This window comes from Rhodococcus sp. NPDC059968, from assembly GCF_042738615.1.
GTDB lineage: Bacteria > Actinomycetota > Actinomycetes > Mycobacteriales > Mycobacteriaceae > Rhodococcus_F.
In genome coordinates this window covers 1-56,686 of record NZ_JBHWUE010000038.1, presented here as the reverse complement: position 1 = coordinate 56,686, position 56,686 = coordinate 1, and the positions used below count along the sequence as shown (strand labels likewise).

Sequence of the window (56,686 nt, the reverse complement as noted above, 5' to 3'; positions counted from 1 at the left end):
GGCCATTAGTGATCCCGAAAGAGGTCACCTTCGTCCTCTCGTTCGTTCCAGTCCCGCTCGGCGGGTACCAGACGTTCCAGGGTGAGGATAGCCCGGCGCGAACGCACCCCGCCATGCGCCGGCAGAGTGATATATGCCTCACACGATGCGGGTTGATCCTCGGGCGCGTCCGGCCTTATTCGGCCCGGCGACGCCTGCCTCCGGCGCTCTGGGCGGCCCCGGATGCCGACTGCATATTGGCCATGATCTCGGCGACGGACAACCCGTTCGAGTGCGCACCCGACGATTCGTCGTCCTCGGGCGCCCGTCGGCGGCCCCGCCGCGCTTCGGGCTCTGCCTCTGCCTCGGAGTCGGGCTCGGGCTCGGGCTCGGGTTCCGCGACAGGTTCCGGCTCGGGTGCCGGCGGGGTCTCGGCAACTTGCTCGGGCTCCGGTTCCGGCTCGACCTCGATCTCGGGTTCGATTCGGGCGGCGTCGACGGGCTCGACGATCGACGTCTCAGCGGTGACCGGATCGTCGTCCGGATTCGCGAACGATTGAGTCTGCTGGGCCGAACCGCTCTGATGCCCGGCTCCGGCGGCGTGTCCCGCACCCGGAATGTACAGGCCCGACGCAGCAGGCTGGTAGCTGCTGTACGACCCGCCTGCGAGTTCCTGCACACGCGTCGAATCCGCCCGCAGCGCGATCCGTTCGGTCGGCATCGCGCCGTCGAACAGGGCCTCGAGACTCTTGCGGAGCGACGAGAGTTCGGCACGCAACGCGGCGAGCTCTTCGGCGTCGGCGCGCACCTCGCTGCGCACCCGCTTCTCGACGGTGAGCTCGTATTCGCGGCGCGCCGAGATCTCCCGCTCCAGTTGCAACTCGTAGACGGTCTGCAGGTCGTTGACCTTCGCCTTGTCGAGCGCCGACTCGCGCCGGTACTTCGTCATGGCGATGGCGCCGACCGTGGCAGCCCACAGTGCGGCCACCAGGCCCACCCGAAGGAGTTGCACGCTGTCGCTGAAGATCAGGAAGAGGGACGCGATCACCGCGAGGGCGAGCAAGCCCGCAACGATCATCTGGCTCGCGCTGCGCTTGTTGCGGCGCGCAGACTTGAGGCGACCAGGATTCGTCATGGTGCCAGGGTACTTGGCCGCGAAGGGTCCGCCGCGCATCCATCGGACCTGCGGCGATCCCCTATGCCCTAATGCGCGGGCTCGTCCGAGGGGTCGTCGGGGGTGCGGCAGCAGTGTTCCAGCCACAGTGCCGCGCCGACGAGGGCAAGGGCGGCAACGAGACCCACCCACGCGCCGGGACTGTCCGACCCCGCGGCCCGGAGCACCGAACGCTGCGGAAGCAGGTACAGCAGGAAGCCACCCCACACCCCGGCGGTCGCGGCACCGACGAGCGCGGACGCCTTGGCGAGCGCCGCAACGCGGGCGGCGGTGATCGGGTGCAGCTGACGCGGTCCGTCGCCCACCTGATGGTTGCTGACCCGGGATCGCACCATGAACGCGAGCACGACCTCGATCAGCGCGACCGGATACAGCGACGCCCCGGCGTACACGGGAATCGGCGGAAACGAGCCGTAGAACACGCGGACCAGAATCCAGGTGGCGGCGACGGCGAGAGCTGCCAGGAACAGCAGATCCCAGATGCGGGTGGGTTTCATCGTGCCCGTCGGTTCCGGTTTCATCGCGGCCGCCGGTCCAGAACGAGCTGCGTCCGGTGCACACCGGCCCGTTCCTCGTCGTCCAGCAGTGGCAGCAGCGCGTCCACCCGGGTCGTCGTCCCGCCTACCGGCAACACGGCCTCGGGTTCGACGTCCAGCCACGGAATCAGCACGAAGGCGCGCTCGTGTGCCCTCGGGTGCGGCAACGTCAGTTCCGGGTCGTCGCTGCGGACGTCGTCGCACGTGACGACGTCGACGTCGAGCGTGCGCGGGCCCCACCGTTCGACCCGCATCCGGTCGGCGGCGGCCTCGAGTTCCTGCCCGCGCCGAAGCCAGCCGCAACCGTCGAGGGCGGGATCGTCGACGACGAGGACCGCGTTGAGGAAGTCCTGCTGCTCGACACCGCCCCACGGCGCCGTCGAATACACGGGAGAGACCGCCACGACCGCGTCACCCAGGCCGTCGAGAACGGACTGCAGATGGGCAAGACTGTCGCCGACATTCGACCCGATCGACAGCACTGCGCGACTCATGACCTCGACCTGTGCGCGACCACCGCGACGTCCGCGAACGTCAGCGGGATCGGCGCGGACGGCTTGTGCAACACCACCTCGGTGCTCCGGACGCGGGGATCGGTCATCACCCCGTCCGCGATCTCCGCGGCGACGGTCTCGATGAGGTCCCGTGAGGGTCCCGCGACGATCGCGGCTGCGCGCTCGGCCAGCCCGCCGTAGTCCAGGGTGTCGTCGAGGTCGTCCGATGCGGCGGCCGGGGCGAGGTCCATCCAGACGGTGATGTCGACGTAGAAGTCCTGACCGTCGCGCTTCTCGTGTTCGAAGACGCCGTGATTGCCACGAACCTTCAAGCCGCGCAACTCGATTCGGTCACTCACGTCCGGATGCACCCCTTGCCCAGGCCTCGGCGACCGCGATGGCGTCGAGGGAACCCTGCGCGTCGTGCACGCGCACTCCCCACGCTCCGTGGGTCGCGGCGAGTGCCGAGACGACGGCGGTGGCGATCTCCCGGCCGGCGGGCGGGCGCGGCTCACCGTCCGCATCCGCCAGCAGCGAACCCAGGAACCGCTTGCGGGAAGCGCCGATCAGGACGGGGAAGCCCAGCTCGTTGAACTCGGGCAGCGCCTTCAGCAAAGACCAGTTGTGGTCGGCGTTCTTCGCGAAACCGAGACCGGGATCCAGCACCAACGAACCCGGATCCACCCCCGCTTTCACGGCCAGGTCGACCTGGGTCATCAGTTCGTCCCGGACCTCACGGACCACGTCTTCATAGTGGTCTGCGGTGCCGCGGTGCACGTAGTCGTCGGCCGAACGCCAATGCATCAGGATCCACGGAACTCCGGCGTCCGCGACGACCGAGGCCATCGCGGCATCCGCACGGCCACCGGCAACGTCATTGATGATCGACGCACCCGCCTCGATCGCGGCCTCCGCGACCGACGCCCGCATCGTGTCGACGCTGACGCAGATGCCCTCGCCCACGAGATCCGCGATCACGGGTGCGACGCGACCGGCTTCGACGTCGGGATCGACCCGCGCCGCCCCCGGCCGGGTGGACTCACCGCCCACGTCGACGATGTCGACGCCGAGACGCTTCAGTTCGAGACCGCGCGCGAGCGCCGCGTCACGATCGAGGAAGCGTCCGCCGTCGGAGAAGGAATCGGTGGTGACGTTCAGGACGCCCATCACCACGGTTCGGCCTGGCGACGGCAGCTCGATCACGGTCACTTCCGCAGAATAAGGTCCAGAGCCTCGGAACGTGAGGCCGCGCTGGACTGGAGCAGACCACGCACCGCGGAGGTGGTGGTACTCGCACCAGGCTTGCGGATGCCCCGCATCGCCATGCACAGGTGCTCGGCCTCGATGATCACGATCGCACCGCGCGGGTCGAGCTTACGCATCACGGCGTCGGCGATCTGGCTGGTCAGACGCTCCTGGACCTGCGGACGCTTGGCGTACAGGTCGACCACACGCGCCAGCTTCGACAGCCCGGTCACCTTGCCCGTCTTACCGGGGATGTACCCGACGTGCGCGACCCCGTGGAACGACACGAGATGGTGCTCACACGTGGAGTACAGCGGAATGTCGCGAACGAGCACCAGCTCCTGATGCCCCTCGTCGAACGTCGTGTTCAGCACGGTGTCCGGGTCGGTGTACAGGCCCGCGAAGACCTCGCGGTACGACCGCGCCACGCGGGCGGGCGTATCCCGGAGTCCAGGGCGGTCCGGGTCTTCACCGATCGCGATCAGCAGTTCCCGCACCGCAGCTTCGGCACGCGGCTGATCGAACACCCGGCCTGTCTCGAGTGCCACGGGCTCACTACCGAGATGATTCACCGACAACCGAAACTCCTCCAGTACCGGGACCGATCGTCCCGAAGCAACAGCCTAGTGTCGGGCGGATCAGTTCGATCCGTCCGGTCCTTTCCAGGCCCTCGTCTGCGCGTCGTCGTCTCCGGTGCCACGCTGCTCGTGCGGCGGGTTCCACTGGTTCCCCGGACCTTGGTTCCCGGAGTATTGACCCTCCGGATTCTGGTTGCCCGGATCGCGAGGCGGCCAGCCCGGAGCCGACCATCCCGCGGGGGCGCCGTAGTCCGGACGCGGCTGCGTCATCCCACCCTGTGGCCTGGCCGGCGCCGGCTGCGAGTAGCCGTTGGCGGGCGCAGGCTGCGGGTACTGCTGCTGCGGCGCAGCCTGCTGCGACTGCTGCTGGGCGAACACCGGCTCGGGCTGCTGGGGCCACGGCTCGCCGCGCTCGACCGCGAGTTCCCGCGGCGTCTTGACCGGCGGCTTGTCGGACGGGGTCCGGTGGCCGAAGTCGTTGAACGCGGTGATGCGCGGGCGCTTCTCGACGCTGTGGAAGATCTTCTCGAGATCCTTGCGGGTGAGCGTCTCGCGTTCGAGCAGTTCGGTGGCCAGGATGTCCAGCACGTCGCGGTACTCGTTGAGGATGGCCCACGCCTCCGTGTGCGCGGCCTCGATGAGGTTGCGGACCTCTTCGTCGATCTCGCGTGCGACCTCGTGGGAGTAGTCGGACTGCTGACCCATCGACCGGCCGAGGAACGGGTCTCCGCCCTCCTGTCCGTACCGCACGGCACCCAGCTTGGCGCTCATGCCGTACTCGGTGACCATCGACCGGGCGATCTTCGTCGCCATGTCGATGTCGGAGGACGCACCGGTGGTCGGCTCGTGGAACACGAGTTCCTCGGCCGCGCGGCCACCCATCGCCATGACGAGTCGAGCGATCATCTCGGACCGCGTCATCAGGCCCTTGTCGTCCTCGGGCACCGTCATCGCGTGACCGCCGGTGCGGCCGCGGGCGAGGATGGTGACCTTGTAGACCGGCTCGATGTCGGGCATCGCCCACGCGGCGAGCGTGTGCCCACCCTCGTGGTACGCGGTGATCTTCTTCTCGTGCTCGCTGATGATGCGGCTCTTGCGACGCGGACCGCCGACGACACGGTCGACGGACTCCTCGAGTGCGGCCTCCGTGATGACGGTGCCGTTCTCGCGGGCCGTGAGCAGCGCGGCCTCGTTGATGACGTTGGCCAGATCGGCACCCGACATTCCGACGGTCCGCTTGGCCAGGCCCTCGAGGTCGGCGTGCTGATCGATCGGCTTGCCCTGCGAGTGAACCTTCAGGATGGCGCGACGACCGGCGAGGTCGGGGGCGCCGACCGGGATCTGCCGGTCGAAGCGGCCGGGACGCAGCAACGCCGGGTCGAGGATGTCGGGGCGGTTGGTGGCGGCGATGAGGATGACGCCGGTGCGGTCACCGAAACCGTCCATCTCGACCAGCAACTGGTTGAGGGTCTGCTCACGCTCGTCGTGACCGCCACCGAGGCCGGCGCCACGCTGGCGTCCGACGGCATCGATCTCGTCGACGAAGATGATGCAGGGGCTGTTCTGCTTGGCCTGGTCGAACATGTCGCGTACGCGGGACGCACCCACACCGACGAACATCTCGACGAAGTCCGAACCGGAGATCGTGAAGAACGGGACACCGGCCTCGCCCGCCACCGCGCGGGCGAGCAGGGTCTTGCCGGTACCGGGCGGCCCGTACAGCAGCACACCGCGTGGGATCTTCGCGCCCAGCGACTGGTAGCGCATCGGGTTCTGCAGGAAGTCCTTGATCTCGTACAGCTCTTCGACGGCCTCGTCCGCACCCGCGACGTCGGCGAACGTGGTCTTCGGCATGTCCTTGTTGAGCTGCTTGGCCTTCGACTTGCCGAAGCCCATGACGCCGCCGCGGCCACCGCCCTGCATGCGGCTCATCACGAAGAAGAAGATGCCGAGCAGGATCACCATCGGCAGGACGAACAACAGGATCGACGTGAGCCAGCTCTCCTGCGTGACCGTGGTGTTGTAGCTCTGCAGGCCCTTGTCGGAGATCTCGTTGAAGATCTGCTCGGACGCCGACGCCGGGTACTTCGCGAGGATCTCGGTCTTGCCGTCGGTCGCGTCGTTCCCGTCCTTCAGCCACAGGCGGACCTGCTGCTCCCGGTCGTCGATCTGCGCCTTGTCGACGTTGTTCGCGTCGAGCTGCGCGATCGCCACGGAGGTGTCGACACCCTTGAATCCGCGCGTGTCGTTGCCGAAGTAGCTGAAGGCGTAGATCACCAGCAGGATGCCGGCAACTATCGCCAGGTTTCGAAACACAGTCTTACGGTTCATACAGGTCGGCCGATATGGCCGGTCCTTTCGAGAGTGCGGGTCTTCCGGGTGCGCCTTCCGGCTGCCAACCGGACAAACCAGGTTACCGCGAAGGCACCCCGGCGACTCCAGGTAGCAGCCAACCGCCGTTGGGAGCGGTCTCTTTTCTTTCAACGCATGCGGTCGCCCATCGGTTCCCTCGGACTCGATCCGGGCCCGAATGTGCCGGAGTTCACCGCGCGGGCGCGACCCTCGGCCAGCCGCCACCCACCCGCTCGATGTGAGCGGCCAGCGCCAGGATCCTGGCCTCTCCCCCGGGCGGCGCCGCGATCTGCACGGCCAGCGGGGTACCCGAATGCGAGTGCGTGCCGACGGGCACACTCGCCGCCGGCCACCCGACGAGATTCCACAGCGCGCTCAACGGGGCGTACCGCACGTTGGCCACGATGTTCGACAACCACGACCGCTCGCTCCACGTCGTCGCCGCGAGCGGCGGCTGCGCGAGAGCGGGTGTGATCACCACGTCATAGTTCTCGAAGAATTCGCGCAGCGACTCTTCGAGCCGGCCCACCTGCTCCGGACGGACGAACCGGCCCAGCGCGCGGCCCACCGCGACGTGCCTGCGGGTCCGCGGCTGCAATTGCCGCAGATCCAGCCCCTTCGCGTCGGCGGCCGTTCCCGCGGTCCAGCGGGCGAGAACGGGAAGCAGGTTGACCGGGTACGGCAAGGTCGCAGGCTCGACGTCGTGGCCCGAGCCGGTCAGTTCCGTGCCCGCGCGCACGGCCGCATCCCGCCACTGCGGATCGATTGTGGCCAGGAATGTCGGCGACCCTGCCGCCACCGCGATCCGCAGTGGTTCCGATGCGCCGATCCGCGCGAGTTCGGGTCGGTCGGCGAGGACGGACAGCATGAGGGCGGCGTCGTCGACGGTCGTCGCGATGGGCCCGTTCTCGGCCATGCCGAACCACGAGGTGGCTCCGAGTTCGGACGGCACGACTCCCCTGCCCGGTTTGATACCGAACACCCCGCAATTCGCCGAGGGGATGCGGATCGAACCGAGACCGTCGGTCCCGTGGGCCAGGGGCACCATCCCCGCGGCGACGGCGGCGGCCGCTCCTCCGGACGAACCCCCGCAGGTCCGCGACGGATTCCACGGATTGCGGGTGATGTGGCCGGGCGCGTCGGTGGTCCCCCACACCGCCAGTTCGGGGAGAGTGGTCAGGCCCACGACCACCGCTCCCGCCGCCCGCAGCCGCGCGACGACCGGGTGATCGGCGACCTTCGGTTCGGCACTGGTTGCGCCCGATCCCTCGCGCATCGGCAGTCCGGCCACGGGGATGACGTCCTTGATCGCGACGGGCACTCCTGCCAGCGGAAGTGTGGACAGATCCGGCCGGTGGGAGAGGGCGAGCGCGTCGGCTCGGGCCTGTTCGGCGAGGACGGTGACGAACGCCTGGATCTTCGGTTCACGCTCCTCGATGGCCGCGAGTGCAGCCTCGACGTGCTCCATCGGGCTCGAGACGCCCGAGCGAACCTGCTCGGCGACGACGACGGCTGCGGTGAACGGGGAGTCCCCCATCACCCGAGTATATGGCGCAGGGATGCAGTCATTTCGAGTATTCGCGCTGGATACGGTAGGTCTGCGGGGTTACCATTCGCTTGTCCCTGGATGGGACTCTTCACACCGCTCCAGACAACCTCGATGTGCCCAGAGAACCCGCCCAGTAGAACCCTCGATGTGCAATGACCAGAGGAAACGGGTCGGGCAGAGACGGATCGGCCGCTGGATCGGACTCTGCCGAACGGACCGTCGGAGCCATGAACTCCGAACACGAGAGCAGCGAGTCGACGGTCGCGGCCGCCCCGTCGACGGTTGTTGCTGCGCAAACCGTGTCCGCGCGGACGATGCCCGCCGAGCAAACCGCGGCCGCCGAACAAACCTCCGCGGCCGAGCAAACCGCAGCCTCCGATCAGACCGCGGCCGCCACTCCGACAGTGACCGCCCGGCAGCCGGACACGCTCATCACCAGGCCGCCGGGCAATGCGGCGCTCGACGATGTGGAGGTCGGGCAGCAGGTCGACGACTTCGATCTGCTGATGGGCCTGGGCAGCGGCGCGTTCGGCCGAGTGTTCCTGGCGCGCCAGCGGTCGATGCAGCGACTGGTCGCGGTGAAGATCTCGCACGACAAGGGGAACGAGCCGCAGACCCTCGCTCAGCTCGACCACAACTACATCGTGCGCGTGTTCGACCAGCGGTTGCTCGAGGACCGCCAACTGCGTCTTCTCTACATGCAGTACCTGCCGGGCGGCACCCTGCTGCGGGTTCTGCGCCGCGTGCGCGTTACCCCGGAACAGGACCGGACGGGCAGCCTGCTGCTGGACGTGGTCGACGAGGAGATGCGGGAGAAGGGCGAGCTCAGGCCCACCGACTCGAGTGTGCGGGACGAGATCGCGTCGCTGACCTGGCCGGAGACGATCGCGTGGCTGGGGCGGCGACTGGCCGAAGCCCTCGACTACGCCGGCAAGCGCGGCGTCCTGCACCGCGACATCAAGCCCGCCAACATCCTGCTGACGGCCGAGGGTGTGCCGAAGCTCGCCGATTTCAACATCAGTTTCAGCGACACCGTCACCGGGGCGTCACCGCTCGCCTACTTCGGCGGGTCGCTGGCCTACATGTCCCCCGAACAACTCGAGGCGTGTCACCGCGGAATGCCGGGGACGGCGGCGGACCTCGACACCCGCAGCGACATCTTCGCGCTCGGGGTGATGCTGTGGGAGCTGATGTGCGGGCGACGTCCGTTCGAGGACGAGGACGTGTCGAGCGAGTCGCTCGTCGCACTCGAAGCGATGCTGGACCGCCGCGGCCGCGACATCGACCCGGAGTTTCTCGACCAGTTGCCCTACGACTGCCCGCCGTCGCTGCGACGGGTTCTGTTGACGTGTCTGGCACCGAAGCCGGAGGACCGGTGGTCGTCCGGTGCCGAATTGGCCCAGCAATTCGACCTGTGCCTGAATCCCCGGGCTCGGGACCTCGTCGATCCGCCGCCGAACAGTTGGCGCATGCGGCTGCGGCGCTTCGCGCTCCCGATTCTGGTGATCGGTATCGCGGTGCCGAACGCCCTCGCCGGCGCCTACAACTACCACCACAACAAGATGCTGATCATCAGCAATCTGACCCCGGAGGCCCAGCACTCGTTCGAGTCGATCCAGTTGGTGATCAATTCGATTGCGTTCCCGTTGGGCGCGATCATGCTGCTCTACTGGTGCCGATATCCGCTGCTCGTTCCGCGGGGTCTGCGCAAGGGGAAAACGTACGACCGCCAGACACTGGCCCGGGCCCGCACCGACACGCTGCTGCTCGGCGACCGCGTCGTGCTCGTGGTGTTCGGGTTGTGGGTCATCGCGGGCATCGCCTATCCGATTTCCCTGCAACTCGCGGCGGGGAACGTGCCGCCGGGCGCGTACGTGCACTTCATCGCATCACTGATCGTGTGTGGTGCCGTGTCGGTGGCGTACCCGTTCTTCGTGGTGGCGTTCTTCGCGGTGCGCTGCATCTACCCGACCCTGCTGCCGCAGGACATCGCCAGCAGCGCCGACGCGCACAAACTCCGGGGCCTCGACCGCCGGAGCACGCTGTATCTCGCGGTCGCCGCCTCGGTTCCGCTGGCCGGTGTGGCCGGGGTGACGTTCCTGTCGCCCGACGAGATCACGCTGGTGATCATTGCGGTCCGCATTCTGTGCGTCGGCGGCATCTTCGCGTTCGTCGGCGTGTACTGGCTGTTCCGGCAACTGGAGCAGGATCTGCGGGCGCTGGAGCTCGCCGTGTCCCACGAACCCGTCCGCTGACGAGCAGCGCGGAAATCAGCCGCCGTAGACGGCGGGCTCGAGGGTCCCGATGTACGGCAGGTCGCGGTAGCGTTCGGCGTAGTCGAGGCCGTACCCGACGACGAATTCGTTGGGGATGTCGAAGCCGACGTTCGCGACGTTGATGTCGACCTTGATGGCGTCGGGCTTACGCAGCAGCGTGACGACTTCGAGCGACGCCGGGTTACGCGTCGACAGGTTCCGCATCAGCCAGGACAGCGTGAGGCCGGAGTCGATGATGTCCTCGACGATCAGCACGTGGCGGCCGGCGATGTCCTTGTCGAGGTCCTTGAGGATCCGCACGACGCCGGAGGACGACGTGGACGACCCGTAGGAGCTGACGGCCATGAACTCCATCTGGGTGGGGATGGGGAGGGCCCGCGCGAAGTCGGTCATGAAGAAGATGGCGCCCTTGAGGACACCCACCAGGAGCAGATCCCCCTCCGGGGCACCCTCCGGGTAGCGCTTGGCGATCTCCTCGGCCAGTTCGACGATACGTCGACGGATCTCGTCCTCGGAGATCAGTACCGATGCGATGTCGCCTTCGTACACGCGATCAAACCCTTCGTCGGTCGTCCAATCCGACGTTCAGCCTGCCACGTCGTCGGCGGACCACCAACCTCGCGTCCGGAGTTCCGCCCCCGATCGCCACCTGTCCCTGCCCCCGCCACCGTGCGACGAGGTCGTCCACGGCCCGCAGCTGGGTATCTCCGAGACCGCGCGCACCGGCGGCGAGGAGCCAGCTGCGCAGCACCCGCCGGCGGACGGGTGGCGCCGACAGGGCGAGCGCGGACGCGTCGATTTCGCCGTCCACCACGACTTTCGCTTCGGCGTCGGCGGCCAACGCGTCGAGGACCGCCCCCTCCTCGCGTAGGTGTGCCCCGGTGCGGGCGAGGGCCCCGGCGACGCCGCCGCCCAGAACGTCCTCGAGCAGCGGCAGCACCTCGGTGCGCAGCCGCACCCGCACGAAGTCGGGTGAAACGTTGTGCGGGTCCTCGTGCGGGCGCAGTCCCAGTTCCGCGCAGGCCTGCCGGGTCACCGCGCGTCGCACGTCCAGCAGCGGTCGCCCCCACGGGTTGTCGTACGCGCTCATCCCCCAGATGGATCGACCCCCCGAACCGCGCGACAGCCCCAGCAACACCGTTTCGGCCTGGTCGTCGAGAGTGTGCCCCAACAGCACCGGTTGGGTTCCGCGCGCCGAGTCGAGGGCGCGGTAACGGGCTTGCCGGGCGGCCGCCTCGAGCCCGCCCGACCCGGTCACGTCGACGGGAAGCACCTGGGTGGAAGTGCAGCCGAGCGCTCGGGCACGGGCTGCCGCCTCGTCCGCCACGTCTGCCGAACCCGGCTGCAGTCGATGATCGACGACGAGGGCACACACCGAACGCGCCTCGGCGGCGGCCGCGGCGGTCAGCGCCAGTGAGTCGGCGCCACCCGACAACGCGACCGCGATCTCACCGTCCGGGGCGTGCGCCGCGACCCAGCGCCGCACGGCGTGACGAACCTCGAGGATCGCCGGCTCCTCGGGAAGCACTATCACCGGCTCAGCCCTTCGCGAATCAGCCCAGTACCCGGGACACCCACGCGTCCGGCGCGTCGATCTCCGCGAGCCGGGGCAACGTGTCGGGGCCGCTCCAGACGACGTTGAACCGGTCCATCCCGACCTTGTCCACGACGGCGTCGACGAACGCCTTACCGCGCACGTACTGCGCCATCTTGGCGTCCATCCCGAGCAGCGCCCGGATCAGGCGTTGCACCGGGTTGCTCTTGCGGCGGCGCCGCTGGTCGAACGCGGCCCGGATCGCGGCCACCGACGGCACGACCGCCGGGCCGACGGCGTCCATCACGTGGTCCGCATGTCCCTCGAGGAGGGTGCCGAGTACCAGCAGACGGTCGAGTGCCTCACGCTGCGGCTCGGCCTGGGTCGCGCGCAGCAGTCCGACGATTCCGCCCGGTGCGCCCGACTCGTCCGGCTCCGTGCGCCCGCGGTCGCGCAGCGCGGAGGACAACCGGCCGACCACGTCGGTGACGGACTCGTCCTCGGCGGATCCGAGGGTCTCCACCGACTCCTGCATGTATCCGGTGAGCCACGGTGACGACGAGAACTGCACCCGGTGCGTCACCTCGTGAAGGCATACCCAGAGCCGGAAGTCGCTGGGCCGCACCCGCAACGTGCGCTCGACGGACACCACGTTGGGCGCCACGAGCAGCAGGGTTCCGTTGTCGCCGGTGAACGGGTCGTACTGACCGAGGATCGCCGAGGACAGGTACGCGAGCATCGCCCCGGCCTGAATACCCGCCGGCTTGCCGACCAGCATGCCGGGAGCGGCGTCGCCGCCCGTCAGTTGCGACATCGAATGCGCCGCGGCGTGGATCCACCCGGCCCGATCGAGGACCTGCGCGGCCGGCACCGGAAGTCCGTCGGCGAGGCCGGTGACCTCCCGGACGGGCAGTTCCGCGCGCATCGACGCGTCGGCCAGTTCCGCGACCACGGTTTCGGCCGTGTACCGCGACGTCACGGGCCCGCTGCGCGCGAGCTTCACCCCCGTCTTGGCTGCGAGCTTCCAGTCGACGGCACCGCTGAAGGCATTTCCCTCGGCGGCCATCACTGGCACCCGCACGTGCGGAGCGCAGCCGCCAGTGCGTCGAGTGCGGGACGGCTGACCTCCGGCGGGCGGTCGTTGGACATCAGCGCGAACGTGAGCACACGCCCGTTCTGGTCCACCACGTAGCCGGCGAGCGCGCTGGCCGTGGACAGGGTGCCGGTCTTCGCCCGCACCCACCCGGCGCCCGTCCGGTTCCCCGACGCGTACCGGTCCGACAGGCTGCCCGTGGCACCGGCGACCGGCAGGTAGTCGAGCATCGGCCGCAGGGCGGGATTGCCGTCGCCCGCGGCGGCCGTCAGGACCTGGTCGAGCGTGTGCGGGGCGATCCGGTCGTCGACGGACAAGCCGCTCGTGTCGTGCAGCGTGAGCCCCGTCAGATCGAATCCGGCCGCGGTCAGCGTCTGGCCGATGGTCGCGACGGCTCCCGTGAACGATGCTTCCGCGCCGGCATTCATGGCAACCTCCCGCCCGATCGCTTCGGCAAGCACATTGTCCGAGTGTTCCATCATCTGCCGCAACCGGTCGCGCAGCGGCGCGGACTGCACACTCGCCACGGTAGCCGCACCGGGCGCCGCGACCCCCGACGTGACCGCCGACGGGGCGACGCCGAGCGCACCGGCGAGCGTCCGCCCGGCGTCGAGCGCGGGCGTCGAACTGCGCGGCGACTCGTCCACGAGGGGGTCGGCCCGTCCGCCGTCGATCATGATCGGTTCGGTGGGGGTGATGAATCCGGCGCCGACGTCCGTCGGGAACCACCCCTGCGCCATGGTGTCGCCCGAGTAGACGCTGGTGTCGACCACGATGCTCGTCACCTGGGTGCCCGCGTTCCGGATCTGATCGACCAGCTGCGAGATGTGCGCCGCACCCGGGTAGTAGCCGTTCTCCCCGACCGGCTTCGCGGTGAGAGTGGGATCACCACCGGCGACGAGGACGATCTCGCCGGGAGTGGCCCCCTGCACCACCTTCGTCGTCACGCGACGGTCGGACGGCAGCGCCAGCAGCGCGGATCCCGCGGTGAGGACCTTGGTGGTCGACGCCGGGGTCATCGGGGTCTGCGGGTTGACGCTCCACAGGACCTGACCGGTCACCGCGTCGGCGACCGTTCCGCTGAACTTGCCGAGGTCGGGGTTGGCGGCGGCCGGACCGACCGCGGTCGCGATCCCCTGCGCCGTCGGCATCGGCGCGTCGTCGGGCACCGGCGTGACCTGCGGGGCCGCCGTGATCGGTGCCGGTTCGGGCGCGATCGCCAGTTCGCCGCGGCCCGCCGACGCGTTGTGCGCAGTCACCGCGACCACCAGAACAGCGGCCATCGCAAGCACCACGACGACGACCGACGCGAACAGAATTCGCATGTTCCGACGGTGGCGTCCCGCCAACGAGCCCATCTTCTTCTTTCCCTGGCCCGGCAACGCGCCTCCGTCTTCACTGTGATTCGTGGGTGGTCAGACAACCAACCTTATCCTCGACCCGATATCCTCTCCCCGAATCATCATCGACACGACAGCGAGGAATCGGCGTGGAGTTCGACGTCACCATCGAGATCCCCAAGGGTCAGCGAAACAAGTACGAGGTCGACCACGTGACCGGTCGCGTGAAGCTGGACCGCTACCTCTACACCGCGTTCGGCTACCCGGCCGACTACGGCTTCATCGAGAACACCCTCGGCGAGGACGGCGACCCGCTGGACGCGCTGGTCCTGCTCCCCGAGTCCGTGTTCCCCGGCGTCATCGTCGAGGCACGTCCCGTCGGCATGTTCAAGATGGTCGACGAGGCCGGCGGCGACGACAAGGTGCTGTGCGTGCCCGCCGGCGACCCGCGCTGGGACCACATCCAGGACATCGGCGACGTCCCGCAGTTCGAACTGGACGCCATCAAGCACTTCTTCGTCCACTACAAGGACCTCGAGCCGGGCAAGCACGTCGAGGCAGCCGACTGGGTCGGACTCGCCGAGGCGAAGGCTGAGGTCGAGGCCTCGTTCAAGCGTCTGAAGGATAACGGCGGGCACTGAGCCCCCGCGATATTCACGCCGGCGGCGCCCATCCCCCACGGGGTGGGCGCCGTTGTCGTCTCACTCCTCCGCGTCCCCCCGCGCCGCGGCCTGGAGTCCGGACTCGCTGCGGAGAGGTACTTCCTTCCACAGCACGGTGAGGACGAAGGCGACGACGGCGAGCATCGACACGCTGAGGAAGACGGATCCGATGGCGTCGGCGAATCCTTCCCGGAAGGGCAGGGCCAGCACGTCGTCGAGTTTTCCGATCACCGAGCTGTCCGTGAGGACTCCGCTGACGCCGGCGTGGTCGGGGCTGAGCATTCCCTGGCCCATGGCGGCCTCCGCGGGGTCGTTGCTCTGTGCGGCCGCGGCCACGGCTCGACGGAAGTCGGCTGTGCCGGCGGCGGCTGTCACCCGCTCGCCGATGGCCGGGGTGAGGCGGGAGAAGAGGATCGACAGGAAGATTGCGACGCCGGCGGTGCCGCCGATCTGCCGGAAGAACGTGGCCGCTCCGGTCGAGACCCCCATGTCCTGCGGGGGCAGTGCGTTCTGAATGGCGAGGGTGAGTGGCTGCATCAGGTTTCCGAGACCGAGTCCGAGGATCAGCATGAACACCATCACGACGGGCATCGGGGTGTCGGCGGCCAGCGTGTGCAGCAGGAACGCGCCGATCCCGATCAGGGCGGTGCCCAGGATCGGGAAGTACCGGTAGCGCCCGGTCCGCGAGATCATCTGACCGCTGACCACCGAGCCGGCCATGAGACCGAGGACCATCGGCAGGATCTGGAACCCGGCCAGAGTGGGGCTCGAGCCCTTCACCACCTGCAGGTACTGAGGAAGGAGGGTGATGCCGCCGAACATGACGGCACCCACGACGAGGCTGATCACGACGCCGAGCGCGAAGGTGCTGTTGCGGAAGAAGCGCATCGGGATGAGTGCGTCGTCCTTCATCGCCAGTTCCACGGACACGAAGGCGAGCACGCCGATGACGCCGATCACGTAGCACGCCAATGACTTCGAGCTGTCCCATCCCCAGCTGTGCCCCTGTTCGGCGACCACGAGCAGCGGCACCACACCCACCGCGAGGGCGATCGCGCCCCACCAGTCGATCCGCCGGCTTCCGCTCGGTCGTCGCGGCAGGTGCAGCACGCGCGAGACGACCGTGAGCGCGACCAGCCCCACCGGCACGTTGACGAGGAAAACCCAACGCCAGCCGTCGATTCCGAGGATCTCGTCCTGCCCGGCGAACACTCCGCCGAGGACCGGTCCGAGGACGCTGGAGGTGCCGAACACGGCCAGGAAGTAACCCTGGTATTTGGCCCGTTCACGTGGGGAGACGATGTCGCCGATGATGGTGAGCGCCAACGAGAACAGGCCGCCCGCGCCGAGTCCCTGCACTGCGCGGAAGGCCGCGAGCATGTACATCGACGTCGAGAACGTGCACATGACCGAGCCGATCACGAACACCGTGATCGCGAACATGAAGAACGGCTTGCGGCCGTAGATGTCGGAGAGTTTGCCGTAGAGCGGCGTCGCCAGGGTGGCGGTGACGAGGTACGCGGTGGTGGCCCACGCCTGCAGTGAATACCCGTCGAGGTCGTCGGCGATGGTCCGGATCGCCGTCGCCACGATCGTCTGGTCGAGCGCGGCGAGGAACATGCCGAGCATCAACCCACTGAGTACAGCCAGGATCTGCCGGTGGGTGTAGGCCACCGGCGTTTCGACCGAATTCGACACTGTTTCCTCGCTGCGCTGTCGTTTACTTGTAGTCCGCAAGTATGCGAGCGCGGCGAGGTTTCGGGCAACTGATGAACTGGGCTTTACCTGAGGATAAGCGTGTGCGTCGGACACAGCCGCACCCCTTCTCGGAGCGCGGCTGTGTCAGCGAACGGACTACTCGCCCGTGAATTCGGGGGCGCGCTTCTCGAAGACGGCGGTGATCGCCTCGGTCAGGTCCTGCGACGGCAGGAACGCGGCGTTCCACGCGGCGACGTAGCGCAGGCTGTCGTCGACGGCGGCCGCGCGGGAGTGGTCGAGGACGTCCTTGATGCCGTGCACGACGAGCGGCGGGTTCGCCGCGATCTCGGCCGCGGTCTCGTGCGCGGCGGCAAGGACGGCGTCGGCGTCCGCGAAGACGTCGTTGACGAGACCGATCTTCGCGGCGCGCCCGGCGTCGATGTCCTTACCCGTAAGGGCGAGTTCCCGCAGGTGTCCGTCGCCGATGATGGCGGGCAGCCGGGCGAAGCTGCCCATGTCGGCGACGATCGCGACCTTGACCTCACGGATGCTGAACTTCGCGTCGGTGCTGGCGTAGCGGATGTCGCACGCGGAGATCAGGTCGACCCCGCCGCCGATGCACCAGCCCTGGATGGCCGCGACCACCGGTTTACGGCAGTCGGCGACCGCGTTGATGCCGGACTGCATCCGCTTGATCATGTCGTGGAACGCGGTACGCGGGCCGGCCTGCGCCTTGTCCGCGAGGACGGACCCGAAGCTGCCGCTCATGGCGGGCAGGTCCAGACCGAAGGAGAAGTTCTTGCCGGAGCCGGCGATCACCACGGCCCGCACGTCCGGATCGGCGTCGAGTTCGCCGAAGATCTCGGGGAGCTCGCTCCAGAAATCCGGGCCCATCGCGTTGCCCTTTCCGGGTCCGATGAGTGTCACCTGCGCGACGTGATCCTTGCGCTCGACGGTGAACGCATTCCAGGTCTTCTGTTCGGTCATTACTCCAGAGTAACCACCGCTCTTCGAGGTCAGGCGAAATACCCTGGAGGTCTCTGCACCGTCTTGTGAACGGACAGCCGCCATGACGCACCGGACGACCCCGGTCGGCAACGCCGTAGTCGTCGGTGCCGGAATGGGGGGACTGCTTGCCGCGGCGGCTCTCGCCGGAACGTTCCGAAGCGTCGTCGTCCTCGACCGCGACATCCTGCCCGACACGGCCACCGCGCGCAGGTGTGTGCCGCAGGCCCGGCACGTGCACGCCCTTCTCGCCGGCGGGCAGGCCGCGATGGAGGACCTCCTTCCGGGGTTCGTGGCCGAGCTCCTGGCCCTCGGCGCCACCGCGGGCGACGCACTGGGCGACATCCGGTGGATCGTCGACGGGCATCGGATGGCGCGTGAGATCAGTGGGGTCCCCGGCATTCTCGCGAGCAGGCCGCTCGTCGAGTGGCAGATGCGCAGACGGGTCGAGGCCCTGCCGACTGTGCGGATACTGGACCGTTCCGACGTCACCGGCCTCACCGTCGACGGTGGGCGGGTGACGGGCGTGACCGTGCAGCACCGGGGCGGCGTCCCACCGGAAGTCATCGAGACCGATTTCGTCGTGGACTCGTCCGGCCGCAGTTCGCAGACTGTCGCCCGGCTCGGCGAGCTGGGGTTCGCACCGCCGTCCGAGTCGCAGCTGGCCGTGGACGTCAGCTACGCGACGAGGCACTTCCGGCTCGAACCGCCGCACCTGGACGGGGATTCCGGCATCGGGATGGCGCCGGGACCGTCGAGTCCGCGCAGTGGATTCATGGGCGTGCAGGAGGACGGCACCTGGATCGTCACTCTCGCCGGGTACGGGGAGGATGTGCCGCCACTTGATCCGGACGGCTTCCTCGACTTCGTGAAGTCGTTCCCCGCACCGGACATGTACGACGCACTGCGCACGGCCGAGCCGGTGGACGACGGCGTGCGCTACCGGATTCCGACGACCGTCCGGCGGCACTATTCCGCGGACGATCTGCCGTCGAATTATCTGCCGTTCGCGGACGCCATCTGCTCGTTCAACCCGATCTACGGCCAGGGCATGAGCGTCGCCGCGGTGGAGGCGACGATCCTGCGGGACTGCCTGCGGTCGGGGCGGACGCATCTCGCTCGCCGGTTCCTCCGCGGGGCGAACCGGTGCATCGATGCCGCGTGGACGCTCACCGTCGACAACGATCTCCGGATCCCGGCCGTGCCCGGGCGGCGGTCGGCGCGGGTCCGGTTGGTCAATGCGTACACGTCCCGGCTCGATCGGGCGGCGTCCGTCGACCCGGCCGTGGGGTCCGCGTTCCTCCGGGTGACGCATCTTCTCGACCGCCCGGGGACGCTGCTCCGCCCGGCGACGGTGCTGCGGGTTCTGCTCGCCTCCCGCTGACGGGCGAGCGCGAGATTACCTGTATGTTGACGTCACAGATACCTGAAGGGTCTGCGCCGCCATGAGAGGAAATCCGTGCTCGACATCGCCTGGAACCCGACGCTGAACACGCTGACCCGCAACGCCTGGCGACTGTCCTTCGGCGGCGGAATCGCCCCGGTCCAGCGAACCCCGTCGACGCGCATCCACGAGGCGCCCCATCAGGACCTGTACCGATACGACACCACCGAGACCGACGGCGGCCGGCCCGTCCTTCTCGTGCCCCCGCTCGCGGCGCCCGCGCACTGCTTCGATCTCCGGCCGGGCCAGAGCCTGGCCGCGCACCTGGTCGGTTCGGGCAAAGCGGCGTATCTCGTCGACTACGGCTCGATGGGCTACTCCGACCGCGGCCTCGGGTTCGAGGACTGGATCGACGACTTCATCCCGGCGGCCGTCGACCGGGTGTCCCGGCTCCACGACGGCGCACCCGTCGACCTGATCGGCTGGAGTCTCGGGGGAACGATGTCGCTGCTCACGGCTGCGGGCCGGAACTATCTGCCGATCGGCTCGGTGACGGCGATCGGCACACCGATCGACTACGAGTCGGTGACCATGATCGCGCCACTACGAATGGTCGGCCGGTTCACCGGCGATCGCCCCCTCACCACCGCGACGCGGGCGATGGGCGGGCTGCCCGCGCCGCTGGTCCAGGCGAGTTACCGCTTCACCGCGCTTCAGCGCGAGCTCACCAAGCCGTGGTTCATCGCCCGGAACCTACACGACACCGAGACCCTCGCGCGCATGGAGTCCATCGACCGGTTCATGGCCGACATGCCGGGTTATCCGGCCCGGTTCTTCCGCCAGGTCTGCACCCAGCTGATCCTCGGGAACGCGCTCGCCGCGGGGAGTTTCGAGACCCGGAACGGCGCGATCACGCTGGCCGATCTCGCGGTGCCGGTTCTCGCGATCGGCGGCACCGAAGACGTCATCGCGCCGATCCCGTCGGTCCGGGCGGCGACGGACGTGCTCACCGGTTCTCCGTCGGTGCGGTTCGAGTCCGCGCCGGGCAGCCACCTGGGACTCGTCGCGGGACCGAAGGCCAGGGACTCCACGTGGGCGCACATCGACGGCTTCCTCGACGGGGTAGTCGCGCAGACCGCCTGAGATCAGGTCAGCCCGGCCCTCGCGACGGCGCCCGCGAACAGTGCGGTGACCGCGGCGCCCATCGTCGACTGATCCACTTCCTCGGGGTCGACGGAGTGTTCGAGCACGAGGCCGGAGATGAGGGCCATCAGCGAGATGGCCGTGGTGCGGACGTCGAACGTGTCGTCGACCGCCCACTCCCGTGCGCGTTCACCGATCAGCTCGATGAGCCTTGCCCGCAGTTGCCGCCGCTCCCGCAGGTACGCCTGCGCGATCTGCGGGTCGCGTGCGGCGAGCACGCCGAATTCGAGCACCAGCAGCGACCATCCCGGCTCGCGCACCATCCACGACGCGACGGCCTCGCCGCCTTTGCCCGCGGCGTCCGAGGGGTTCATGCCGGCGATCTCGGCGAGGACCCGTCCCGCCAGTTCGAGTGAGCGCGCCGCGAAGAGTTCGGCGAACAGGTCCTGTTTCGACTCGAAGTTCGAGTAGACCGCCCCCTTGGTGAACCCGGCCCGGCGCGCCACCTCGGCGAGCCTGGCCGCGCTGAAGCCACGTTCCGCGAATTCCTCCGCCGCCGCGTCGAGGAGGCGCTGACGCACGACGTCACGACCGGGACGCGTCGTGGGCGCCCATTCGGTGTGACGACTGTCCGGTTGACGATCTTCAATCACGATACCTAGGGTATTCAATACCCACGGTATCGACAAGGATCGAGGACGCCCGATGACCATGACCGACAGCGAATCCCCCACCCCGGCTCCCGTGCACCACGACAGTCCGGTGTCGAAGTACGGCGCACCGAAGGTGATGGTCGCGCTGGTCTTCGGCGTTCTCCTCCTCCAGCTCGGCTTCATCCTCAGCTACGTGGCCGCGTTCCATCAGCCCACGCCCCGCGACATCGAGATCGGTGCCGTCGCAGCGGAGGGACTGCCCGCAGGCACGGACCAGCAGGTCGCCGACCGGCTCGATGCGATCGACGGCAGGCCGCTGCGCGCCCGTGTCGTCTCGGACACCGCGGAAGCCCGTCGACTCCTCCACGACCGCGAGATCCAGGGCGCGTTCGTCGTGAACCCTGTTGGCCCCGACACCCTGATCACGGCGAGTGCGGGCGGCAGCTCCATCTCCAGCGCGCTCGAATCGGTCTTCGCCGAGGTGGAGAACAGTCAGGGTCGCCAGTTCACGGTCCGCGACGAAATTCCGGTGGGCGCGCACGACAACCGCGGACTGTCCGGCTTCTATCTGGCGGTCGGGTGGGTGGTCGGCGGCTATCTGCTCGCGGCGGCGATCGGCCTGTTCATCGGCGCCCCGCGGACCCTGCGTCAGGCGTCCGTGCACACGGCTGTCCTGTTCGGCTACGCCGTGCTGTCCGGTGCCCTCGGCGCCCTGATCACCACTCACGTACTCGGGACGTTCGCAGGCCACTGGTTCCCGCTGTGGCTCCTCGGAACGGGTGTCGTCTTCGGCACCGCCGTGTTCACGCTGGGGTTGCGTGCCTCGATCGGCATCCTCGCGGTGCCTCTCGCGATCGCCGTTTTCGTCATTCTGGGCAATCCGAGCGCCGGCGGGGCGTTCGGTTCGAACGTCATCCCCGCCTTCTACGCGGCCATCGGACGCTGGATCACCCCGGGCGCCGGCACGGAGGGAATTCGCAGCATCGTGTACTTCGACAACGTGGGGCTGGGACAGCCCGCCGTCGCCCTCGCGCTCTACTCCGCGGTCGGGCTCGGACTGCTGTTCGGGTTCACCGTCCGGCGCCTCCGGAACCCGGAATCGACTACGCCCCGTTCCGATGTCGTGTCGGACGACGCTTCTTGATGTCGTTCCGGGGGAATGGACCTACTCTTGGTTCATGCCGACGCCCCTGCACCCCCACGCCGCGCATGTCGCCGAGACTCTGATCGCGCGAGGACACCATGGGGTGATCGTGACCCAGCCCGACTCCACCCACTCCGCGGCCGAGGCGGCGGAGTCTCTGGGGGTCGATATCGGGGCCATCACCAAGTCGCTGGTGTTCCTTCTCGACGACGACCCGATCCTGCTCCTCGTGTCGGGGGCGCACGAGGTGGATCTGGCGAACACCGGCAAACGTCTGCAGGGAAATCTGACCCAGGCGCCCCTCGACATGGTGCGGATCGCGACCGGCCAGCCGATCGGGGGTATCGCCCCGCTCGGCCATCCCACGAACCTTCCGACCTACGTCGACAACGCCCTGTCCGAGTACGCGGAACTGTGGGCGGCCGCCGGGCACCCGGACACCGTCTTCCGCACGTCGTTCTCGGAGTTGGTTCGGATCACCGCGGGCCTGGCGATCGACGTCGACTGAATCCCGGGCGGTTCACGCCCCTATAGTTGACGTCAGATCTCGTGAACGAGAGTGACGTGAGCGAGAATGACACAGTGCCCACACGGGCCGACCCGGAGAATGATTTGTCCGACAGAGCCGAGAACGCCGAAACCGTCGATGGTTCGGACCTCCCCCGCGACCCTCAACTCGCCCCCGGAATCTGCGCAGAGGATTACCGCGCAGCCCTGCGTCGTCACCCGGCGGGCGTCACCATCGTGACCCTCGACGCGGGATCCGGCCCCGTCGGCTTCACCGCATCCTCGTTCTCGTCCGTCTCACTGGACCCGCCGTTGGTGTCTTTCAACATCGCGAACACCTCGTCCAGCATCGAGGCACTCCATTCCGCGGATTCGCTGGTGATCCACCTCCTCGGCGAGCACCAGCAGCACCTGGCTCAGCGATTCTCCCGAAGCGCCGACCAGCGGTTCGCCGACGTGTCCCTCTGGGCGCGACTCGACACCGGCGAACCGGTCCTCCACGGAACTCCCAGCTGGTTGCGGGTCATCGTGGACCAGCTGATTCCCGTCGGCGATCACACACTCGTCATCGGCCTCGTCACCCGAGTCCATGCCGAGGCAGACGACGATTCCGCGTCGGCTCCCCTGCTGTATCACGAGGGCCGGTACTACCGGCCCACGCCGCTGGGTTCAGCGAACAACGGCAACTGACCTGCTCAGGACGCCAGTACCCGCTCGCGGAGGGGGAGGTCGAAGCGACGCAGTGCTTCGTCGACGGCGTCGGCGGAGGTGACGAGACCTCGCTCCTCCAGCCACGGGAGGGTGCCGTCGACGAGCTGCTCCAGAACCCTGGGCAGCGACAGCGGCAGCAGGGTCACACCGTCGGCGACGCCGGCCGCCTGGATGTCGGCGATGAGCCCGGCAAGGCCGACCGGAGTTCCGATGTACTGCAACGACAACGGAGCACGCGGTGTCTCCAGCGCGCTGTCGAGGAGGGCCAGCTCCTTACGCGCGGCGCGGGCCTCTCCGGCGATGAGCACCTCGAGGTCCACCAGGACGGTGACGCCGTCGGGGTCGCGACCGTCGGCGACGAGTTCGGCGCGGATCCGCGCCCGTTCCTGCTGCGCCTCACGCAGATCGGACGCCCGGATACGGACGACGTTCGGCGGGAACGACGTGAGGTCGAGCTGATCCGTCGAGTCGGCGGTCAGGTCCACCCAGTAGTCCGCGCCGTTGATCGGCCGCGTGCCTGCGGCACCCTCGGCCGCCGGGTGGTGGCCCGATCCGGTCAGTTCGACGGCGACGCGAAGGGGACGGGAAGCGAAGACATTGTCTCGAGACATTGGGGTTCCTCGGGAATGACGTGTGAATGAAACGGAGCTGGAAGACCGGTCAGCTCGAACACATACCCGAGGCGGTTCGGCACAGATCGACATGCCGACGGCACCAGTGAGCAATCATTGTGCTCCCAGCCTGCGATGCCATGCGGTCATACTAGCGCGTCCCGCGAAAAACGAGTCTCCGGCACCGGATTCCACTGGCCGCTCTCCTTGGCGTAGGTCCAGTTCCGGCGCCCCGCCACCAGGGTGCGCACCGCGTCGACCAGCCGATCCACGTCCTCGGAGCAGCTTCCGAGACCCACACTCACGCGCACGGCGCCGTCGGGCCGGCCGAGGCGTCCCAGCAGCGGATGGGCGCAGAAACGCCCGTCGCGAACTCCGATTCCGTGCTCGGCGGACAGGTAGGCGGCGATCTCTCCCGGCTCGAACCCGTCGATCGTGAACGTCACGATCCCCACGGTGTCGGGCGCGTCCGACCACAGCCGCAGGAACTCCAGGCCGTCGACGGAGCCGAGGCCGTCGAGGAGCCGGCCGGTGAGCGCCGCCTCGTGTTCGGCCACCGTGCCGAAGTCCAGCTCGGACAGCGCATCGCACGCGGCGGCGAGCGCCGCCGCGCCGAGCACGTTGGGCGACCCCGCCTCGTGCCGGGCGGGGGCGGGCGCCCACTGGGTGGATTCGACGGTCACGTTCCGGACCGCTCCGCCGCCTGCGAGGTAGGGCTCGGCGGCGTCGAGCCAGTCCCGGCGGCCCACCAGCACGCCGGAGCCGAAGGGGGCATACAGCTTGTGCCCGGAGAAGGCGAGGTAGTCGACACCCCACTCCTCGATGTCGATGCGTCGGTGCGGTGCGAGCTGAGCGGCGTCGACGAGAATCCGTGCGCCGCAACGATGCGCCACCTCGGCGAGGGCGGCGATCGGCAGCACCTCGCCGGTCACGTTGGACGCTCCCGTCACCGCGAGCAGGGCGGTGGGCTTGGAGCACAGTTCGGCGACGAGCAGGCGGACGGTCTCGTCCAGCGTGTCCGCCGCCCTCACGACACGAGAGTTCTTCCACGGCAGCAGGTTCGCGTGGTGCTCGATGTCGAGGACCACGGTGCTGCCGGGGACACAGCCGGCGAGCAGATTCAACGAGTCGGTCGTGTTCCGGGTGAAGACCACCACCTGGTCCTCGCCGGCTCCGACGAACCGGGCGACCGAGTCGCGGGCCTTCTCGTAGCACTCGGTCGACACCCGCGACGCGTAGCCGGCGCCGCGGTGCACGCTGGAGTACGTCGGAAGCAGTGCCCCGATTCGGTCGGTCACCTGCGCCAACGCCGGCGCACTGGCGGCGTAGTCGAAGTTGACGTAGGTGCAGTCACCGCCCTGAACGAGCGGAACCCGCAGGTCGGAGCCCGAAACTTGAGCCAGGGGGGCAACACACACGTCAGCGGTCAATACAGCAGTCATCACGACATCCCTAGTAGTCAGGGACTCGTCGCAGGGTCGGTGCCCTCTCGGAGTCCGCGCTTGCCGGATCCGGTATGGACCTCAGCCTGGTCGTCACCCGGAGCACCCCGCCGCGGTGGAGGGTTGCCGACCAGCTAGCCGGGGCTTGACGCTGGTACTCGTGACCTGTTTCGAAGATTGCAGGATCGACGCGCAGTTGTCAACCCGAAACCCGGGAGTCCGGGATCCGCGCCCGTGAACTCGCGTCAGTTGGGGGTCGCCGCGCGGAGCGGGGCGAGCTGATGTGCAATCGGGTTGAGGGCCAACCTGTTCGGGTCCTTCTTGGGTGTGCAGTCCCACGGCCGCACGGCGGCGGGGTCGCCGAACACGATCCGGTTCGCGCTGCGGACGCCGAGACTGCCCTGCGGAGCCGCACAGGACGCGGCGGTGTTCTGCGGGAAGCCCGGTCGTCGTAGCGCAAACTTCGCACCGCCATCGGTGGTGCACGTCGCTCGCAGGTCTTGACTGAATTTTCAGTTTGGAATATCTTCGGTACCCAACAGGACGTGATGACGGTCACCTCCGCCCCCAGAATGTGAGGTCCGCAGTGTCCACGAATCTCGACCCGGCGACGCCCCTCGACGACACCGCCCCCTCCCCGCCGGAGGACCGCTTCGGACACGTCGAAACGATCGGCGTGGAGTACATCCCCGAATCGGAGCGCGATTCGCGACCGCTCAACATGCTCGCCGTGTTCTTCGGCGGCAACCTGGCGTTCTCGGTGATCGTGTTCGGCTGGCTCCCCATCACGTTCGGGCTCGGGTTCGGCAGCGCGGTCGCGGCCAGCGCGGTCGGCATCGGCCTCGGCACGCTCCTCATCGCTCCCCTGTCACTCCTGGGTCCGCGCACCGGCACGAACAACACCGTGTCGAGTGGTGCGCATTTCGGAGTGAGCGGACGGATGATCGGATCCGGTCTCACGCTGCTCTTCGCCCTCGCGTACGCCGCGATCGCGGTCTGGACCTCGGGTGACGCGCTGATTGCCGCCGCCCACCGCCTGCTCGGCACCCCGGTCGACAACGGCATGCTCGCGCTCGGCTACGGCATCATCGCCGCCGAGATCGTGGCCGTCGCGCTGTTCGGCCACGGCACGGTGGTCGCGCTCCAGAAGTTCGTGCTGCCCGTCGTCGCCGCGCTGCTCCTGCTCGGTGTCTTCGCATTCGGTGGTCGCTTCGACGGCGGCGCGGGCGGCGGCGACTATCTCCTCGGCGGATTCTGGCCCACCTGGATTCTGGCCGTGGTCCTCGCCGTCGGCGGTCCGTTGTCGTACGCCCCGACGCTCGGCGACTACAGCAGGCGGATCTCCCGGGTGCGGTTCAGCGACCGTTCGATCGTCGCGGCCACCATGGCCGGCATCTTCTTCGGACTGTTCCTGACCGCGGCGTTCGGGTCGTTCACCGCCTCGACGTTCACCACGCTCAGCGACTCCTACGTTGCCGACCTGGTGGCGGAGGCGCCCGGTTGGTACGTGCTGCCGATCGTCCTCGTCGCCCTCGCGGGCGGACTCGGGCAGGGCGTCCTCAACGTCTACGCCAGCGGCCTCGACCTGGAAGCGCTGATCCCCCGGTTGCGCCGCGTCCACACCACGCTGATCACGTCGGCGCTCGCGGTGGCCCTGCTCTACATCGGCGTCTTCGTCGTCGACGCCGTCGATTCGATCACCGCGATGACCCTGGTGCTCAACGGTTTCGCCGCGCCGTGGGTGGCGATCAACGTCGCCGGCTTCCTGATTGCGCGGCGAGGGCAGTACGACGCGGTCGACCTCCAGGTCTTCAACCTGGGCCGCAAGGGTGGGCGGTACTGGTTCACCGGCGGCTGGAACCTGCGCGCCGTCGTCCCGTGGGCGGCCGGGTCGGTGTTCGGCATCCTCGCCGTCGACACGTCGCTGTACTCCGGGCCCCTTGCCGACATCGCGCACGGTGTCGATGTCAGTCTTGTCGGATCGTCGGCCATCGCCGTGGCCGGCTACCTCGTCGCGCTGCGACTGTGGCCCGAACACGTGGCCCCGGTCGAGGCGCCGACGTCCTAGGACGACACGAACCGAAGGAGATTCACCGATGAGCGAGCGACGCGATGCGATTCTGAAGGCCAGCGCGACGGCCATTGCCCAACGAGGTATCCGCGGGCTTCGCGTCAACGATGTCGCCGAGGTCGCGGGCGTGTCGCCGGGCCTGCTGTACTACCACTTCAAGGATCGCATCGGCCTCCTCGAGGCCGCCCTGAACTACATCAACGACCGTGCGCGCGCCTACCGCAGCGAGGGTGAGGGATCGAGCGACTCCGCCCGCGACCGCCTCACCCGCTCTCTCCTCGGGGAAATTCAGGATCGCCCCGAGGTGCTGGAGAACTCGTTGGCCTGGAACGAGTTACGCGCCGCCGCCGTGTACGAGGTGGCACTGCGGGAGCCGCTCGCCCGCACCACCGCGGCCTGGGTCGCCGAGATCGCCGACGCGATCGGGCAGGCGCAGGCGACCGGAGAGATCTCCCCCTCGCTCGACCCCCAGCGCACCGCGGTCACGATGACCGCCCTCGTCGAGGGACTGTCCGGGCGGTGGCTCTGCAAGGAGATCACCACCGAGGACGCCCACGCCCACCTGCTCGGCGCGATCGACGTCGTGATGTCCGAACCCACCCACCCCACTGCCGACACCCCCGTCACATCCACACCGAAGGAAGAACCATGACCATCCGCACGATCACCGCACTGCCCGCACCGTCCTCACCGGCGCGCTTCACCGAATCCGCCCGCACGCCGCTGCGGGTCGGGCTGGTGCAGCACCGCTGGCGTCCCGATGCGGACGCATTGCGCACCGCGTTGACCGACGCGATCGGCGAGGCGGCCGCACTCGGCGCCGCGGTGGTGTTCCTGCCGGAACTCACGCTGTCGAAGTACCCCGCCGACACCCGCGCGACCGGGACCCCCGGCCGCGACGCCGAGGAGCTCATGACCGGGCCGACGTACCGTTTCGCGGCGGCCGCCGCTGCCCGGCACGGGGTCTGCGTCCACGCCTCCCTCTACGAACGAGCCGACGCCCCGGACGGTCTCGGTTTCAACACCGCCATCCTCGTCGCCCCGTCCGGCGAACTGCTCTCCCGGACCCGCAAGCTGCACATCCCCGTCAGCGCCGGCTACTACGAGGACATCTACTTCCGCGGCGGTCCCGCCGACGACGCCTACCCCGTCTACCGCCCGGCCGAACTGGACGGTGCCGCCATCGGATTGCCGACGTGCTGGGACGAATGGTTCCCCGAAGTCGCGCGGATGTATTCGCTCGGCGGCGCCGAAATCCTGGTCTACCCCACCGCGATCGGATCGGAGCCGAGCGTCCCGTCCTTCGACACCCAGCCGATCTGGCAGCACGTGATCGTCGGAAATGGCATCACCAGTGGCACATTCATGGTGGTCCCGAACCGCTGCGGCAACGAGGGGGGCATCGACTTCTACGGTTCCTCGTTCATCTCCGACCCCTACGGCCGCGTGCTGGTGTCGGCGCCCCGCGACGACGAGGCGGTCCTGGTGGCCGATCTCGACCTCGATCAGCGCAAGGACTGGCTCGACCTCTTCCCGTTCCTGACCACCCGCCGGCCGGACACGTACACCCGGCTGACGGATCCCGTGGACCACGAGCACCCCTACGGACTTCCGGCGACGCTAACCGCCGCGGAGACCCGGTCATGACCTGGCGGATGCCGAGCGAGACCGAACCGCAGGACCGGGTGTGGATGGCGTTCCCGCCCGTCGGGGCCTCGATGACCGCGACCGCGGACGACGCGCACGAGGCGCGGACCGCGTGGACGGCCGTCGCCCACACGATCGCCGAATTCGAACCGGTCACCATGGTCATCGATCCGGCGGACCGGACCGTCGCCCGGCAATACCTGTCCTCCGACATCGACGTGGTCGAGGCTCCCCTCGACGACGCCTGGATGCGCGACATCGGACCCACGTTCGTCCTCGACGAGAACGACCGTCTCGGTGCCGTCGACTGGACGTTCAACGGCTGGGGACAACAGGAGTGGGCCACCTGGGGTCGCGACCGGTCGATCGCCTCGGCTGTCACCCGGTGGTCCGGTGCGGAGCCGGTCCCGTCGTCGATGGTCAACGAGGGCGGCGGGATGCAGGTCGACGGTCGCGGCACCGTGCTCGTCACCGAGACCGTGCAACTCGACCCGCTGCGCAACCCCGGCCTGGACGCGGCGGGAGTCGAGGCGGAGCTCGCGCGCACGATCGGTGCCGAGCACGTCGTCTGGCTCCCTCGCGGCCTGACGCGGGATTCCGAGAAATTCGGCACCAAGGGGCACGTGGACATCGTCGCGGCGCTGCTCGCACCCGGGGTGGCTCTGGTGCACTCCCAGCGCGACCGATCCCACCCCGACCACGAGGTGACCGCCGAGATCCTGAAGGTGATGTCCGACAGCTGTGACCGTTCCGGTACGCCGTGGCGGATCGTCGAGGTGCCCGCCCCGACGGTCCTGCGTGACGAGGAGGGCTGGGTCGACTACAGCTACATCAATCATCTCGTCGTCAACGGCGGCGTCATCGCGTGCGGCTTCGACGACCCCCACGACGCCCTCGCCCGCGACATCCTGTCTAGCGTCTACCCAGGTCGCCGCGTCGTCACGGTCGATGCCCGGCAGATCTTCGCTCGGGGCGGCGGCATCCACTGCATCACCCAGCACCAGCCTCGCGGGCGGATCTAGCGGGCACTGTTCTCGCTGTCCACCTCCGCGAGCCGCCTCACCAGGAATCGCCGGGTCGGTTCGTTCGCCGCCAGGCCGATCGCGGCGCGGTACTCCGCGCTCGCCTCCGCCGGCCTGCCCGCTCGGCGCAGCAGGTCGGCGCGGGTCGCGTGCATGGTGTGCGTCCGCGCCAGCCTCGACTCCCCGGCGAGCGCGTCCAACTCGGCGAGGCCGGCGTCGGGGCCGTCACGGAAGCTCACTGCGACAGCACGATTGAGGCGGACAGCGGGCGAGTCACCGTACGTGGCGAGTTCGTCGTATCCGGCGACGACGGTGTTCCACTCGGTGGCCGCCCAGTTCGGCGCGGTCGCGTGGGCGGCCGCGATCGTGGCCTGCGCGCCGTACGGACCGCCTCCCCTGCGCCGTGCGGCCCGCAGGCACACGACGCCTTCCTCGATCTTCGCCCGGTCCCAGCGCCGACGGTCCTGGTCCTCGAGGGGGACGAGATCACCCGCGCCGTCCGTTCGCTGGGCGCGCCTGCTGTCGTGAAACAGCATGAGCGCCATCAGCGCCCACGCCTCACCCTCGTCGGGCATCAGCTCGCACAGCAAGCGGCCGATCCGCAGCGCCTCCTCGCAGAGTTCGTCCCGGATCGCGGTGTCGCCCGACGTCGCCGAATAGCCCTCGGTGAACACCAGATAGATGCAGGCGAGCACCTGCGGGGTGCGCTCGGGCAGCAGATGGTCGGGCGGAACCCGGAACGGGATACCGGCCGTCCGGATCTTCGACTTCGCGCGGCTGAGCCGTTGGGACACGGTCGGTTCCGGGACGAGGAACAACCGGGCGATCTCCGCCGGCCTCAGCCCGGCCACCAGACGGAGAGTCAACGCGACCTGCGACTCCGGAGACAGCGCGGGGTGGCAGCACGTGAACATGAGCCGCAACTGGTCGTCCCGCACCGGCCACACCTCTTCCTCGTCCGGAGGCGGAACGAGCCGCGCCGCATCATGCTCCTTGTCGCCGCGCAACGACTCCCGACGCAACCGGTCCAGTGCCCGGTTGCGGGCGACGGTCGTGATCCAGGCTCCCGGGTTCTTCGGCATCCCCGCCCCCGGCCAGCTGCGGATCGCTTCGGCGAACGCCTCCTGCACCGCGTCTTCCGCGAGGGACAGATCGCCGACCATCCGAGCCACGGTGGCCAGCGCCCGACCGGACTCCTCCCGGAAGACGCGGCTCAGCGTGTCGCCGTCCATTACTCGGCGAAGGCGACGATCTGCCGGAGTTCGATGCAGCCTTTCGGCGACACCGGGATCTTCGCCGACAACGCGATCGCGCTCTCCCGGTCGTCGGCTGCGAGCACGTACAGGCCGTTCGCGACCTCGGCGGTTTCGGCGAAGGGGCCGTCGGTGAGAAGAAGTTCCCCGTCGCGGACGCGGATCGTCGTCGCGGAGTCCGGCGGATACAGGGCTCCGCCACCACGCACCGCGGACCCGGCGAGGCGACCGAACTTCTCGTGCTCGGCCATCCCCTCGTCCCACTGGGGTGTTCCCGGTGACACCGCCGCCGCCACCGGTTCGCGGAGCAGCGCCATCCAGCAGCCTTTTTGATCGGTCACGGGCATCCACTCGAACATCGGCCACAACTCGATGATCGCCTCGGGGATGTGCCGCGCGACATTCAGCACCTCGTCCAGGTCCGGTCCCTCGAGAACGTAGAAGCCGCCGATCACCTCCGCGGTCTCCGCGAACGGACCGTCCGTGATCAGCGCGCGGCCGCCCTCGTTCCGGATGGTCGCCGCCTCCGCGCTCGGATACAAGGCACCACCTCCGACGATCGCGGAGCCCGCTCTCTCCGTGAACGCCTGGTGGCGCGCAACGGCCACCGCGAACTCCGGACTGTCCGGTGCCCATTCGGTGGCGTTCTTCTCGTCGGCCAGCAATGCCAGGTAGTACATGAGGTCATCCTTCCTCGAAAAGAAGGAACTCGGGTGCTCCTTCTGACCAGACGACGAAGAAGCGGGGGAAACTTCGACATGTGAGATGAGAGAAGTGGCAACTGCGGGTGAAGAATGGTCGAAGAAGCTTTGCCAACCACCAACTGTTCACCATCTGGCCACTTGATCGTGAGATAACGAGCCGTACGCACCACCACCCGCTCAGAGAAGGAATTCTGGATTGTCTCTCCAGTCGCCGACGGATTCGGACCTGTCGCTCCGTATACCCCGGGAATTCCTCCGCCGTGAATTCGCACCGGCGCCGCGCACCCTCGTCGACATCCTGGTCGCGACGGCCGAGGCGAACCCCGAAGCCCCGGCGATCGACGACGGCTCGACGTCGCTGACCTACCAGGAACTGCTCGAGGAGATCCGGCAGACCGCGGAGGTCCTGGCCGAATCGGGAGTCGGGGCCGGCGATCGCGTCGGAATCCGTATGCCCTCCGGGTCCTGCTCGCTCTACGTCGCCATCCTGGCGACGCTCGCCGTCGGCGCCGCCTACGTGCCGGTCGACGCGGACGACCCCGAGGAACGCGCCGAACTCGTGTTCGGTGAGGCGCAGGTCCGGTGCGTGGTGACCGGCACCGGGATCACCGCGGGCACGGCGCCGGCCAGGGCCGAGTCACCGAGCGCCCGCCCGCCGACCGTCGACGACGACGCCTGGATCATCTTCACCTCCGGATCCACCGGCACCCCGAAGGGTGTCGCGGTGAACCATCGCAACGCGGCGGCGTTCGTGGATGCCGAAGCCCGGATGTTCCTGCAGGAAGACCCGATCCGGCCCGGAGACCGGGTACTGGCCGGGCTGTCGGTCGCGTTCGACGCGTCCTGCGAGGAGATGTGGCTCGCGTGGCGTCACGGCGCCTGCCTCGTGCCCGCGCCCCGGTCCCTGGTGCGCAGCGGCATGGACCTCGGCCCGTGGCTCGTCGCACGCGACGTCAGCATCGTCTCGACGGTGCCGACCCTGGCATCGCTGTGGCCGGCCGAGGCCCTCGAGGCCGTGCGCCTGCTGATCTTCGGCGGCGAGGCCTGCCCACCCGAATTGGCGGAGCGGCTCGCCGTCGACGGACGCGAGGTGTGGAACACGTACGGCCCCACCGAGGCGACCGTCGTGGCCTGCGGCGCGCGGATGGACGGCAGGAGTCCGGTCAGCATCGGTCTCCCGCTGGACGGCTGGGACCTCGCGGTGGTCGACGGATCCGGTGAACCCGTACCCGAGGGCGAGGTCGGCGAACTGGTCATCGGCGGTGTCGGTCTGGCCCGCTACCTCGACCCCGACAAGGATGCCGAGAAGTACGCGCCGATGCCGACACTCGGCTGGGATCGCGCCTACCGCAGCGGCGACCTCGTCCGCCTCGACCGCCGCGGACTCCTGTTCCAGGGTCGCGCCGACGATCAGGTGAAACTCGGTGGCAGGCGGATCGAACTGGGTGAGGTCGACAACGCCCTGCAGAACCTTCCCGGCGTCGGCGGTGCGGCCGCGGCCGTGCGCAGGACCGGTGCCGGTCACCAGATCCTCGTCGGCTATCTGGCCAGCACCAACCCCGAATTCGACCTCAAGGCGGCGCACGCGGCGCTCACCGAGCAGCTGCCGGCGGCGCTGGTTCCCCGGCTGGTGCGGGTCGACGAACTCCCCACCCGCACGTCCGGCAAAGTCGACCGGAACGCCCTGCCCTGGCCCCCGCCGGGTGTCGACGACGCCGCGGAGAAACTGGGGCTCGAGGGCACGCAGGCCTGGGTCGCCGGGCTGTGGACGGCGATTCTCGGCGCCGAGATCACGGGCTCCGACGACGACTTCTTCGAGCTCGGCGGCGGATCCCTCTCGGCAGCCCAGCTGGTCACGGCACTGCGCGAACGGTTCCCCGAAGTGACGGTCGCGCAGCTCTACGACCATCCGCGGCTCGGTTCGCTCGCGGAATACCTCGACGAGCTGGCGCCGATCGACGCCGCCGAACCCCGCATCGTCACGCCGACTCCGCGTCGAAGCCAGCTCGCGCAGATCGCGGCCACGGTTCCGCTCACCACACTCACGGGCCTGCAGTGGGTCACGTGGCTGGCCATCGCGAACAACGTCTTCTCGTGGTTCACGACGGTGTCGTGGGCTCCCACGGTGTCGTGGTGGTGGATTCTGCTCGCGTTCCTCGCGTTCATCAGCCCGGTCGGCCGGATGGCGATCTCGGTGATCGGTTCACGGATCCTGCTGCGCGGACTCGAACCGGGAACGTATCCCCGAGGCGGCAGCGAGCACCTGCGACTGTGGGTCGCGCTGCGCCTGACGGAGGCCAGCGGCGCCGCGAACCTGTCCGGCGCGCCGTGGATGCTCTACTACGCGCGGGCGCTCGGCGCCAAGGTCGGCAAGGGAGTCGACCTGCACACGCTCCCGCCGGTCACCGGCATGCTCGAACTCGGCGACGGTTGCTCCGTGGAACCCGAGGTCGATCTGTCCGGGCACTGGGTCGACGGAGACGTCGTCCACATCGGTGCGATCAAGATCGGTCCGGGTGCGTCGGTGGGTGCCCGGTCCACGCTGGTTCCCGGCGCCACCATCGGGCGCAACGCCGAAGTCGAGGCCGGTTCCGCCGTCTTCGGACGTGTGAAGGCCAATCAGCACTGGGCCGGTTCACCGGCGGTCAAGGTCGGCAAGGCCGTCCACCCGTGGCCGGAGGAGACCCCGCGTCGCGCGTCCTACTGGGTGCCGATCTTCGGCGTGACGTCGATGCTCATCGCCGGACTGCCGATCTTCGCCCTCGTCGCCGGCATCGTGGTCATCGGGTGGTGGATCCGCGACGCCGGCACGATCGGGTCCGCCGTACTTCAGTCGCTGGTGATCCTGCCCGCCGCGACGCTCGTCAGCCTCGCCGTGTTCGCCGTCCTCACCGTCGTGTCCGTCCGGTTGCTGTCCATCGCGCTGCGCGAGGGGTACCACCCGGTTCGTAGTCGCATCGGCTGGCAGGTGTGGGCCACCGAACGACTCATGGACTCCGCCCGCACCTTCCTGTTCCCGCTGTACGCGAGCCTGCTGACGCCGGGATGGCTGCGGTTGCTCGGCGCTCGGATCGGCAAGAACGTGGAAGCGTCGACCGTCCTCATGCTGCCGAAGTTCACCACCGTGGCGGACGGCGCGTTCCTCGCCGACGACACGATGATCGCGAGTTACGAACTCGGCGGCGGCTGGATGCACATCGAACACGCGAAGGTCGGCAAGCGCGCCTTCCTCGGCAACTCCGGGATGACCGGTCCCGGCCGGCGGGTCCCGAAGAACGGTCTCGTCGCGGTGCTCTCGGCCACGCCGTCGAAGGCGAAATCCGGTTCGTCCTGGCTGGGCAGTCCCCCCGTCCGCCTCCGTAGGGCGCCGGGCGACACCGACGCGTCCCGCACGTTCCGTCCCCCGGTCCGGCTCAAGGTCGCGCGCGCGTTCGTGGAGACGTGCCGCCTCATCCCGGTGATGGTGACGTTCGGAATCGGCCTCGGCGTGCTGTTCGCGCTGCAGGCGATGGCCGACCGCGTCGGCTTCTGGCTCGCGGCGCTGGCCAGTGGAATCGTCCTCCTCGTCGCGGGCGCGGTCGCCGGGCTGATCTCCGTGATCGCGAAGTGGCTGGTGGTGGGTCGGATCGGGAAGATCGAGCACCCGTTGTGGAGTTCGTTCGTGTGGCGGAACGAGGTGTCGGATGCCTTCGTGGAGACCGTCGCCGCGCCCTGGTTCGCCCGTGCCGCCACCGGCACTGCCGTGCTCAACGTCTGGTTGAGGGGCCTCGGCGCCACCATCGGCAAGGGTGTGTGGTGTGAGACCTATTGGCTCCCCGAGGCGGATCTCGTGACGCTGGGCGACGGCGCGACCGTGGAACGGGGGTGTGTCGTGCAGACTCACCTGTTCCATGATCGGATCATGTCCATGGACACCGTCATCCTCGGAGCGGGCGCCACCCTCGGCCCGCATTGTGTCGCGCTGCCCGCCGCCCGGATCGGCGAAGGCGCCACGGTCGGTCCGGCCTCACTCGTCATGCGCGGCGACACGGTGCCGCCGTCCACGCGATGGCAGGGCAACCCGATCGCCCCGTGGCCGGCGACGTGAAGCTCGACAAGGGGATCGACGAGCCGGTCGATCCGTACCTCCCCCAGAACGGCAACCGCGGGTACCGGGTGTCCCGGTACGAACTCGACCTCACCTACAAGGTCCACAGCAACCGGCTGGCAGGCAAGGCCACGATCACGGCGGTCACCACCGAGGCCCGTACGCGGTTCGCGCTGGATCTGGCGTCCAACCTGCACGTCACGAAGGTCGCGACCAACGGTTCCCGCAACACGAAGTGGCTGCACCGGAACGGCAAGCTGATCGTCACGCCTGCCCAGACGATCCCGGCAGGCGGCGCCCTGGTGCTCACCGTCCAGTACGGCGGTACCCCGAAACCGATCCGCAGCGTGTGGGGCGAGGTCGGCTGGGAGGAACTGTCCGAGGGCGCACTCGTCGCCAGTCAGCCCAATGGGGCCGCGTCCTGGTTCCCCTGCGACGACCACCCGAGTTCGAAGGCCAGTTACCGCATCTCGATCACGACCGATTCGCCGTACTACACGGTGGCCAACGGTGCACTGGTCAGCAAGCAGACTCGGGCGAGCCAGACGACCTGGGTGTACGAGCAGACCGAGCCGATGGCGAGTTATCTGGCCACCATCCAGATCGGACCGTACGAACGCCGGAGCTTCGCGTCGGGCGGTGTTCCGATGTTCGCCGTCCACCCGCCGCGACTGCGTGCGTCGTTCGACGTGGACTTCGGCAGGCAGCCTCAGATGATGGACGTGTTCGGCCGGTTGTTCGGCCCCTACCCGTTCGCCGACTACACGGTGGTCGTCACGGACGACGAGTTGGAGATCCCGCTCGAGGCGCAGGGACTGTCGATCTTCGGCGCCAATCACTGCACCGGCCGGCGCTGGTCCGAACGGCTGGTGGCGCACGAGCTCGCCCACCAGTGGTTCGGCAACAGCCTGACACTCGGCCAGTGGCGGGACATCTGGCTGCACGAGGGCTTCGCCTGTTACGCGGAGTGGATCTGGTCGGAGAACTCCGGTGGGCCTTCGGCGCACCGACTCGCAGTCCAGGCGCATCAGGGCCTGGCCCGGAAACCGCAGGATCTGGTGATCGCCGATCCGGGGCCGCAGTTGATGTTCGACGACCGCGTCTACAAGCGCGGCGCGCTCACGCTCCATGCATTACGACGCCGGCTCGGCGACGACAAGTTCTTCGCGTTGCTGCGGCAGTGGACTCTGGCTCATCGTCACTCCACGGTCACGAGTGAGCAGTTCACCGACCTGGCAACCCATTACACCGACGAACCGCTGCGCCGGCTCTGGGATTCCTGGCTCGGGGAGAAGACCCTGCCACCGATGTGAGCTGCGGTCACTCCGAGTTCGGCAGGTGCGCGCGCCACTTCGTGAGTGCGAGCGCAAGACAGCCGGCGGCCGCGATCGCGCCGAAGACGAACATCCGCGGATACGTCACCGCTGGGAACGTCTCGGACAGGTAGGCCATCACGGCGGGCGTCCCGAATCCCAGATACGTGAGCGAGTAGAAGACGGCGGTCAGTCCGGCGAGGTCGTCCGGTCCCGCTATCCGCTGAATCTCCTGCAGTCCCGACACCATGGCCATGCCGTATCCGCAGCCGAGCACGACGGCCGCGGCGAGCGCGAGCGGAACGGTCAGGGCCGACGCGGCGACGGCGGCGACGCCCATTCCGGCGAGGACGACGACCAGCGACACCACGACGGCACGCGCGTTGCGGGGAGTGTCGATCTTGCGGCCGAGTGCCTGGATCGCGAATCCTGCCCCGAGGCCGACCATGCACATGAGCGCCGAGAACGCGAGCGGCAGCCCACCGGTGTTCCCGGACATCAGCGACGGCAGCACCGCGTAGGCGGCGGCCGCCGTACCGAACACCCACGGTGCGAGCGGCGCGATCACGAAGAGGAACCGCTTGTGGGCGGCGGACGGGATCGCGAGATCGCGGGCGAGCGACACCCGTTCGGAGGCCGGCTGGGCGGCGCGGGTCTCGGGTGCCCGCCACAGTGCGACGGAAGCGGCGACGGCGATCGCGCTGTGCACGACGTAGGACAGGACACTCGGCAGTGGCGCCCACTGCGCGAGGACGCCGGCGACACCCGCGCCGAGGCCGAATCCGCCGGTCAGGCTCATCGCCGCCCGACGCGCACCGGCACCGTCCGTGGCCGCGGGATCCCACGGCGCGGTCGACAGTTCCTTCACCCAGCTGCCACCGACGGCCATGCCGAGGCCGAGCGCAACACCGCACAGGACGCGGCCGACGATGAGCATCGCGGAGGAGTCGGCGCCGAGGGCCAGGAGCGCGGAGCCGGCGACCGTCAGGAGCGGTGCCGGGAGCAGGATCGGCCGCCTGCCGAGTCGGTCGGAGAGTGGTCCGCCGAGGAGGAGGGCGGGCACGATCCCGAGAACGTAGGCGAACAGGAACAGATCGACGGTGACCGGTGCGAAACCGTGATCGGCGCGGTACATGCCGAGGAGCGGCGTGAACTCGTTGCCGCCCCACGCCACCGCGAACATGGTCGCGGCCACCAACAGCCAGACGCGCGGCGACGCGAGGGCCTCCGGCACCTTCATCGGGGATTCGCGGACAACGGTCATCGCGCAACTCCTCTCGGGTTGAGGGCGTGGACCTGGCGCATGTGGACGAGCACCGCGGCGTCGAACCCGGCGGAGTCACCCGCCTCGACGAGTTCGGTCAGCTGCTCGTGGTCGGCAATGATCCTGGGCAGCTGTCCCGGATCACGGGTGATCGAGTGTGCCGTCATGCGGCGCTGACGCTCTCGGATGCTGGAGTAGAACGTCGCGAGCAGCGGGTTGTCGCCCGCCTCGACGATCATCCGATGGAAGTCGGCGTCTGCGGCGCTGAAGGCGGCGACGTCGCCGCGCTCGGCGATCTCCCGCTGCTCCACGAGGTTCTCACGCAGGCGGGCGACGAGGAGTTCGCGGGCGTGTGGCTGATCGGCCAGCACCCGGACGCTGTGCGTCTCGACGAGTTGGCGGGCGTCGACCACGTGTTCGGCCTCGCCGTCCGCGACGGGGACGACGAGTGCGCCCCGCTTCGGGTACAGCCGCATCCAGCCCTCGGCCTCGAGTCGGAGGAAGGCTTCGCGCACGGGGGTGCGGCTGAGCCCCATGCGTCCGGCGATCTCGCCCTCGCTGATCAGCTCACCGCCGGGCAGACCGCCCGACAGGATGAGCTCCTTGACCTCGCGATAGGCCTGCTCCGCGGCGGAATACAACATAGACACAAGATGTATTTATACTCCGGAGCCGGACGCGGGTCTATGCACGGACAGCCACTGTGAGCTCTATCTCCACGGGTGCGCCGGACGGCAGGGCGTACACGCCGATCGCGCTGCGCACCGGCAGCGCGTCGACACCGAGGCATTCGACCAGCACGTCGGACGCGCCGTCGGCCACCGCGGACAGCTCCCGGAAGTCGCGCGTGCACGCGACGAAGACGCTCATGCGCAGGCACCGGGAGATGGCCGCCGTGCCGCCGACGGCCGCGGCGACGGCGGCGATCGCGTTTCTCGCCGCCAGTCCGGCCGCCTCCCGGGCGCGCGGGATGTCCAGGTCCCGTCCGACGATGCCGGTAACCGTCAGCACACCGTCGCGGCGTGGCGTCATCCCGGCGCTGTACGCGATCCCGTCGTGCACGACGGCGGAAATGTAGCGGCCCTGGGGTCGCGGGGCGGTGGCGACGGATTCCTGCTCAGACACCGAGTGCTATTCCTTCCTGGCGGGGGTCGGCGGCACCGGACAGCAGGCCGCGCGCTGCATCGAGGGAGATGATCTGAGCGCTACCACCGGCGGCCCACGGACCCTGCAGTGCGATGTCGTGACCCAGGCGCTCCAACTCGGCGCGCACCTCCTCCGGAATGCGGGACTCGCACCGCAGTTCCGCCGGGCGACCGACCACATCGGCGTCGCTTCCGGGGAAGACCGTGAAGCGGGGTGCCGCGACGGCCTCCGCCGGGTCGAGCCCGTGATCGAGCAGGTGCGAGATCAGTTGCATGTTCCATTGCACCTGCCCGTCCCCGCCCGGGGTGTTTCCGACGTGCAGGAGATTCCCCGACGTATCGGTGATCACCCAGGCGTTGAGGGTGTGCAGCGGTTTCCGTCGCGGCGCCGCGGCGTTGGGATGTCCCGGGATCAGATAGGCCCCGCGGCCGTATCGGTTGTTCAGCACCACTCCGGTTCCGGGGACCGTCATCTTGGCGCCGAACGTGAAGGCGAGCGAGTGGATGAAACTGACGGCACGGCCGTCGGAGTCCACCGCGACGGTCGAGGTGGTGTCTCCGGCACTCACGCTGAAGGCGCCCGACGACGCCCGGTTGCTGTCCAGCCGGTCCCGCGCCGCCCCGACCGCGGCCGGCTCGAGTACGGCCTTCCACTCGTCGTTGCCGGCGCCGCAGGTCGCGAACCGATCCTCGAAGGCCAGGCGGGCCGCTCGGGCCATGCGATCGACGGCCGGAGCGGTGAGCCACGGGGAGAAGCCGACGACACCGTCGTTCAGCGCCGCCTGCTGGAGCACCATCCACCCGGGAGTGGGCAGCGGTGTCTGATGAATGACCGCACCGGCGTAGTGCCCGCTGATCGCGATCTCCGATCGCACGTCGGCGCCTGCCGCCCACTCGTCCCCGCCGAACGGCGCCCCGCCGGCGCGGAGCGCCTCGACAGCCTGCTGGGCGAACCGGCCGCTGTAGAAACCGTGCACGTCGCGCGCCAGTGCCTCGATGGTCCGGGCCAGGGCGCGCTGCGGCAGCCGCTCCCCGACCTGCGGCAACCGGCCGTCCGGGAGGTACACCGCACGCAGTCCGGGGTCGGCGGCGATCGCGGTCTGGGCTTCTCGCACGTCGTCCCGAGTCTTGGCCGAGCAGGGAAGCCCCTTCTCCGCCGCGCGCACCGCCGGCGCCCAGAGGTCCGTCAGCGAGCGGGTGGCGCCACCCGCGTGCAGCGCGCCGAGGGCCGCCGGCGCTCCGGGAACGGCCACCGCCAGCGCTCCGTCGAGGGGAATCGACCGCAGCCCACGTTCGCTGTAGAAGTCCACATCACCGCCGTCGGGCCCGAAGCCGCTGCCGCCGACCGTCCACACCGATCCGTCCGGTTCGCGGACGACGGCGAACGCGTCACCGCCGATCCCGCACTGTCCCGGCAACGTCAGCCAGGTCATCGCGGCCATGGCCAGCGTCGCGTCGATGGCGTTGCCGCCGTCGGCCAGTACGCGGGCACCTACGGTGCTCGCCGCGGGATGACTGGACGAGACCATGCCGTCGGCGGAGAGAGTGGACGGTCGAGGGTTCACTTCATGCACCCCCGCGCTGCCCGCCGGCGCGGGATGGAGCTGGTGTCCTCGGGGTCGATGCCGACGAAGATCTCGCCGTCACGTTCCTCGACCGGGTAGGTCTTGATGGCCACCGTCGCCGGCGGGCACACGGGTTCCCCGGTCTCCAGATCGAATACGCTTCCGTGGCAGGAGCATCCGATGCCGTCGTCGACGAGTTTCCCGGACGAGAGCAGGCAGTCCAGGTGCGTGCAGTAGTTGGAGGTGGCGTAGGCCTTCCCGTTCAGGCGGGCCACGGCGAACTCGTGTTCGCCGGCGAAGAAGCGGCGCACGATGCCTTCGGAAACCTGTCCGGAGCGCGCAACGCGAGTGAATTCCATGGTCTTCTCCCTCTGTCGACAGGTAGGCCTCAGGCCGAAGGGCTGAGGTAGACGGTCTTTTCGGCTTGGTAGAACTGCATCATCGAGTCCCCCGCCTGTTCCTTGTGGGTCTGCGTGCTCGATGCCTTGTATCCGCCGAACGGCGCGTTCATGCTCATGCCGGTGGTGGGCTGGTTGATCTTCACCAGACCCGATTCGGAACGGCCCGCGAACGCGAGTGCCCTGGTCACGTCGTTGGTGACGATTCCCGCGCTGAGCCCGAATTCCGTGTCGTTCGCGAGTGCGACAGCCTCGTCGAAGCCGGACGCCCGCAGGAAGACCAGCAGTGGTCCGAACACTTCTTCCGTGACTACCCGCATGTCCGGGCTGCCACCGGCGAACACCGTCGGGACGGCAAAATAGCCGTTCTCCCTGTCGAGACTGGTTCCGCCACAGACCAGTTCGGCGCCTTCGTCGCGGCCGATCTGGACGTACTCGAGGAATTTGGCGAGTTGCCCCGCGCTCGCGAGAGCCCCCATGCCCACACCAGGGTCGGCGCCCGGTCCGACGGTGATCCCGCCGGCAAGCTCCACAACGCGGTCCAGCAACCGGTCGTGGATCGCGTCCACCGCGATCACCCGGCTGGTGCCCGTGCACGCCTGCCCGGACAATCCGAAGGCGCCCTTGACGATCAGTGCGGCCGCCTTGTCCACGTCGGCGTCGTCGAGGACCACGACGGGGTTCTTGCCGCCCATCTCGAGCTGACTGCGGCGAGACGGACCCACCGCCGCGTGGATCGCGCGACCCACCTGGGTGGAGCCCGTGAACGTCACGGCATCGACGCGCCCGTCCGCCGCGACCGCGGCACCGGCACGACCGGAACCCTGGACCAGGGCGAGCGCCCCGCCCGGAAGTCCCCCGGCCAGCAGTGCCTCCACCAGCCGCTGACCCATCAGCGGCGTGAGCTCCGACGGTTTGAACACCACGACATTTCCGGCGGTCAGCGCCGGTCCGAGTTTGCGCGACGGAATGTTGAGCGGGAAGTTCCAGGGGGTGATCGCTCCGACGATTCCGACAGGTTCGCGGAGGGTGATGACGAGCCCCTCACCCGGGGTGGGATACGTGCTGCCGGTGGTGCGGAGCGCCTCGCCCGCATAGAAGCGCAGGTTCATCGGCGTGCGACCGACTTCCATGGTCGCCTCTGCCCGGGTCTTGCCCTCCTCTCGGACGAGTTCGTCGACGAGTTCGTCTGCCCGCGCCTCGAGGTGCGCGGCCGCGGCTTCCAGGATCGCCGCGCGGTGTTCCGGCGGCGTCGCGGCCCACTGCGGCGCAGCCTTGGCCAGTGCGCTGACGGCGGCATCCACGTCTGCCTCGGTGGAATCCGGGAACACGCCGATCACGTCGTCGTGGTCGGCGGGATTACGCCGCTCGAACGTCGCCCCGGAGGACGCCGGGACCCACTGCCCGTCAATGAAATTGAGTCCCTCGATCATGACACCGTCACCAATTCCTCGTCATCGTCCATCAGGTCGAACAGGTCGACGCCTTCGTCCGCCAGCCGGGCCGGCGCGATCGACCGGTCGATCAGTTCTCTGGCCGCGCTGATCTCGTCGCCGCGGTCGAGCGTGAAGGCGCCGCGCACGACACCGCTGTCCAGATAGAAGGCGGTGAACTCGCCGTCGTCGGCGCTGCCGCGAAAGACCAGGTCGGTGTACCGGGCAGTGCCGGTGAACTGGATGTTCTTGCCGAACTGATCGGACCAGAACCAGTGCGCGGGGTCCACCACCCCGACGCGTCCGAGCATGAGGTTCGCGGTCGCCGCCCCCTGCTTGCTCGCGTTGTCGAAGTGTTCGACGCGAACGTGTCTGCCTGCCGTGTCGGAGAATCGGGCTGCCACGTCGCCGGCGGCGTACACGTGCGGAACCGAAGTCCGCCCCTGTGCGTCCACGAGGATTCCGCCGTCGACGGCCAGGCCGGAGGCCTGCGCGACCTCGACGTTGGGGACGATCCCGATCCCCACCACCACGACGTCGGCCTGAATCACCTCTCCGCCCTCGAGCGCGATGAGCACGTCGTCGGGCCGGGTCGTCACGGTGTCGACCCGGACGCCGGCGCGGACGGTGACGCCGTTCTCCCGTTGCAGCCGAGTGCAGATGTCGCCCATCTCGGGTCCGAGAATTCGGGCGAGTGGCACCGCGTCGGCTTCGAGGACGGTCACCTCCGCGCCCAGAGTCTTTGCTGTGGCTGCGATTTCGAGTCCGACGAAGCCTCCGCCGATCAGCACCAGGCCGACGCCGGGGCGAAGTTGGGCGGCGAGCCGTTCGGCGTCGTCGATCGTCCGCAGGTAGTGCACGCGTTCGGACGCAGGACCGTTCACCGGCATCGTGCGCGGTCTGCCGCCGGTCGCGACGAGTACCGCGTCGGCCGCAATGCTCCGCCCGTCGGACAGTTCGACCGACCCGCCGCTCGCGTCGATCCGGGTCACCGTCGTGCCGGTGAGGAGTTCGACGTTCTGCTTGTCGCGCCACGCGCCGGGAAGCAGCATCAAAGACTCACGATTCTCCTGCCCGGCAAGGAATTCCTTGGACAGCGGTGGGCGCTGATACGGCGCGTGCGGCTCGTCGCCGACGAGAAGGATCCTGCCGTCGAACCCTCGGCGCCGCAGGGTGCGCGCCGCGACGGCAGCGGTCTGGCCGGCACCGATGGTGACGATGGTGTTCAACGTCATGGGGTCACTCGCTCTCTCAGTCGACTTCGGCCGGCGAAGTCGCGGTCTCGGCGTAATCGGGGCTGCGGGTGAGATCCACGTAGACGACGTCGTCCTCGACCTTCACCGCGTAGGTCGGCTGGCACAGGTCCTGGTCCTCCTCGTAGCCGGTGTCGAGGTCGAACGCCCACTGGTGGCCCGGACAGATGACCCGCCCGTGCAGCAGGGTGCCTTTCGCCAGTGACCGATCCTGATGGATGCACAGATCGCGAAAGGCGTAGATCCGGTCGTCGGCCTGGAACAACGCCACCGCGGTGTCCCCGACCTCGACGCGAAGCTTCCGGCGCCGGCCGAGCTCACGCACGGTGACCAGCCGGGTCCAGTTCGTCTCCATCGTTCTCTCCTGTCGGGCGAGACGCCTGCGTCCGGAGGGGCCCGATGCGGGCCCCTCCCTTCGCACGGTCAGGCGGTCGCGAGCTCGAGGTCGGTTGCCACGTACGTGTCGTAGAGGCCCTTCGTGTACGAGAAGCGCATCTCGGCTCCCCACTGCACGAGTTGCAGGCAACGCTGCTGCAGCTGCGGGGTATCGGCGTGGTCGAGCACGATCTGGTATCCACGCTCACCGTGCACGACGTCCGACGTGATGTGCAGGTCGAAGAATTCGATCTCGTCCTCGGTGAACCCGTACACCTCACGCAGCGGGATGATCTGCTTCTTGTAGATGCTCGGTACCTGCGACTCGAGTCCGACGACGAGCGCGGCGGTGGCCACGACGAAGTGTTCACGCTGCGACACCGCGTAGCACCAGGACTGCAGTCCGCGGGTGATCGCGTTCATGTTCGACGGGTCCTCGACGCGTTCCTTCGTGGTGCCGCACGCCTCGGCGAACTTGATGAGGAGATCGGTGTGCCGGATGTCGGCCAGTTCCTCCTCGTACATGTTCTGGAGGGTGAAATCCTTTGCATTGGTGAAGGTGTCGGGGGTGTTCGAGTAGATGTTCGCGAGGTAGTCGGCGAAGGGTCCGACGTAGTGGTAGTGGTTCTCCGCCCACCGCGCGAAATGGTGCTTCTCGAGCTTGCCCTCGGCCCACGCCTTGCTGAACGACGCGTTCTTCGCCTCGCGGCCCTTGATGGCATTCTCCAGAGCTGTGCGGAATTCGTCCCTGCCTAGAAGTTCGGTCATGATGTGCCTCGTCTTCCTCGAGTATGAGAATGGTTGGGGATGCTCCGACTGGAGTGAATTCGACGTTATCGACTCGCGGTCTGCCCGACCACGGTCGAAGTGACTGCGTTGGAAGGGTTTCGATGTGCACGTTGTCGGCGCATCGTGGACATTCAGCTGGGTACTGCGGCGAGGGCTTCGAATTCGGCCAGCATCGCCGCTCCGACTGCTTTGTCCTGCTTGCCGTTTCCGCCGCTGATGCCTACGCCGCCGACGATCTGGCCGTCGAAGACGAGGGGAAATCCGCCGACGAACACCGCAAACTTGCCCGGCAGCATCTGGCTGATGCCGAATGCCTCGTTCCCGGGCAACGCGGGACCGTCGGGAGCCTCGTTGAACAGGTGCGTTGCCCGCTCGTGGCCGGCAGCGGTGAACGCTTTCGCGATCGCGATGTCGACGCCGGTGAGGCGCGCTCCCGGCAGTCGGTGCAGGGCCAGCACGTTGCCGCCGTCGTCGCAGACGCACAGGGTCTGCTTGACGCCGATTTCCTCGGCCTTCGCGCGTCCCGCGGCGAGCAGTGGGAGTGCGTCGTCGAGGGTGATTCGGTGAACCTGATGCATTGTCTTCTCCGTTGCGTATTCGGGAGGAAGTGATGCACCGATTTCTATCACCGGCATCGGCGAAGGAACCATGGTCAAACTATCCGGCAATCTCGGCAAAATCAGGGCATAGTGCATAGGAAGAGCAGGCGCGCGCTCCGCCATACTGCACTTTTCGACGCCACCCGAGGAGGGTCCGTAGTGGACGACACCACGACACCGAACGAGGAGGACGAACGACTGTCGTTACGCGGCCTGCTGGAAGAGCCCCTGCTCGCGTCGGCCCGGCTGCTGTCCGGCACGGACGCCCTGAGCGGTCCGGTGACGTGGTGCCTGCCGTGGGGTGAGGTGATGAGCCGGCCCGACTCGCTCGCCGAGGTCGCTGTGTACACCCGGCCGGAAACCCTGTCCGCGCACGGACGTGAACTCGAATCGCTGGTGGCACGGGGAGCCGGCGTCCTCCTCGTCGACGGATCGGCGCCCGCAGGCACGGTCTGGCCGACCGGACTCACGGTCGTGGAGCTGGGATTTCCCGTCGGGTTCACCGCACTCAACCGGCTCCTCGCCGAGCGCGCACTCACCCAGGAAGCGCATGTGATGCGCTATGCCCTCACCGTGCACCAGTCGCTCGCGGGGTTGCTGCACCGCGGAGCGGGCCTGCCGATGCTGATCCGCGAGGTCGCGGCGCTGACCTCGGACGTCGCCGTCGCCCTGGACGTCCGGGGACGCCTCCTCGCGCACGCCGGCCTGCCGGACGCCGAGGACCCGGGCACCGTCGCCCTGCTGGAGGCTCTCGCGAACGCCCTGCCGGGGCTCGAGGAATCACCACCGGCACGGATGCACAACGTTCACGTGTTCCGCCTGGAGCATCCGGACGGGGTGTTCGCGCCCACGACCGCAGTCGCCGGGGCCATGCAACTCGCCGGCCGCTACGAGGGCTGGATCGTGGTCATCGTGCCCGGGGCGAACCCCCGCAGGCACGACATCGCACAGCACCGGGTGGTCGTCGAACAGGCCGGGACGATCATCGGCACCGAGATGCTCCGGCAGCGGAGCGTGGACGAGGCCGAGGAGCGGGCGCGCGGCGACTTCGTCCAGGCCCTCGTGCACGGCAACTTCGCCAACGACCACGACCTGCGCACCCGGGCCGCACTGCACGAGATCGATCTGGACCTGCACTACATCGTGTTCGTCGCTCCCGGCCTCGTCGACCGGGCGTCGGGACGGCCCGGCGCGAGCATGGTCCGGCTGGCACGGTACGCCGCCGGCGTTCTGCCGCGTCCGGGCGTACGTTCTCACGTCACCGTCATCGGCGACGTGCTCGTGGTGATCCGATCGTTGAGTTCCGCCGACGCGCCCGGCGTCGAATCCGAGATCAGCGAGTACGCGCACGCCATGTCACTCGACCTCGAAACCCGTTTGGGTCAGCGGATTCCGGTTGCCCACGGACGTCCCGCGGCGGGCGCCCGCGACATCGGGGAAAGCTACCGAGAGGCCCGCATCACCCTGGGCATCGCCCAGCGGCTCGGGCTGTCCGGTTCGGTGGCCTACAACGACCTGCGCGGGTTCAGTGTGCTCGCCCGGGCGACCGACACCGACGAGAGCCGACGGCTCATCCGTGACGTCCTCGGTCCCCTTCGGGCGTCGAGTTCGCACGCCGACACTGAGGAGTTGCTGTTCGCCTACCTCGAGGAAGGCGGCAACATCAACGCGGCCGCGCGGCGTCTCCGAATCCACCGGAACACGATGATCGCCAAGCTCGATCGCACGTCGCGGCTCATCGGGATGGATATCCGGGAACCCGAGAACCAGTTCACGCTGTGGCTGGCCCTCCGTCTCGATCTGCTCTCCCAGGTGCAGGACACCGTCAACCACGAGATCGTGACCCGCTAGCTCAGACGGCCACCGGGTCCTCGCCGGCGAACGTCCCGGCCAATCCGGCAAGGACGACGAGGGCCGCCACCACGAACAGCAGTCCGTACGGATCGGCCGCCAGGTGCACCGCCACGCCCACCCAGGCGGCGCCCACGGCGGAGCCGCCGAAGCGGATGAGGTTGAACAGTCCCAGACCCGTTCCCACGGCCCCCGCGGGCGATCGGGTCGAGCCAGCCGCGGCGGGCGTCTGGACCATGCCGACCCCCACTCCGGCGACGACGAGCACGGCGCCGACGGCGACCGGGTTCCGGACGTCGGCGGACAACGTGATCGCCAGTGCCACTTGACTACTGATCAAGATCCCCAGGCCGGATCGCATCACCACCCGGGCCCCGATCCTGTCGACGAGACGGCCGACGACGGGCGCGACGCACGTCATGACCACCGGCAGCACGAAGAGCATCAGCCCCGCCTGTGTGGTCGAACTGCCCGAACCGGTCAGGTAGAGCGGAAGCGCGAGTAGCAGGGCCCCCAGCGCGAACATCTGGGTGAAGGCGGCGAGAGCGCTACGCAGGAACCGCGATTCGATCACCAGGTCGATGGGCACGAACGGGTTCGCCACCCGCCGGCAGTGGACCACGAACCCGACTGTGACGACGACTCCGCCGCCGATGGTAGAGATACTGGCCCAGACGGGCACCTGCTCCATCGAGACGGTCGTGAGGCCGAGGATCAGCAGGACCGCGCCGAGCGTGACGGCGAACGCCCCGATCACGTCGAGCCGCATCTTCTTGCCGGGGTAGCGCGGGATGTAGCGGAGGGTCGCGGCGAACCCGATCAGGGCGACCGGCACCAGTGGCACGAATGCCCACCGCCAGCCCCACCAGTCGCTGACGATTCCTCCCATGGACGGGCCGACGGCCTGACCGATCCCGTTCACCGCCGCCCAGGCACCGACGGCGCCCGCCCGCCGTGCCGGCCCGAACAGCCACGCGATCAGGCCCATGACCGCGGGCGCGAACGCGGCAGCGGCGATACCGCCGAGCGACCGCCAGATCACGAGCACGGGCAGGGACGGCGCGAGCGCCGCGCCGAGCGAACAGACCGCGGTCCCCAGTAGGGCGGCGCAGTACACGCGCCTACGACCGAACCGGTCCCCGACCCACCCGGCCAGCGGCATCGTCGCCGCGAAGGTGAGGAGGAATCCGACGACGACGAAGATACCGCTGCCGAGGCCTGCGTCGAAGTCCGTGAGGATCGCGTTCAACGGGACGTTGACGATGTTGTTGCTGACCGTGCCGACGAACGTTCCGGCGAGCAGTGCCGCCAGCGCGGGCGACGTGCCGGGTCCGCGTTCGTCACCCGCGGTTGCACTCTGAGCCTGACCGACCGCCGTGTTCATAGAGTCCACTTTCATCCGAGAATTCGCGTTCCGGCGATGCCAGTTCTCGCCGGAACCCTTGCCGCACCCCGCTCGCCAAATTTGGTTAGGCAAGCCTAATTATGAACACAGGATTCCGTGAAACGGCTTCTGCCGAGCATTCCTTTACTTGCGCGTGACAACAAGCAATCCCGGCGAAAAATGCCGGGCACAATGCACAAATACGCTGGTTATCGATGTGCACTCTGGACGTTGACCCTGGAAAACGCCCCGCGCAGTATCACTGCACTGTGACTAGTGCCACTAGTCTGTACCTATTTCGAAGGGGCGCACCGTGGATGTAAGTCTCACCGCCGCACATTGGGTGTATCTCGGGGGAATCATTGTCATCCTCGGGACGATGCTCATGCGGAAGAACATCGTCGTCCCCGCCGTCATCGGCACCTTCCTGACCGCCTTCGTGTTCTCCGACAGCCTCGTCACCGGTCTCGCGTCGATTTTCAATGCGAGCCTCGTCGCCGCCCGCGAGCTGTTCAACATCTTCCTCATCATCTCGCTGGTGACGGCGATGCTCGGCGCCCTCCGGCAGATGGGAGCCGACCGGCTGATGGTCGCTCCGTTCCGGCGCGTCATGCGCGGCGGCACCAGCAGCTTCATCGTCCTTGCCGTCGTCACCTACACGATCTCGCTGTTCTTCTGGCCCACCCCCGCGGTTCCGTTGATCGGAGCCGTGCTCATCCCTGTCGCCATTCGCGCCGGACTTCCCCCGATGGCGGTCGGCATGGCGATCGCGATCTGCGGGCAGGGCATGGCGCTGTCGTCCGACTACATCATCAAGGTGGCACCGGGCCTGTCGGCGAAGTCGGCAGGAGTCGATCCGGACGTCGTCGCGGACCGCGCCCTGGTGATGTCGCTGATCGTCGGTCTCACCGCGCTCCTCATCGCCTACTTCACGCAGCGCAGGCACATGCGCCGCCCCGCACCGGAACTGCTCACCGACTGGGAGTCACGCGCGGAGAGCGACTTCGGCAAGCCCGGCGGCGACGCCCCCGAGGGCGGTACGGCCCCCACCGGCGGCGGCGCGATCGCTCACGTTCCGGCCGAAGCGGCGACGAGTGCCGCTCCCCCGACGTCGACGGCCGTTCTCGCCGAACCCGTCACGGCCTCCGCGCGGCAGGTCATCGACGACACGTTCAAGAGCATCCGTGCCGCGAAGACTTTCGCAGTCCTGGTGCCCACCGCCTATCTGGCGTTCATCGTCTACCTCATGGTCGGCAAGTTCACCGACCTGGTGCCCGACCTCAAGGGCGGCGACGCTGCGGCGATGGTCGGCGGCATCGCCGCGCTCATCCTGTTCGCCGCTGCCGCGACGAACGACAAGAAGGGCTTCCTCGAGACGACGTCCGAGCATCTGATCGACGGCCTGGTCTTCGCGTTCAAGGCCATGGGGATCGTGATCCCGATCGCCGGATTCTTCTTCATCGGCAACGGTGACTTCTCCGCCGCGATTCTCGGGCTTCCCGCGGACGCGACCGGTCCGACGCTGCTTTTCGACCTGGTGAACGCCGCGCAGTCCCATCTGCCGCAGAACGCGTTCGTCACGTCGTTCGGAATTCTCGCCATCGGAATGATCGCGGGCCTCGAGGGCTCCGGGTTCACCGGGCTGCCGCTCACCGGTTCACTCGCGGGCGCACTCGGGCCTGCTGTCGGGATGGACCCCGCAACCCTGGCGGCGATCGGTCAGATGGGGAACATCTGGTCCGGCGGCGGAACGCTCGTCGCCTGGTCGTCGTTGATCGCGGTGGCCGGCTTCGCCCGTGTGCCCGTCCTCGAACTCGCCCGGAAGTGTTTCGTTCCGGTGGTGTCCGGCCTGGTGCTCTCCACCGCGCTGTCCGTGTTCATCTTCTGACGGGTCGACGGCCTCGGTGGGGCGGTATCCCCGCCGAGGTCACGCGCGCAGTCGATCCGCGTTCTCGAGGATGGCGGCACGCAGCGCCTGCTCTGGTTCGCTGAGAACACTCCGGCGGGCCTCGAGCACGAATTCGACGTCGACGGCGGGCCCCCACTCGTCGCGCGAGCGCATCCGCACCGGCGCCAGCCCCGCCGGCGGAAGCGTCTCCGCGTGGAACACGACGCCGAGACCCGCCAGGCAGGCGGCCCGCAACCCGTTCAAGCTGTCCGTCACACAGGCCACCCGCGCGCCTCGCCCGGACTTCTCCAGGACGTCGAGCGCCGCCTCTCTCGTGATCGACGGCGGCGGATACGTCACCAGCGGCACCGGCCCCTCTGCATCCGGAACGAAGTCGGGGGCCGCGAAGAACGCCAAACGGTCGGTCCACACCAGTTCGCCGTGCCGGTCGCCTCTGCGACGCTTCCCGAATACCAGGTCCAGCCGGCCTTCGTGCAGTTGCCGGAACAACACTTCGCTCAACGCCACCGTGAGTTCGAGATCCACGAGCGGATGGCTGCGGCGGAACTCGCCCAGAATCCGAGGAAGCTCGTGCAGAACCAGATCTTCGGACGCCCCGAACCGGACGCGTCCCCGCACACCGGATTGCGTGAAGTAGCGCTCGGCGTCCGAGTGCCGCTCGAGTATCGACGTCGCGAAACCCACCATCACCGAGCCGTCCGCGGTCAGCTCGACGGAATGCGTGTCCCGCAGAAACAGGCGGCGCCCGGCCGCCAGTTCCAGCTTTCCCACATGCTGGCTGACCGTCGACTGCCGCAGGTTCAGTCGCCGGGCCGCGGCGGTGAAACTCCGGGTGCGCGCGACCGCGAGAAAGCTCCGCAGATGAACCGGATCGAACATCACCCATTGTTATCACGGTTCGGCATTACAGTAAACGCGACAATCGTCTTTCGAAATATCAATGAGTTCTTTACGGTCGAACCATGGTGACGAAGATCCCGCTGCTCGGAAGACTCGATCCCTTCATTCTCGGCATCCTGATCACTGTCGGGATCGCCAGTCTGGTCCCCGCGGACGGCACGGCCCTGACCGCGTTCACCTGGGCCACGAAGGTTGCCGTCGGAATTCTGTTCTTCCTCTACGGCGCCAGACTCTCCACGCAGGAGGCGCTGCACGGCCTGCGTCACTGGCGTCTGCACGTCACGATCCTCGCGGCGACGTTCGTGATCTTCCCGCTACTCGGAATCGCTGCGCGCGTGCTGGTCCCGACGATCCTGACCCAACCCCTCTATCTGGGCCTCCTCTACGTCTGCCTGCTGCCGTCGACCGTCCAGTCGTCGATCGCCTTCGTGTCGATCGCGCGAGGCAACGTGCCCGGTGCGATCGTCAGCGCCTCGTTCTCCAACATCCTCGGCATCTTCGTCACACCGCTCCTCGTGGCATTGCTGATGACGAGCGAGGGGGCAGGCTTCGACGCGTCCTCCGCGATAGGCATCCTCGTCATGCTCCTGCTCCCGTTCATCGCCGGCCAGGCGGTGCGACGGTGGATCGGTCCCTGGGTGAAAAAGCACGGGGCTCCGCTCAAGCTCGTCGACCGGGGGTCGATCCTGCTGGTCGTCTACGTCGCATTCAGTGAGGGAATGAACGAGGGCATCTGGGGCACGCTGTCCGTCGGCCGGCTCCTGGCACTGCTCGCGGTGTGCGCGGTGCTGCTCGCCGTGGTCCTGTCCGTCACGTGGTTCGGGTCGAAGCGACTCGGTTTCGACCGCGCCGATCAGATCACGATCACGTTCTGCGGGTCGAAGAAGAGCCTCGCCACCGGCCTTCCGATGGCCACCGTTCTGTTTGCCAGCCAGCCGATCGGCCTGATCGTGCTGCCGCTCATGCTGTTCCACCAACTGCAGTTGCTGGTGTGCGCGTGGATGGCGGGCCGGCTGGCGCGCCGCGCCGCCACAGAGGAGACGGAACTCGCGACCAGTTCGAGCTAGCCGGGAATCAGTCGGCCAGCACGGCCTTCAGGAAGGTCTTGGTGCGCTCGTTCTTCGGCGCGGTGAAGATCGTCGCCGGGTCGCCTTCCTCCACGATCCGCCCGGCGTCGAACATCATCACCCGGTTCGACACGTCCCGCGCGAACTGCATCTCGTGCGTGACGATCAGCATCGTGATATCCGTGGTGCGCGCGACGTTCCTCAGCACGTCGAGGACGTCCGCCACCAACTCCGGATCCAGCGCCGACGTGACCTCGTCGAGCAGCAGAATGTCGGGGTCCATCGCCAGTGCTCTCGCGATCGCGACCCGCTGCTGCTGGCCGCCGGACAGTTGCGTCGGGTGCGCGGTCTCCTTGTCCGAGAGCCCGACCGTCTCGAGTAACTCGCGTGCGCGCTTCACGGCAGCGGCCTTGTCGAGTCCGAGAACGTGGATGGGTGCCTCGGTGATGTTCTCGATCACGTTCATGTTGGGAAACAGGTTGAACTGCTGGAAGACCATGCCGATCCGGCGGCGTATCCGGCGTGTGTACTTCTCCGACGCCGGAACGAGTTTACTTCCCTTCTCTTCGTGCGTCAGGCGGTCCCCGTCGACCCAGATGACGCCGTCGTTCACCTTCTCGAGGGTCATGACGAGTCGCAGAATGGTCGTCTTGCCCGATCCGCTCGGGCCGATCAGGGTCACGCGGTCGCCGCGTGCGACCTGGAAATCCAGGTGGTCGAGCACGACGTGGTCGCCGAACTGCTTTACGACGTCGTCGAATCGGATCATCGGGGTTGCTGCGCTCGCGTCATCGGGCAAGACGTCTCTCCAATCGCCGTATGAGCAGGGACGTCGGGTAGCTGGCGACCAGGAAGATCACACCCGCCAGCGTCAACGGTTCGAGGTACTGGAAATGCCGGGCGCCGAACTGCTGCGCGGCCGTCACCATCTCCACCACCGTGATGGCGAACAGGAACGGGGTGTCCTTGAACATCGACACCGCGTAGTTGCCCAGCGCGGGAACGACGCGACGGATGGCCTGCGGCAGGATGATCGCCCGCCACGTCCGAGTGGGCGCGATGGACAACGCCCGCGCCGCCTCCCACTGACCGACGGGCACTGCTTCGATACCCGCCCGGTACACCTCGGCCATGTACGTCGCATAGTGGATTCCGAGTACGGCGACACCGATCTGCAGCGGCGACAGTCCCGTGAACGTGTAGTACACGAACAGCAGTTGCACGACGAGCGGGGTCAGCCGGATGAATTCACTGACCGCGCGGACCGGGACACTCACCCACCGCGGCGCGGCCTGCCGGATCAATGCGATGACGAGTCCGAGAACGACGGAGATCAGGAACCCGAGAACGGTCGCGATCAGGGTGATCTTGAAACCCTCGAGAAGCACGGGCAGAGCCTCGAACGCTCGATCCCAACTCCAGTGGACGCTCATTGCTTCGCGGCCTCCAGTCCCCGTGGATCGGAGGGTGCGAGGCTGAAGATCTCACGCAGGGAGGGCCCAGTACCGAGGCGATTCTTCGCCCGCACCTCCAGCGCGTTCATCAGCAGTGTCAGAACGTAGCCGATGACGAAGTAAATGACGAGCCCGACGCCGAACGCGAAGAGCGTGTTCCCGGTCGTCTGCCGGAGCTGGTCGATCTCGAAGGTCAAGTCCTGCAGGAGGATATAGCTCGCGAGCGCCGTGCCCTTGAGGAGTTGGATCAGGAGGTTCGTCAACGGAGGAATCATCTCCGCCCACGCCTGCGGGAACACCACCCGGCGCAACCGCTGCCAGTGACTGAAGTCCAGTGCCGTCGCTGCCTCCCACTGCGATTGCGGCACCGAGTTGATCGCGCCGCGCACCACCTCGGCTCCGTAGGCGCCGTAATTCAGCCCGAGCGCAAGGATCCCGCACAGCACCGGGTCTATGAGATAGCCGAACAGCGGGACCACGTAGAACAACCAGAAGAGCTGCACCAACAGCGAAGTGCCCCGGAAGAATTCGATGAACGCGCGCGCCGATCCTCTGATCACGATGTTGTGTGCACGTGCTGCCAACCCGAGCGCGAGCGCGAGGACGAACGCGAGGAGGGCACCGCCCGCCGTCAGCTGGAGCGTGACGACGATCCCTTCCTGGATGCTCGGCCACGCATCCAGTAGGGCGTCGATATTCTCCTTCACAGGCAGCAGACCACTACGACGATCAGCCGGCCCCGCCGCAGAGTTTGGCGGTGGTCAGGTTCGGATCGGGCAGTTCCTCCGCGGTGAATCCGAACGGTCCGACGATGGACAGGTATTTGTCCTTGTCGGAAGTGATCTTGGCCAGCTCGGCGTTGTAGGCGTCGCGCAACTCGGTGTCCTCCTTGCGGAAGACGGTGCCGCCGGCACCGACCTGGGGTACCCCGTCGATCACGGCGACGAAGGAGTTGGTCACTTCTACCGGGGCCTGCGGGTTGTTCTGCGCCAGCCAGTTCAGCGAGATCCCGGTGAGCGCAAAGACATCCGCTCGCCCGTTGGCGACCGCGTCCATTCCGTCCTGCGGCGACGCCACCTGCATCGCATCGATCCCGAGCTGCTGCGCGTAGTCCGATTCGATCGCCCCGGTCATCGCAGCCATCCGCACCCCGCTCTGCTGCACCGACTGCATGTCCGTGAGCTTTGCGGGATTGCCCTTCGGCACCATCAGTGCGGTCGTGTAGTTGAACTCCGGCTCGCTGAACGCTGCCTGCTCGCACCGCTGCGGCAGGATCGACATACCGGCGCTGACGACGTCGAAGCGGCGGGCCTGCAGTCCGGGGATGAGCGCTCCGAAGTCGGTACTCACACCCTCGACGTTGTCGATGCCCAGGTTCTTGAAGATCTCCCGGTGCAGGGCCACGGTGGCGCCGGTCAACTGGCCGTCCTGCTCGAAGCTGTACGGCGCCTCGCCGGCGAAGCCGACGGTCACCGTTCCGCTGTCCTGCAGTTGCTGGAGGAGCGATCCGCCGCTGGCCGTGTCGGTCTTCGTGCACCCCGCCAGGGAGCCGGCAGCCACCAACATGCCTGCGAAGGCGACAGCGGCTCTGACCGCCGGACGTTGTTTCGACATCGTGCTCGTCACCACAGATTCCCTTCGTCACCTCGGGTGATCCGGGAGGACGCGCACCGCACGGCACGATCCCAACGGATCTGCCCGGGCCACGTTACGCAGGCGAAGGATCTGCCATAGGGGAACCGGGGGGACGTTACCGCAGCGTTATCAAGTTGTGGTCGGTGAAGGGTGTCCGGGAATGCCGAAAGCCCCCCAACAAGGTTGGGGGGCTTTCGGTAACGGATGTTCGGCGGTGTCCTACTCTCCCACACCCTGTCGGGTGCAGTACCATCGGCGCTGGAGGGCTTAGCTTCCGGGTTCGGAATGGGACCGGGCGTTTCCCCTCCGCTATGGCCGCCGTAACTCTATGAAACTGTCACACGGAACATCAGCGAAGAAACAAACAAGAATTGTTGTTGTTCTTCTTTCTTCAGTTCTGAAACGTGTGTGTTGTTTCAGATACTGCACAGTGGACGCGTAGCTTCTTTGTGGTAAGT

Annotated in this window: 53 protein-coding genes, 1 rRNA gene, 1 pseudogene and 1 riboswitch (1 of these 56 cut by a window edge); of the genes and pseudogenes, 16 read left to right on the top strand and 39 right to left on the bottom strand. The window is 68.2% G+C overall.

Going from position 1 to position 56,686, the window contains the following annotated elements:
• The 9 genes from ACFWAY_RS27230 to ACFWAY_RS27190 all read right to left on the bottom strand — a co-directional run.
• A protein-coding gene (locus ACFWAY_RS27230) for a Rossmann-like and DUF2520 domain-containing protein (protein ID WP_378453555.1) crosses the window boundary here: on the bottom strand, window positions 1–28 show its beginning. 899 nt of this gene lie to the left of the window's left edge; only the first 28 of its 927 coding nucleotides appear in the window; it begins with the start codon at window positions 26–28; its stop codon lies off the left edge, out of view.
• Window positions 29–175: 147 nt separating this feature from the next.
• On the bottom strand, window positions 176–1,114 hold the full coding sequence (locus ACFWAY_RS27225) for a DUF6779 domain-containing protein (RefSeq protein WP_378512848.1): 939 nt from the start codon (window positions 1,112–1,114) through the stop codon (window positions 176–178).
• A 68-nt stretch (window positions 1,115–1,182) separates the two neighbouring features.
• Window positions 1,183–1,650 carry a DUF3180 domain-containing protein gene (locus ACFWAY_RS27220; RefSeq protein WP_378453557.1) on the bottom strand — a complete coding sequence of 156 codons (468 nt, stop codon included), beginning with the start codon at window positions 1,648–1,650 and terminating at the stop codon, window positions 1,183–1,185.
• A gap of 20 nt (window positions 1,651–1,670) precedes the next feature.
• Window positions 1,671–2,183, bottom strand: a complete 513-nt coding sequence (gene folK / locus ACFWAY_RS27215) for a 2-amino-4-hydroxy-6-hydroxymethyldihydropteridine diphosphokinase (protein ID WP_378512847.1) — start codon at window positions 2,181–2,183, stop codon at window positions 1,671–1,673.
• Complete coding sequence (folB, locus tag ACFWAY_RS27210; protein WP_378453559.1) at window positions 2,180–2,542, bottom strand: dihydroneopterin aldolase; 363 nt, start codon at window positions 2,540–2,542, stop codon at window positions 2,180–2,182. The genes folK and folB overlap by 4 nt, the downstream gene beginning before the upstream one ends.
• The gene (gene folP, locus ACFWAY_RS27205; RefSeq protein WP_378453560.1) at window positions 2,535–3,392 is read right to left on the bottom strand and encodes a dihydropteroate synthase; all 858 of its coding nucleotides are present in this window, start codon (window positions 3,390–3,392) and stop codon (window positions 2,535–2,537) included. Before folP ends, folB begins: the two co-directional genes overlap by 8 nt.
• On the bottom strand, window positions 3,389–4,006 hold the full coding sequence (folE, locus tag ACFWAY_RS27200; protein WP_378453561.1) for a GTP cyclohydrolase I FolE: 618 nt from the start codon (window positions 4,004–4,006) through the stop codon (window positions 3,389–3,391). Before folE ends, folP begins: the two co-directional genes overlap by 4 nt.
• 60 nt (window positions 4,007–4,066) lie before the next feature.
• The gene (ftsH, locus tag ACFWAY_RS27195; protein ID WP_378453562.1) at window positions 4,067–6,337 is read right to left on the bottom strand and encodes an ATP-dependent zinc metalloprotease FtsH; all 2,271 of its coding nucleotides are present in this window, start codon (window positions 6,335–6,337) and stop codon (window positions 4,067–4,069) included.
• A 211-nt stretch (window positions 6,338–6,548) separates the two neighbouring features.
• Window positions 6,549–7,895 carry an amidase gene (locus tag ACFWAY_RS27190; RefSeq protein WP_378512846.1) on the bottom strand — a complete coding sequence of 449 codons (1,347 nt, stop codon included), beginning with the start codon at window positions 7,893–7,895 and terminating at the stop codon, window positions 6,549–6,551.
• Window positions 7,896–8,059: 164 nt separating this feature from the next.
• On the opposite strand from ACFWAY_RS27190, the gene ACFWAY_RS27185 reads away from it, so the two are divergent.
• On the top strand, window positions 8,060–10,162 hold the full coding sequence (locus ACFWAY_RS27185; RefSeq protein ID WP_378512845.1) for a serine/threonine-protein kinase: 2,103 nt from the start codon (window positions 8,060–8,062) through the stop codon (window positions 10,160–10,162).
• Between the two features lie 15 nt (window positions 10,163–10,177).
• Here ACFWAY_RS27185 and hpt read toward each other — a convergent pair whose 3' ends face one another.
• The 4 genes from hpt to dacB are packed head-to-tail and all read right to left on the bottom strand — an operon-like array spanning window position 10,178 to window position 14,168.
• Window positions 10,178–10,732 (bottom strand): hypoxanthine phosphoribosyltransferase, encoded by a 555-nt coding sequence (gene hpt, locus ACFWAY_RS27180; RefSeq protein ID WP_378453565.1) that lies wholly within the window; start codon window positions 10,730–10,732, stop codon window positions 10,178–10,180.
• A 4-nt stretch (window positions 10,733–10,736) separates the two neighbouring features.
• The gene (gene tilS / locus ACFWAY_RS27175; protein ID WP_378453566.1) at window positions 10,737–11,714 is read right to left on the bottom strand and encodes a tRNA lysidine(34) synthetase TilS; all 978 of its coding nucleotides are present in this window, start codon (window positions 11,712–11,714) and stop codon (window positions 10,737–10,739) included.
• 22 nt (window positions 11,715–11,736) lie between these two features.
• Complete coding sequence (locus tag ACFWAY_RS27170) at window positions 11,737–12,783, bottom strand: zinc-dependent metalloprotease (RefSeq protein WP_378453567.1); 1,047 nt, start codon at window positions 12,781–12,783, stop codon at window positions 11,737–11,739.
• Window positions 12,783–14,168, bottom strand: a complete 1,386-nt coding sequence (gene dacB, locus ACFWAY_RS27165; RefSeq protein WP_378512865.1) for a D-alanyl-D-alanine carboxypeptidase/D-alanyl-D-alanine-endopeptidase — start codon at window positions 14,166–14,168, stop codon at window positions 12,783–12,785. Before dacB ends, ACFWAY_RS27170 begins: the two co-directional genes overlap by 1 nt.
• A gap of 131 nt (window positions 14,169–14,299) precedes the next feature.
• Between dacB and ACFWAY_RS27160 the strand changes: the two genes are divergently transcribed.
• The gene (locus tag ACFWAY_RS27160; protein ID WP_378453568.1) at window positions 14,300–14,791 is read left to right on the top strand and encodes an inorganic diphosphatase; all 492 of its coding nucleotides are present in this window, start codon (window positions 14,300–14,302) and stop codon (window positions 14,789–14,791) included.
• Window positions 14,792–14,851: 60 nt separating this feature from the next.
• Here ACFWAY_RS27160 and ACFWAY_RS27155 read toward each other — a convergent pair whose 3' ends face one another.
• A complete protein-coding gene (locus ACFWAY_RS27155; RefSeq protein WP_378453569.1) occupies window positions 14,852–16,549 on the bottom strand; it encodes an MDR family MFS transporter in 1,698 nt (565 codons plus the stop codon).
• 117 nt (window positions 16,550–16,666) lie between these two features.
• Window positions 16,667–17,497: a crotonase/enoyl-CoA hydratase family protein gene (locus ACFWAY_RS27150; protein WP_378453570.1), complete on the bottom strand. Its 831-nt coding sequence runs from the start codon at window positions 17,495–17,497 to the stop codon at window positions 16,667–16,669.
• Window positions 17,498–17,579: 82 nt separating this feature from the next.
• Between ACFWAY_RS27150 and ACFWAY_RS27145 the strand changes: the two genes are divergently transcribed.
• A complete protein-coding gene (locus tag ACFWAY_RS27145) occupies window positions 17,580–18,899 on the top strand; it encodes a monooxygenase (protein WP_378512844.1) in 1,320 nt (439 codons plus the stop codon).
• Between the two features lie 75 nt (window positions 18,900–18,974).
• Window positions 18,975–20,042: an alpha/beta fold hydrolase gene (locus tag ACFWAY_RS27140; protein WP_378512843.1), complete on the top strand. Its 1,068-nt coding sequence runs from the start codon at window positions 18,975–18,977 to the stop codon at window positions 20,040–20,042.
• A 2-nt stretch (window positions 20,043–20,044) separates the two neighbouring features.
• Here the strand turns inward: ACFWAY_RS27140 and ACFWAY_RS27135 are convergent, their stop codons facing one another.
• Window positions 20,045–20,755 (bottom strand): TetR/AcrR family transcriptional regulator, encoded by a 711-nt coding sequence (locus tag ACFWAY_RS27135; protein WP_378512842.1) that lies wholly within the window; start codon window positions 20,753–20,755, stop codon window positions 20,045–20,047.
• Here ACFWAY_RS27135 and ACFWAY_RS27130 point away from each other — a divergent pair.
• From ACFWAY_RS27130 to ACFWAY_RS27120, 3 genes are all read left to right on the top strand, one after another.
• Window positions 20,748–21,839: a hypothetical protein gene (locus ACFWAY_RS27130; RefSeq protein WP_378453573.1), complete on the top strand. Its 1,092-nt coding sequence runs from the start codon at window positions 20,748–20,750 to the stop codon at window positions 21,837–21,839. The two genes, ACFWAY_RS27135 and ACFWAY_RS27130, sit on opposite strands and share 8 nt — an antisense overlap.
• Window positions 21,840–21,873: 34 nt before the next feature.
• Complete coding sequence (locus ACFWAY_RS27125; RefSeq protein ID WP_141471143.1) at window positions 21,874–22,347, top strand: YbaK/EbsC family protein; 474 nt, start codon at window positions 21,874–21,876, stop codon at window positions 22,345–22,347.
• Window positions 22,348–22,526: 179 nt separating this feature from the next.
• Window positions 22,527–23,036 carry a flavin reductase family protein gene (locus tag ACFWAY_RS27120; protein ID WP_378453600.1) on the top strand — a complete coding sequence of 170 codons (510 nt, stop codon included), beginning with the start codon at window positions 22,527–22,529 and terminating at the stop codon, window positions 23,034–23,036.
• Between the two features lie 5 nt (window positions 23,037–23,041).
• On the opposite strand, the gene ACFWAY_RS27115 is transcribed toward ACFWAY_RS27120, so the two are convergent.
• The 4 genes and pseudogenes from ACFWAY_RS27115 to ACFWAY_RS27100 form a co-directional block, all read right to left on the bottom strand.
• Complete coding sequence (locus ACFWAY_RS27115; RefSeq protein ID WP_378453574.1) at window positions 23,042–23,668, bottom strand: hypothetical protein; 627 nt, start codon at window positions 23,666–23,668, stop codon at window positions 23,042–23,044.
• A 49-nt stretch (window positions 23,669–23,717) separates the two neighbouring features.
• Window positions 23,718–23,786 (bottom strand): putative leader peptide, encoded by a 69-nt coding sequence (locus tag ACFWAY_RS27110; protein WP_369325290.1) that lies wholly within the window; start codon window positions 23,784–23,786, stop codon window positions 23,718–23,720.
• 28 nt (window positions 23,787–23,814) lie between these two features.
• A complete protein-coding gene (locus ACFWAY_RS27105) occupies window positions 23,815–25,110 on the bottom strand; it encodes an aminotransferase class V-fold PLP-dependent enzyme (RefSeq protein WP_378453575.1) in 1,296 nt (431 codons plus the stop codon).
• 51 nt (window positions 25,111–25,161) lie between these two features.
• A riboswitch (SAM riboswitch) is annotated at window positions 25,162–25,276 on the bottom strand.
• A 79-nt stretch (window positions 25,277–25,355) separates the two neighbouring features.
• Window positions 25,356–25,550, bottom strand: a pseudogene (locus ACFWAY_RS27100) (mammalian cell entry protein); the annotation flags it as partial.
• A gap of 146 nt (window positions 25,551–25,696) precedes the next feature.
• Between ACFWAY_RS27100 and ACFWAY_RS27095 the strand changes: the two are divergent.
• Genes ACFWAY_RS27095 through ACFWAY_RS27080 form a run of 4 tightly spaced genes read left to right on the top strand, consistent with a single transcriptional unit; the run spans window position 25,697 to window position 29,850 of the window.
• The gene (locus tag ACFWAY_RS27095) at window positions 25,697–27,178 is read left to right on the top strand and encodes a purine-cytosine permease family protein (RefSeq protein WP_378512841.1); all 1,482 of its coding nucleotides are present in this window, start codon (window positions 25,697–25,699) and stop codon (window positions 27,176–27,178) included.
• A 28-nt stretch (window positions 27,179–27,206) separates the two neighbouring features.
• Entirely contained in the window at window positions 27,207–27,833 is a 627-nt protein-coding gene (locus ACFWAY_RS27090) for a TetR/AcrR family transcriptional regulator (protein WP_378453577.1), read from the top strand.
• On the top strand, window positions 27,830–28,828 hold the full coding sequence (locus ACFWAY_RS27085; protein WP_378512840.1) for a nitrilase-related carbon-nitrogen hydrolase: 999 nt from the start codon (window positions 27,830–27,832) through the stop codon (window positions 28,826–28,828). Before ACFWAY_RS27090 ends, ACFWAY_RS27085 begins: the two co-directional genes overlap by 4 nt.
• A complete protein-coding gene (locus tag ACFWAY_RS27080) occupies window positions 28,825–29,850 on the top strand; it encodes an agmatine/peptidylarginine deiminase (protein WP_378512839.1) in 1,026 nt (341 codons plus the stop codon). Before ACFWAY_RS27085 ends, ACFWAY_RS27080 begins: the two co-directional genes overlap by 4 nt.
• On the opposite strand, the gene ACFWAY_RS27075 is transcribed toward ACFWAY_RS27080, so the two are convergent.
• Window positions 29,847–31,082 carry an RNA polymerase sigma factor gene (locus ACFWAY_RS27075; RefSeq protein ID WP_378453580.1) on the bottom strand — a complete coding sequence of 412 codons (1,236 nt, stop codon included), beginning with the start codon at window positions 31,080–31,082 and terminating at the stop codon, window positions 29,847–29,849. The genes ACFWAY_RS27080 and ACFWAY_RS27075 overlap by 4 nt on opposite strands.
• Window positions 31,082–31,783, bottom strand: coding sequence for a YciI family protein (locus ACFWAY_RS27070; protein ID WP_378453581.1), 702 nt, complete (start codon window positions 31,781–31,783; stop codon window positions 31,082–31,084). Before ACFWAY_RS27070 ends, ACFWAY_RS27075 begins: the two co-directional genes overlap by 1 nt.
• 220 nt (window positions 31,784–32,003) lie before the next feature.
• Between ACFWAY_RS27070 and ACFWAY_RS27065 the strand changes: the two genes are divergently transcribed.
• Window positions 32,004–35,894 (top strand): Pls/PosA family non-ribosomal peptide synthetase, encoded by a 3,891-nt coding sequence (locus ACFWAY_RS27065; protein ID WP_378453582.1) that lies wholly within the window; start codon window positions 32,004–32,006, stop codon window positions 35,892–35,894.
• Window positions 35,855–37,207, top strand: coding sequence for a M1 family metallopeptidase (locus ACFWAY_RS27060; RefSeq protein WP_378453583.1), 1,353 nt, complete (start codon window positions 35,855–35,857; stop codon window positions 37,205–37,207). The genes ACFWAY_RS27065 and ACFWAY_RS27060 overlap by 40 nt, the downstream gene beginning before the upstream one ends.
• A 7-nt stretch (window positions 37,208–37,214) precedes the next feature.
• On the opposite strand, the gene ACFWAY_RS27055 is transcribed toward ACFWAY_RS27060, so the two are convergent.
• From ACFWAY_RS27055 to ACFWAY_RS27010, 10 genes are all read right to left on the bottom strand, one after another.
• On the bottom strand, window positions 37,215–38,471 hold the full coding sequence (locus tag ACFWAY_RS27055) for an MFS transporter (protein WP_378453584.1): 1,257 nt from the start codon (window positions 38,469–38,471) through the stop codon (window positions 37,215–37,217).
• Window positions 38,468–39,115 (bottom strand): GntR family transcriptional regulator, encoded by a 648-nt coding sequence (locus tag ACFWAY_RS27050; protein ID WP_378453585.1) that lies wholly within the window; start codon window positions 39,113–39,115, stop codon window positions 38,468–38,470. Before ACFWAY_RS27050 ends, ACFWAY_RS27055 begins: the two co-directional genes overlap by 4 nt.
• 40 nt (window positions 39,116–39,155) lie before the next feature.
• Window positions 39,156–39,596, bottom strand: coding sequence for a RidA family protein (locus tag ACFWAY_RS27045; RefSeq protein ID WP_378453586.1), 441 nt, complete (start codon window positions 39,594–39,596; stop codon window positions 39,156–39,158).
• The gene (locus ACFWAY_RS27040) at window positions 39,589–41,181 is read right to left on the bottom strand and encodes a gamma-glutamyltransferase family protein (RefSeq protein WP_378512838.1); all 1,593 of its coding nucleotides are present in this window, start codon (window positions 41,179–41,181) and stop codon (window positions 39,589–39,591) included. The genes ACFWAY_RS27045 and ACFWAY_RS27040 overlap by 8 nt, the downstream gene beginning before the upstream one ends.
• On the bottom strand, window positions 41,178–41,540 hold the full coding sequence (locus ACFWAY_RS27035; protein ID WP_087559796.1) for a non-heme iron oxygenase ferredoxin subunit: 363 nt from the start codon (window positions 41,538–41,540) through the stop codon (window positions 41,178–41,180). Before ACFWAY_RS27035 ends, ACFWAY_RS27040 begins: the two co-directional genes overlap by 4 nt.
• Before the next feature lie 29 nt (window positions 41,541–41,569).
• Window positions 41,570–43,012, bottom strand: coding sequence for an aldehyde dehydrogenase family protein (locus tag ACFWAY_RS27030; RefSeq protein WP_378512837.1), 1,443 nt, complete (start codon window positions 43,010–43,012; stop codon window positions 41,570–41,572).
• The gene (locus ACFWAY_RS27025; RefSeq protein ID WP_378453589.1) at window positions 43,009–44,247 is read right to left on the bottom strand and encodes an NAD(P)/FAD-dependent oxidoreductase; all 1,239 of its coding nucleotides are present in this window, start codon (window positions 44,245–44,247) and stop codon (window positions 43,009–43,011) included. Before ACFWAY_RS27025 ends, ACFWAY_RS27030 begins: the two co-directional genes overlap by 4 nt.
• A 16-nt stretch (window positions 44,248–44,263) precedes the next feature.
• Complete coding sequence (locus ACFWAY_RS27020) at window positions 44,264–44,620, bottom strand: Rieske (2Fe-2S) protein (RefSeq protein ID WP_005245022.1); 357 nt, start codon at window positions 44,618–44,620, stop codon at window positions 44,264–44,266.
• Between the two features lie 68 nt (window positions 44,621–44,688).
• Window positions 44,689–45,408 carry a TenA family transcriptional regulator gene (locus ACFWAY_RS27015; protein ID WP_037242390.1) on the bottom strand — a complete coding sequence of 240 codons (720 nt, stop codon included), beginning with the start codon at window positions 45,406–45,408 and terminating at the stop codon, window positions 44,689–44,691.
• Window positions 45,409–45,560: 152 nt separating this feature from the next.
• Window positions 45,561–46,007 carry a heme-binding protein gene (locus ACFWAY_RS27010; RefSeq protein WP_105419547.1) on the bottom strand — a complete coding sequence of 149 codons (447 nt, stop codon included), beginning with the start codon at window positions 46,005–46,007 and terminating at the stop codon, window positions 45,561–45,563.
• Window positions 46,008–46,187: 180 nt separating this feature from the next.
• Here ACFWAY_RS27010 and ACFWAY_RS27005 point away from each other — a divergent pair, with 180 nt between their 5' ends.
• The gene (locus tag ACFWAY_RS27005) at window positions 46,188–47,879 is read left to right on the top strand and encodes a PucR family transcriptional regulator (RefSeq protein WP_378453590.1); all 1,692 of its coding nucleotides are present in this window, start codon (window positions 46,188–46,190) and stop codon (window positions 47,877–47,879) included.
• 1 nt (window position 47,880) lies between these two features.
• Here ACFWAY_RS27005 and ACFWAY_RS27000 read toward each other — a convergent pair whose 3' ends face one another.
• Complete coding sequence (locus ACFWAY_RS27000) at window positions 47,881–49,263, bottom strand: MFS transporter (RefSeq protein WP_378512836.1); 1,383 nt, start codon at window positions 49,261–49,263, stop codon at window positions 47,881–47,883.
• Between the two features lie 313 nt (window positions 49,264–49,576).
• On the opposite strand from ACFWAY_RS27000, the gene ACFWAY_RS26995 reads away from it, so the two are divergent.
• Window positions 49,577–51,151 (top strand): hypothetical protein, encoded by a 1,575-nt coding sequence (locus ACFWAY_RS26995; protein WP_378512835.1) that lies wholly within the window; start codon window positions 49,577–49,579, stop codon window positions 51,149–51,151.
• Between the two features lie 39 nt (window positions 51,152–51,190).
• Here the strand turns inward: ACFWAY_RS26995 and ACFWAY_RS26990 are convergent, their stop codons facing one another.
• Window positions 51,191–52,051: a LysR family transcriptional regulator gene (locus ACFWAY_RS26990; protein WP_378512834.1), complete on the bottom strand. Its 861-nt coding sequence runs from the start codon at window positions 52,049–52,051 to the stop codon at window positions 51,191–51,193.
• 83 nt (window positions 52,052–52,134) lie between these two features.
• Here ACFWAY_RS26990 and ACFWAY_RS26985 point away from each other — a divergent pair, with 83 nt between their 5' ends.
• Window positions 52,135–53,139: a bile acid:sodium symporter family protein gene (locus tag ACFWAY_RS26985; protein WP_378512833.1), complete on the top strand. Its 1,005-nt coding sequence runs from the start codon at window positions 52,135–52,137 to the stop codon at window positions 53,137–53,139.
• A 7-nt stretch (window positions 53,140–53,146) separates the two neighbouring features.
• On the opposite strand, the gene ehuA is transcribed toward ACFWAY_RS26985, so the two are convergent.
• The 5 genes from ehuA to rrf form a co-directional block, all read right to left on the bottom strand.
• Window positions 53,147–53,908, bottom strand: coding sequence for an ectoine/hydroxyectoine ABC transporter ATP-binding protein EhuA (gene ehuA, locus ACFWAY_RS26980; protein ID WP_378453601.1), 762 nt, complete (start codon window positions 53,906–53,908; stop codon window positions 53,147–53,149).
• Window positions 53,909–53,927: 19 nt separating this feature from the next.
• A complete protein-coding gene (ehuD, locus tag ACFWAY_RS26975; RefSeq protein WP_378453595.1) occupies window positions 53,928–54,572 on the bottom strand; it encodes an ectoine/hydroxyectoine ABC transporter permease subunit EhuD in 645 nt (214 codons plus the stop codon).
• Entirely contained in the window at window positions 54,569–55,300 is a 732-nt protein-coding gene (gene ehuC, locus ACFWAY_RS26970) for an ectoine/hydroxyectoine ABC transporter permease subunit EhuC (protein ID WP_095862970.1), read from the bottom strand. Before ehuC ends, ehuD begins: the two co-directional genes overlap by 4 nt.
• A gap of 22 nt (window positions 55,301–55,322) precedes the next feature.
• Window positions 55,323–56,207, bottom strand: a complete 885-nt coding sequence (gene ehuB / locus ACFWAY_RS26965) for an ectoine/hydroxyectoine ABC transporter substrate-binding protein EhuB (protein ID WP_378512832.1) — start codon at window positions 56,205–56,207, stop codon at window positions 55,323–55,325.
• Between the two features lie 227 nt (window positions 56,208–56,434).
• Window positions 56,435–56,551: ribosomal RNA gene (gene rrf, locus ACFWAY_RS26960) — 5S ribosomal RNA — on the bottom strand.
• Between the last annotated feature and the right edge of the window lie 135 nt (window positions 56,552–56,686).

Bases quoted from the DNA above. Each gene is read 5' to 3' on its own strand.
- ACFWAY_RS27170 (WP_378453567.1), bottom strand. From the start codon at position 12,783: ATGGCCGCCGAGGGAAATGCCTTCAGCGGTGCCGTCGACTGGAAGCTC.
- ACFWAY_RS27055 (WP_378453584.1), bottom strand. From the start codon at position 38,471: ATGACCGTTGTCCGCGAATCCCCGATGAAGGTGCCGGAGGCCCTCGCG.
- folK (WP_378512847.1), bottom strand. From the start codon at position 2,183: ATGAGTCGCGCAGTGCTGTCGATCGGGTCGAATGTCGGCGACAGTCTT.
- ACFWAY_RS27015 (WP_037242390.1), bottom strand. From the start codon at position 45,408: ATGACCGAACTTCTAGGCAGGGACGAATTCCGCACAGCTCTGGAGAAT.
- ACFWAY_RS27150 (WP_378453570.1), bottom strand. From the start codon at position 17,497: ATGACCGAACAGAAGACCTGGAATGCGTTCACCGTCGAGCGCAAGGAT.
- ftsH (WP_378453562.1), bottom strand. From the start codon at position 6,337: ATGAACCGTAAGACTGTGTTTCGAAACCTGGCGATAGTTGCCGGCATC.
- ehuB (WP_378512832.1), bottom strand. From the start codon at position 56,207: ATGTCGAAACAACGTCCGGCGGTCAGAGCCGCTGTCGCCTTCGCAGGC.
- ACFWAY_RS27050 (WP_378453585.1), bottom strand. From the start codon at position 39,115: ATGTTGTATTCCGCCGCGGAGCAGGCCTATCGCGAGGTCAAGGAGCTC.
- ACFWAY_RS27080 (WP_378512839.1), top strand. From the start codon at position 28,825: ATGACCTGGCGGATGCCGAGCGAGACCGAACCGCAGGACCGGGTGTGG.
- ACFWAY_RS27020 (WP_005245022.1), bottom strand. From the start codon at position 44,620: ATGGAGACGAACTGGACCCGGCTGGTCACCGTGCGTGAGCTCGGCCGG.
- ACFWAY_RS27135 (WP_378512842.1), bottom strand. From the start codon at position 20,755: ATGGTCATCGGGCGTCCTCGATCCTTGTCGATACCGTGGGTATTGAAT.
- ACFWAY_RS27070 (WP_378453581.1), bottom strand. From the start codon at position 31,783: ATGTACTACCTGGCATTGCTGGCCGACGAGAAGAACGCCACCGAATGG.
- ACFWAY_RS27185 (WP_378512845.1), top strand. From the start codon at position 8,060: ATGACCAGAGGAAACGGGTCGGGCAGAGACGGATCGGCCGCTGGATCG.
- ACFWAY_RS27090 (WP_378453577.1), top strand. From the start codon at position 27,207: ATGAGCGAGCGACGCGATGCGATTCTGAAGGCCAGCGCGACGGCCATT.
- ACFWAY_RS27105 (WP_378453575.1), bottom strand. From the start codon at position 25,110: ATGACTGCTGTATTGACCGCTGACGTGTGTGTTGCCCCCCTGGCTCAA.
- ACFWAY_RS27220 (WP_378453557.1), bottom strand. From the start codon at position 1,650: ATGAAACCCACCCGCATCTGGGATCTGCTGTTCCTGGCAGCTCTCGCC.
- ACFWAY_RS27115 (WP_378453574.1), bottom strand. From the start codon at position 23,668: ATGTCTCGAGACAATGTCTTCGCTTCCCGTCCCCTTCGCGTCGCCGTC.
- ehuA (WP_378453601.1), bottom strand. From the start codon at position 53,908: ATGATCCGATTCGACGACGTCGTAAAGCAGTTCGGCGACCACGTCGTG.
- ACFWAY_RS27060 (WP_378453583.1), top strand. From the start codon at position 35,855: ATGGCAGGGCAACCCGATCGCCCCGTGGCCGGCGACGTGAAGCTCGAC.
- ACFWAY_RS27035 (WP_087559796.1), bottom strand. From the start codon at position 41,540: ATGGAATTCACTCGCGTTGCGCGCTCCGGACAGGTTTCCGAAGGCATC.
- dacB (WP_378512865.1), bottom strand. From the start codon at position 14,168: ATGGGCTCGTTGGCGGGACGCCACCGTCGGAACATGCGAATTCTGTTC.
- ACFWAY_RS27125 (WP_141471143.1), top strand. From the start codon at position 21,874: ATGCCGACGCCCCTGCACCCCCACGCCGCGCATGTCGCCGAGACTCTG.
- ACFWAY_RS26985 (WP_378512833.1), top strand. From the start codon at position 52,135: ATGGTGACGAAGATCCCGCTGCTCGGAAGACTCGATCCCTTCATTCTC.
- ACFWAY_RS27000 (WP_378512836.1), bottom strand. From the start codon at position 49,263: ATGAACACGGCGGTCGGTCAGGCTCAGAGTGCAACCGCGGGTGACGAA.
- ACFWAY_RS26990 (WP_378512834.1), bottom strand. From the start codon at position 52,051: ATGTTCGATCCGGTTCATCTGCGGAGCTTTCTCGCGGTCGCGCGCACC.
- ACFWAY_RS27225 (WP_378512848.1), bottom strand. From the start codon at position 1,114: ATGACGAATCCTGGTCGCCTCAAGTCTGCGCGCCGCAACAAGCGCAGC.
- ACFWAY_RS27145 (WP_378512844.1), top strand. From the start codon at position 17,580: ATGACGCACCGGACGACCCCGGTCGGCAACGCCGTAGTCGTCGGTGCC.
- ACFWAY_RS27025 (WP_378453589.1), bottom strand. From the start codon at position 44,247: ATGACGTTGAACACCATCGTCACCATCGGTGCCGGCCAGACCGCTGCC.
- ACFWAY_RS27010 (WP_105419547.1), bottom strand. From the start codon at position 46,007: ATGCATCAGGTTCACCGAATCACCCTCGACGACGCACTCCCACTGCTC.
- ACFWAY_RS27030 (WP_378512837.1), bottom strand. From the start codon at position 43,012: ATGATCGAGGGACTCAATTTCATTGACGGGCAGTGGGTCCCGGCGTCC.
- ehuD (WP_378453595.1), bottom strand. From the start codon at position 54,572: ATGAGCGTCCACTGGAGTTGGGATCGAGCGTTCGAGGCTCTGCCCGTG.
- ACFWAY_RS27085 (WP_378512840.1), top strand. From the start codon at position 27,830: ATGACCATCCGCACGATCACCGCACTGCCCGCACCGTCCTCACCGGCG.
- ACFWAY_RS27190 (WP_378512846.1), bottom strand. From the start codon at position 7,895: ATGGGGGACTCCCCGTTCACCGCAGCCGTCGTCGTCGCCGAGCAGGTT.
- ACFWAY_RS27075 (WP_378453580.1), bottom strand. From the start codon at position 31,082: ATGGACGGCGACACGCTGAGCCGCGTCTTCCGGGAGGAGTCCGGTCGG.
- ACFWAY_RS27130 (WP_378453573.1), top strand. From the start codon at position 20,748: ATGACCATGACCGACAGCGAATCCCCCACCCCGGCTCCCGTGCACCAC.